Annotated in this window: 45 protein-coding genes (2 of these 45 only partly in view); 30 read left to right on the forward strand and 15 right to left on the reverse strand. The window is 71.4% G+C overall.

From position 1 onward, the window contains the following. A protein-coding gene (locus KF823_08205; protein MBX3725885.1) for a 2OG-Fe(II) oxygenase crosses the window boundary here: on the reverse strand, window positions 1–978 show its 5' portion. It extends 552 nt beyond the left edge of the window; only the first 978 of its 1,530 coding nucleotides appear in the window; the start codon lies at window positions 976–978; the stop codon falls past the left edge of the window. Between the two features lie 168 nt (window positions 979–1,146). On the opposite strand from KF823_08205, the gene KF823_08210 reads away from it, so the two are divergent. After that, complete coding sequence (locus KF823_08210) at window positions 1,147–4,020, forward strand: TonB-dependent receptor (GenBank protein MBX3725886.1); 2,874 nt, start codon at window positions 1,147–1,149, stop codon at window positions 4,018–4,020. Window positions 4,021–4,100: 80 nt separating this feature from the next. Here the strand turns inward: KF823_08210 and KF823_08215 are convergent, their stop codons facing one another. Next, complete coding sequence (locus KF823_08215) at window positions 4,101–4,958, reverse strand: sulfotransferase domain-containing protein (protein ID MBX3725887.1); 858 nt, start codon at window positions 4,956–4,958, stop codon at window positions 4,101–4,103. Window positions 4,959–4,969: 11 nt separating this feature from the next. After that, a complete protein-coding gene (locus KF823_08220) occupies window positions 4,970–6,181 on the reverse strand; it encodes an agmatine deiminase family protein (GenBank protein ID MBX3725888.1) in 1,212 nt (403 codons plus the stop codon). Window positions 6,182–6,314: 133 nt separating this feature from the next. On the opposite strand from KF823_08220, the gene kbl reads away from it, so the two are divergent. The 3 genes from kbl to KF823_08235 all read left to right on the forward strand — a co-directional run bounded on the left by kbl (window position 6,315) and on the right by KF823_08235 (window position 10,439). Continuing rightward, a complete protein-coding gene (gene kbl / locus KF823_08225; protein MBX3725889.1) occupies window positions 6,315–7,517 on the forward strand; it encodes a glycine C-acetyltransferase in 1,203 nt (400 codons plus the stop codon). Between the two features lie 649 nt (window positions 7,518–8,166). Continuing rightward, complete coding sequence (locus KF823_08230) at window positions 8,167–9,156, forward strand: fatty acid desaturase (GenBank protein ID MBX3725890.1); 990 nt, start codon at window positions 8,167–8,169, stop codon at window positions 9,154–9,156. A gap of 2 nt (window positions 9,157–9,158) precedes the next feature. After that, the gene (locus KF823_08235; GenBank protein ID MBX3725891.1) at window positions 9,159–10,439 is read left to right on the forward strand and encodes an FAD-dependent oxidoreductase; all 1,281 of its coding nucleotides are present in this window, start codon (window positions 9,159–9,161) and stop codon (window positions 10,437–10,439) included. A gap of 563 nt (window positions 10,440–11,002) precedes the next feature. On the opposite strand, the gene KF823_08240 is transcribed toward KF823_08235, so the two are convergent. Beyond that, window positions 11,003–11,917, reverse strand: a complete 915-nt coding sequence (locus KF823_08240; protein MBX3725892.1) for an exodeoxyribonuclease IX — start codon at window positions 11,915–11,917, stop codon at window positions 11,003–11,005. Beyond that, window positions 11,905–12,477 (reverse strand): nitroreductase, encoded by a 573-nt coding sequence (locus tag KF823_08245; GenBank protein ID MBX3725893.1) that lies wholly within the window; start codon window positions 12,475–12,477, stop codon window positions 11,905–11,907. The genes KF823_08240 and KF823_08245 overlap by 13 nt, the downstream gene beginning before the upstream one ends. Window positions 12,478–13,239: 762 nt before the next feature. On the opposite strand from KF823_08245, the gene KF823_08250 reads away from it, so the two are divergent. The 4 genes from KF823_08250 (at window position 13,240) to KF823_08265 (ending at window position 17,491) form a co-directional block, all read left to right on the forward strand. Further along, on the forward strand, window positions 13,240–14,367 hold the full coding sequence (locus KF823_08250) for an NAD(P) transhydrogenase subunit alpha (protein ID MBX3725894.1): 1,128 nt from the start codon (window positions 13,240–13,242) through the stop codon (window positions 14,365–14,367). Window positions 14,368–14,418: 51 nt separating this feature from the next. Next, window positions 14,419–14,712 carry an NAD(P) transhydrogenase subunit alpha gene (locus KF823_08255; GenBank protein MBX3725895.1) on the forward strand — a complete coding sequence of 98 codons (294 nt, stop codon included), beginning with the start codon at window positions 14,419–14,421 and terminating at the stop codon, window positions 14,710–14,712. A gap of 80 nt (window positions 14,713–14,792) precedes the next feature. Then, the gene (locus KF823_08260; GenBank protein ID MBX3725896.1) at window positions 14,793–16,160 is read left to right on the forward strand and encodes an NAD(P)(+) transhydrogenase (Re/Si-specific) subunit beta; all 1,368 of its coding nucleotides are present in this window, start codon (window positions 14,793–14,795) and stop codon (window positions 16,158–16,160) included. Window positions 16,161–16,213: 53 nt separating this feature from the next. Beyond that, the gene (locus KF823_08265; protein ID MBX3725897.1) at window positions 16,214–17,491 is read left to right on the forward strand and encodes a hypothetical protein; all 1,278 of its coding nucleotides are present in this window, start codon (window positions 16,214–16,216) and stop codon (window positions 17,489–17,491) included. A 62-nt stretch (window positions 17,492–17,553) separates the two neighbouring features. Here KF823_08265 and KF823_08270 read toward each other — a convergent pair whose 3' ends face one another. Continuing rightward, window positions 17,554–18,042, reverse strand: coding sequence for a hypothetical protein (locus KF823_08270; GenBank protein MBX3725898.1), 489 nt, complete (start codon window positions 18,040–18,042; stop codon window positions 17,554–17,556). A gap of 101 nt (window positions 18,043–18,143) precedes the next feature. Here KF823_08270 and sufT point away from each other — a divergent pair, with 101 nt between their 5' ends. The 12 genes from sufT (at window position 18,144) to KF823_08330 (ending at window position 28,933) form a co-directional block, all read left to right on the forward strand. Beyond that, the gene (gene sufT / locus KF823_08275; GenBank protein MBX3725899.1) at window positions 18,144–18,701 is read left to right on the forward strand and encodes a putative Fe-S cluster assembly protein SufT; all 558 of its coding nucleotides are present in this window, start codon (window positions 18,144–18,146) and stop codon (window positions 18,699–18,701) included. A gap of 757 nt (window positions 18,702–19,458) precedes the next feature. Further along, window positions 19,459–20,091, forward strand: a complete 633-nt coding sequence (locus tag KF823_08280) for a hypothetical protein (protein MBX3725900.1) — start codon at window positions 19,459–19,461, stop codon at window positions 20,089–20,091. Window positions 20,092–20,104: 13 nt separating this feature from the next. Beyond that, on the forward strand, window positions 20,105–20,713 hold the full coding sequence (locus KF823_08285; protein ID MBX3725901.1) for a hypothetical protein: 609 nt from the start codon (window positions 20,105–20,107) through the stop codon (window positions 20,711–20,713). Between the two features lie 10 nt (window positions 20,714–20,723). After that, window positions 20,724–21,422: a hypothetical protein gene (locus KF823_08290; protein ID MBX3725902.1), complete on the forward strand. Its 699-nt coding sequence runs from the start codon at window positions 20,724–20,726 to the stop codon at window positions 21,420–21,422. A gap of 224 nt (window positions 21,423–21,646) precedes the next feature. Next, window positions 21,647–21,943 carry a ribosome assembly RNA-binding protein YhbY gene (gene yhbY / locus KF823_08295; GenBank protein ID MBX3725903.1) on the forward strand — a complete coding sequence of 99 codons (297 nt, stop codon included), beginning with the start codon at window positions 21,647–21,649 and terminating at the stop codon, window positions 21,941–21,943. 11 nt (window positions 21,944–21,954) lie between these two features. Beyond that, on the forward strand, window positions 21,955–22,323 hold the full coding sequence (locus tag KF823_08300; GenBank protein ID MBX3725904.1) for a hypothetical protein: 369 nt from the start codon (window positions 21,955–21,957) through the stop codon (window positions 22,321–22,323). A 5-nt stretch (window positions 22,324–22,328) separates the two neighbouring features. Beyond that, window positions 22,329–22,958 (forward strand): 23S rRNA (uridine(2552)-2'-O)-methyltransferase RlmE, encoded by a 630-nt coding sequence (gene rlmE / locus KF823_08305; protein ID MBX3725905.1) that lies wholly within the window; start codon window positions 22,329–22,331, stop codon window positions 22,956–22,958. Window positions 22,959–23,133: 175 nt separating this feature from the next. Further along, window positions 23,134–25,059 (forward strand): ATP-dependent zinc metalloprotease FtsH, encoded by a 1,926-nt coding sequence (gene ftsH, locus KF823_08310; protein ID MBX3725906.1) that lies wholly within the window; start codon window positions 23,134–23,136, stop codon window positions 25,057–25,059. Between the two features lie 131 nt (window positions 25,060–25,190). Then, on the forward strand, window positions 25,191–25,385 hold the full coding sequence (locus KF823_08315) for a hypothetical protein (GenBank protein MBX3725907.1): 195 nt from the start codon (window positions 25,191–25,193) through the stop codon (window positions 25,383–25,385). Between the two features lie 44 nt (window positions 25,386–25,429). Continuing rightward, window positions 25,430–26,347: a dihydropteroate synthase gene (folP, locus tag KF823_08320; GenBank protein ID MBX3725908.1), complete on the forward strand. Its 918-nt coding sequence runs from the start codon at window positions 25,430–25,432 to the stop codon at window positions 26,345–26,347. Window positions 26,348–26,550: 203 nt separating this feature from the next. After that, window positions 26,551–27,891: a phosphoglucosamine mutase gene (gene glmM / locus KF823_08325; GenBank protein ID MBX3725909.1), complete on the forward strand. Its 1,341-nt coding sequence runs from the start codon at window positions 26,551–26,553 to the stop codon at window positions 27,889–27,891. 103 nt (window positions 27,892–27,994) lie between these two features. Further along, complete coding sequence (locus tag KF823_08330; GenBank protein MBX3725910.1) at window positions 27,995–28,933, forward strand: isopenicillin N synthase family oxygenase; 939 nt, start codon at window positions 27,995–27,997, stop codon at window positions 28,931–28,933. Window positions 28,934–29,519: 586 nt separating this feature from the next. Here KF823_08330 and KF823_08335 read toward each other — a convergent pair. After that, on the reverse strand, window positions 29,520–31,922 hold the full coding sequence (locus tag KF823_08335; protein MBX3725911.1) for a penicillin acylase family protein: 2,403 nt from the start codon (window positions 31,920–31,922) through the stop codon (window positions 29,520–29,522). Window positions 31,923–32,188: 266 nt separating this feature from the next. Between KF823_08335 and KF823_08340 the strand changes: the two genes are divergently transcribed. The 5 genes from KF823_08340 (at window position 32,189) to asnB (ending at window position 39,193) form a co-directional block, all read left to right on the forward strand. Further along, window positions 32,189–32,767 carry a sigma-70 family RNA polymerase sigma factor gene (locus KF823_08340; protein MBX3725912.1) on the forward strand — a complete coding sequence of 193 codons (579 nt, stop codon included), beginning with the start codon at window positions 32,189–32,191 and terminating at the stop codon, window positions 32,765–32,767. Window positions 32,768–32,878: 111 nt separating this feature from the next. Then, a complete protein-coding gene (locus KF823_08345; GenBank protein ID MBX3725913.1) occupies window positions 32,879–33,547 on the forward strand; it encodes a hypothetical protein in 669 nt (222 codons plus the stop codon). A 115-nt stretch (window positions 33,548–33,662) separates the two neighbouring features. After that, window positions 33,663–34,217 carry a hypothetical protein gene (locus KF823_08350; protein MBX3725914.1) on the forward strand — a complete coding sequence of 185 codons (555 nt, stop codon included), beginning with the start codon at window positions 33,663–33,665 and terminating at the stop codon, window positions 34,215–34,217. 9 nt (window positions 34,218–34,226) lie between these two features. Next, window positions 34,227–37,244, forward strand: a complete 3,018-nt coding sequence (locus KF823_08355; GenBank protein ID MBX3725915.1) for a CHAT domain-containing protein — start codon at window positions 34,227–34,229, stop codon at window positions 37,242–37,244. A 263-nt stretch (window positions 37,245–37,507) separates the two neighbouring features. Then, window positions 37,508–39,193: an asparagine synthase B gene (asnB, locus tag KF823_08360; protein MBX3725916.1), complete on the forward strand. Its 1,686-nt coding sequence runs from the start codon at window positions 37,508–37,510 to the stop codon at window positions 39,191–39,193. Window positions 39,194–39,211: 18 nt separating this feature from the next. Here the strand turns inward: asnB and KF823_08365 are convergent, their stop codons facing one another. The 3 genes from KF823_08365 to KF823_08375 all read right to left on the reverse strand — a co-directional run bounded on the left by KF823_08365 (window position 39,212) and on the right by KF823_08375 (window position 41,992). Then, window positions 39,212–39,595, reverse strand: coding sequence for a VOC family protein (locus KF823_08365; GenBank protein MBX3725917.1), 384 nt, complete (start codon window positions 39,593–39,595; stop codon window positions 39,212–39,214). Between the two features lie 179 nt (window positions 39,596–39,774). Continuing rightward, complete coding sequence (locus KF823_08370; GenBank protein ID MBX3725918.1) at window positions 39,775–40,542, reverse strand: slipin family protein; 768 nt, start codon at window positions 40,540–40,542, stop codon at window positions 39,775–39,777. A 55-nt stretch (window positions 40,543–40,597) separates the two neighbouring features. Then, a complete protein-coding gene (locus tag KF823_08375; GenBank protein MBX3725919.1) occupies window positions 40,598–41,992 on the reverse strand; it encodes a nodulation protein NfeD in 1,395 nt (464 codons plus the stop codon). Between the two features lie 208 nt (window positions 41,993–42,200). Here KF823_08375 and KF823_08380 point away from each other — a divergent pair, with 208 nt between their 5' ends. Together KF823_08380 and KF823_08385 are read left to right on the forward strand one after the other, a co-directional pair. Next, window positions 42,201–43,070, forward strand: coding sequence for a M36 family metallopeptidase (locus KF823_08380; GenBank protein ID MBX3725920.1), 870 nt, complete (start codon window positions 42,201–42,203; stop codon window positions 43,068–43,070). After that, window positions 43,067–44,035: a M36 family metallopeptidase gene (locus tag KF823_08385; GenBank protein MBX3725921.1), complete on the forward strand. Its 969-nt coding sequence runs from the start codon at window positions 43,067–43,069 to the stop codon at window positions 44,033–44,035. Before KF823_08380 ends, KF823_08385 begins: the two co-directional genes overlap by 4 nt. Window positions 44,036–44,162: 127 nt before the next feature. Here the strand turns inward: KF823_08385 and KF823_08390 are convergent, their stop codons facing one another. Beyond that, complete coding sequence (locus KF823_08390) at window positions 44,163–44,819, reverse strand: thiopurine S-methyltransferase (GenBank protein ID MBX3725922.1); 657 nt, start codon at window positions 44,817–44,819, stop codon at window positions 44,163–44,165. Between the two features lie 174 nt (window positions 44,820–44,993). Between KF823_08390 and KF823_08395 the strand changes: the two genes are divergently transcribed. Both KF823_08395 and KF823_08400 read left to right on the forward strand, forming a co-directional pair. Next, entirely contained in the window at window positions 44,994–47,573 is a 2,580-nt protein-coding gene (locus tag KF823_08395) for a peptidoglycan DD-metalloendopeptidase family protein (GenBank protein ID MBX3725923.1), read from the forward strand. A 174-nt stretch (window positions 47,574–47,747) separates the two neighbouring features. Then, window positions 47,748–48,839, forward strand: a complete 1,092-nt coding sequence (locus tag KF823_08400) for a hypothetical protein (GenBank protein ID MBX3725924.1) — start codon at window positions 47,748–47,750, stop codon at window positions 48,837–48,839. A 72-nt stretch (window positions 48,840–48,911) separates the two neighbouring features. Here the strand turns inward: KF823_08400 and parC are convergent, their stop codons facing one another. The 4 genes from parC to KF823_08420 form a co-directional block, all read right to left on the reverse strand. After that, window positions 48,912–51,146 carry a DNA topoisomerase IV subunit A gene (gene parC, locus KF823_08405; GenBank protein ID MBX3725925.1) on the reverse strand — a complete coding sequence of 745 codons (2,235 nt, stop codon included), beginning with the start codon at window positions 51,144–51,146 and terminating at the stop codon, window positions 48,912–48,914. A 171-nt stretch (window positions 51,147–51,317) separates the two neighbouring features. Continuing rightward, the gene (locus tag KF823_08410) at window positions 51,318–53,996 is read right to left on the reverse strand and encodes a CHAT domain-containing protein (protein MBX3725926.1); all 2,679 of its coding nucleotides are present in this window, start codon (window positions 53,994–53,996) and stop codon (window positions 51,318–51,320) included. Window positions 53,997–54,195: 199 nt separating this feature from the next. Next, window positions 54,196–55,779 (reverse strand): protein kinase, encoded by a 1,584-nt coding sequence (locus KF823_08415; protein MBX3725927.1) that lies wholly within the window; start codon window positions 55,777–55,779, stop codon window positions 54,196–54,198. After that, window positions 55,772–56,335, reverse strand: coding sequence for a sigma-70 family RNA polymerase sigma factor (locus tag KF823_08420; GenBank protein ID MBX3725928.1), 564 nt, complete (start codon window positions 56,333–56,335; stop codon window positions 55,772–55,774). Before KF823_08420 ends, KF823_08415 begins: the two co-directional genes overlap by 8 nt. A 400-nt stretch (window positions 56,336–56,735) precedes the next feature. On the opposite strand from KF823_08420, the gene KF823_08425 reads away from it, so the two are divergent. After that, window positions 56,736–57,671, forward strand: the 5' portion of a protein-coding gene (locus tag KF823_08425) for an FG-GAP repeat protein (GenBank protein ID MBX3725929.1). 390 nt of this gene lie beyond the right edge of the window; only the first 936 of its 1,326 coding nucleotides appear in the window; the start codon lies at window positions 56,736–56,738; the stop codon falls past the right edge of the window.

Here is a 57,671-nt window from a genome sequence, read left to right on the forward strand (position 1 = left end):
GCCGGCCACCTTGTTGATCAGGTGCGCGCATTCCTCGACCGTCGCGAAATCATGCGCCACCGCTACCCGCGGGGACTGCGACAGCCACTGCCAGGCCGGCTCGCGCTCCGCCAGGTGCGCCCGGTCGCCGCCGCCGGCGACCTGCAGGCGCCCCTCGCCATCCAGGCGCAGGGCAGGATGGCCGATACCCGCCAGATGCGCTTCCAGCCGCGGCAGCAGCGGGTGCGGCGCCGGCGCGCCGGGGCCGGCCTCCGGCTGCAGGTGTTGCAGGCTCGGCTGCGCCTGGTCCAGATTGGCCTTGAGCCGTGCGTGCCAGTCCTGCACCGCAGCGGTGTCGGTGCCCGTCATCCGTTCGGCGGCCCCGCGGGCACCGGGGATGCGCGCATCGGCCGCGCGCAGCAGCAGGGCCTGACCGAACTCCGGGTCGCGCATCACCCCCGCGCCCTGCGCGAAGCGCAGCCCCAGGGACAGGTAGGCCTGCGGGTTGCCCAGCGCGCAGGCGCGCGCGAAGGCGGTGGCGGCGTTGCCGGGCACGCCAGGTAGGCTGGGCGGGCAGGCGCCATTCTGGTCCAGCAGATAGCCCAGCTCCCAGGCGGCCCGATAGAAACCGCGCTCGGCGATGCGGTGATAGAGGTCGATGGCGGCGACGCGATCCACAGGCCGCACCAGGCCGCGCAGATGCTGGGCAGCGAGCCGGTCCATGGCGGGCACCAGCCCCGCACGCGCCGCCGGCTCCAGCCAGGTCCAGGCCTCGGCCTGGGCGCCGGGACGCGCCTCTGCGCTCAGGAAGTACGCACCCAGCAGCCATTGCGCCTCCAGCCCGTCCGGACCAACGGCCAGCGCGCGCAGCGCGTCCAGGGCCTGTTCGTGCGCAGGCTCGCCAATGCGGCTGCCGGCGAGCGCCCGGCGCGCCTGGTCTATGCGCTGGCCGGCGCTGGAGGGCGCGCCGGTGACCGGCGGCGGCTGAAAATGTGGCATGCGGCAATCCTGTCGGAACACCGCCGATTCTACCGCCCGGCGGCGAATCACCCGCCACGGGGCACCCCGGTGGGGTCGCCATCGAAGATCATTGCGACGATTGTTGCGTCCTGAACGTCCCAACATCCGACAATCTTGGCAGGCGTCCGTCGTGGAAGGAGATTGGGAATGGTGAGAAGACGGACGCTGGGTGCCGTGGCTGTCGCCCTGGCCGTGGCAACGATTGCGGCCGGATTCACTGAGGCGCTTGCCCGCGAGTCGTCCTCACCGCAGCCCTCAGGCCCGTCAGCGGTGATCGTGCTCGACGCCGAAGCCCTTCGTGCCTCCGGCCTGGTATCGCTGGGCGATGTGCTGGCGCGCCTGCCGATGGCCGGGCCCGCCAGTGCCCGCGATGCTCGCCGCAGCGACGGCACTGCGTCGGTCGACCTTCGTGGCCTGGGTGCTGGCCGCACCCTGGTCCTGGTCGAGGGTCGGCGCTGGCCGGGTGGCCTCGGCCGGGCCAGCACAGACGCCTTCGACGGCTTTGCCTTCAACCGCGACACCGACCTCGACAGCATCCCGCTGGCCGCGGTCGAGCGCATCGAGATCCACACCGGCGCCGCCGCAGCACACCACGGCAGCGGCGCGATCGCCGGGGTGGTCGACATCCGCCTGCGCCGCGACTTCGACGGCCTGCAGGCCAGCACGCACTGGGGCGAGTTCGGCCAGGGTGACGGCCGTCGGCAGCGGCACGAATTCCTGCTGGGCGTCGCCGGCGAGCGTGGCCACGTCACCATGGGCGCCGGGCACGTCCGCGAGGACGCGGTCATGGCCGGGGACCGGGCGATCTCAGCGGTGCCGGTGTTCGGCCTGCCGGCGACCGACACCACCTACGCCGGTGCCTCGCATTTCGGCCCCTGGCCTCGCCTGTTCATTCCTGGGATCGGCCAACAGGTCCTGATTCCGGGCCGGCCAGGTACGGCACCGGAGGATTTCCACCCCTTCAATGCAGCGCGAGAAGGCTGGAACTTCGCGCCGTCGGCTCAGCTCAGGGCGCCCTTGGAGCGCACCTCGCTGTTCGCGGATGCCCGATACCGGTTGGGCGGTGACGTCGAATTCCACGGCCAGGCCCATTTCAACGAACGCCGCTCCGAGCAGGTCACGGCCGCCCTTCCGCTGGCCGGCGGGGTTTTCAGCCAGACGCCAATGCTCAGACGAATCGCCATCCCCACCGACAACCTCTACAACCCGTTCGGCGTCGAAGTGACCGGCTTCATCCGGCGCCCGGTCGAGTTGGGCGGCCGTCGCTCCCGGCAGGATGTCGACACCTGGGTGGTCGATGCCGGACTGCGTGGCGTCCTGGACATGGCCGGACATCGACTCGCCTGGGACCTGGGCGTGCGCCACGGACGGACGGAACGCCGAGGCCTGGACTTCGGACATTTCAGCGCCAGCGCTCTGGAACGGGCCCTGGGCCCGTCCTTCATCGATGCCGACGGCACGCCGCGGTGCGGCTTCCCCGGGGCGGTGGTGGCCGGTTGCGTGCCGCTGAATCTGTTCGGGCCCGAAGGCTCGATCACCCCGGCGATGGGGCAGGGTCTGGCTCAGGTCGGCCAGTCCGTTGCGGAGACCCGCCTGACCAGCCACTGGGCAGAGGTGGCCGGCGAAGCGTTCCAGGTGGTGCCGGGCATGCCCGCGCAGTTCCGGCTTGGCTGGACGCAGCGCCGGGAAACGCTGTCCGAAACACCGGACGCCTTCGCCAACCAGGCGCTGGGTACCGCGCCGTACCGAGCCAGCAGCGCGGGCAGCCAGCGCGTCGAGGAGACATTCGTGTCGTTGCATGCGCCGTTCTGGGCAGGTTCTGGCGGTCTGCACCTGCTGTCCGCCACGGTGGACCTGCGCCACGCCGCCTACGATGCCCTGGGCAGTGAGCTCAGCGGCTCGGCACGGCTGGACTGGCAGCCGGTGGCGGATCTGCACCTGTACGCGGCATGGGGTCGTGGCCACCGGGCGCCGGTTCTGGCCGAGCGGTTTCGGTCCACCGAGTTCGATTCGCGGGCAATCGTCCTGGATCCCTGCATGGAGCCTCACATTGGCGGACTGACGCCGGCGGCGCAGGCCCGCTGCTATGCGGATGGCGTCCTGCCTGGGGTCACCCAGACGGGCATCATTCCAACCTATCTGGCGGGAAACGACAGGCTGGCGCCGGAGCGCTCGCACTACAGATCGGTCGGTCTCGCCTGGTCGCCCGCCCACCTGGAGAGTTTCGTCCTCGGCCTCTCCCGGTTCCGCAGCGAAGTGCGCGAGGGCATTGGCGAGTTGGCCCAGCAATTCGTGGTCAACGGCTGCTATCTGTCCGACGATGCCGCGGTCAGGGCCCGGTTGTGCCCGCTGCTCGCCCGCCGCCGTCCTGGCGGCCTGATCGAATCGGTCCAGGGTGGACCGGTCAATCACCTTCGTCAGGATCTCGAGGGTTGGGATCTGGATGCCAGCTATCGCCTGGATACCGCCTTGGGCCGGATCGACCTTCACCTGGATGCGTCCTACCTGTCGCGCTGGGACCTGGTCGAGTTCGATCTCCAACAATTCGACACGCAACCAGGAGCTACACCCGGCCGGCTTGGCCAGTACCGGGGGGGCAGTGCAGGATTCGACTTCTCGCACGATCCCGTATCGCTGCCGCGCTGGCGTGCAACGGCGCGACTGGACTGGCGGCTGGGCGACTTCGGCATCGGTTGGGGTATGCGCTACCAGCACCATGTCGACGAGGGATGCCCGTTCTTCCTGATCGAGCAGACCCTGGGCATCGACAACCCTTGCTCGAACCCGGAGGCCCGGACGCCCGCCTTCCCCGCGGGCTACAACCGCCAGGCCAGCACCACCTACCACGACCTGCGCCTGTCCTGGAACACGCCCTGGCGCGGCGAGGCGGCGCTCGGTGTCGACAATCTCTTCGCCAACTCGCCACCGGTGGCCTACGGGGCACCGTTCCATTCCCACGACACACGCCGCCATGAGGCTCCAGGGCGGTTCTGGTACCTGCAGTACCGCCAGCGTTGGTAGCCCGATTCCAGATTGCCCGGACGCAATCCCGCCATGCGATCTGCGGGCTTCGGCGAAGTCGGACCGGAGGCGGGGTGCCGTCAGGTCGCGGGAGCGCTCGCAGGAAAGCCGGACGGCAGGTACCTGAAGCGCGCCATCTGCGCGCGATGGCGTTCGACGATGCGGGCGACCTGTTCGCGCGACAGCGCCTGCGGCCACTGGCGGGCGCGGCCGATGCGGAAGAAGCGGGCGTCGGTCTTTTCCGAGGCCTCGACGAAGCCGTCGCGACGCTCGATGCGAGCCAGGGTCTGGAAGCTGGCGTGGCCGATGGCGCGTTCGATGCGCGCCCGGTCTGCGATGCCGAGCAGGCGGGCGATGCGCGCGAAGGTCTTGGCCGGCTTCTCCAGCAGGTCCTCGTAGCGCACGGTCAGGAAGTTGGGGTGGTCGATGCCGGCCCAGCTCTCGACATGGCTGGACCACGAGCCCAGGACCTGGCCGGCCCAGCGGTGGTCGCTGGCGGTGGCGGTGTCCTCGTTGCCCAGGAACTCGATCGCCTCGTCGACGCCCAGGCCGAAGTGGTGGGTCATGCTGACCGCGACGTCGAGCGGGTTGCGCACCACGTAGACGCCGCCGGCGGTCACCTTGGGGTTGTGCAGCGGGTGGCCCTCGAAGCCACCCCAGAGGTTATGGGTCTTGACCAGCACCGAACCCGGCGCGGCCGCGGCGATCATCTCGTGCACCGCCGGGCGCAGGGCGCACAGCTCGGCCACCGTGAGGTCCTGCGCCGGCCGGCCGGCCAGGCGCGCATAGCGGTCGGCGCGCGCCTCGTCCTCGCAGTAGTCGGGCAACTCGGCCAGCGGCAGCGGCTGTTCCCGGTCGGCGATCAGGTTGGCCAGGAAGGCGCGCAGCCAGGTGTTGCCGGACTTCGGATACGAGGCCAGCCAGACGATCCTGCCCATGGCTGTGGCCGTCAGTCCTCGTGGCGGCCGCGGAAGATCAGGTCCGGCACGTGCATGACGATGCAGTGGATGGCGCCGGCCGAGGTGATGATCCCGGCGCAGTTGACCTGGACGATGTCGTGGTCGGGCAGGGCCTGCTGGAACACCGCCAGCGCCTGCGCGTCCTGGGTCGTGTAGCTGCCGCCGAACCGGCAGATCAGCGCCACCTGGTTGACGATCACCGCGTTGGTGTAGGTGTAGTGGGCATTGGCGCGCCAGCCCGGGGTGCGGAACACGGTATAGCCGCGGCTGGTCAACTCGGCTGCGGCCGCATCGGTGACCTGCTTGGGCACGGCGCTGCCGCCGGTGCTTGCCGGGTAGTCGCCGATGATGATCCGGTCCGGCGCCACCGGCAGCATCCACATGTCGATGTGCTGGGTGGAGTCGACGCCGGTCGGGAACGGATCGGTAAGGGTCAGGTCCACGCCCTGGAAGGCGGCGTAGCGGTCGATCACCTGCTGCGCGGTGAGGCCGGGATTCTCGTTGACGATCAGGCGCGTCATGAACGCGTCCTGGTTGGAGAACGAGTGGTAGTTGCCGCCGCCGTGGGTCAGGCCGATGTTGTACAGGGGCTCGGACCAGGCGGTGGCGACCAGGCCGGGGAACTGGTTGTCGGCGGTGCGCGTGTTGCGGTTGTACTGGTGGTCGACGATGGCGCGGGTGCCGGCGCTCTCGATGAAGCGCGGGCCGTAGTCGCGCATCCACACCGAGCAGTTGCCGTTCACCGTGCACGACTGCTGCACGAAGCGAACGTGGTCGAGGTTGGCGCCGGCGCTCTGCAGGGTGTTGCGTACGGTGTTTTCCTGGGCGCCGCTGGTGACCGCGATCCAGACCTTGGAGGGCGGCGTCGCCGTGGTCAGCGGCACGATCATCTCGGTCTGCAAGGCGGTGAAGCTGGCCCAGCGGATGAAGATACCCTCGTTGGCCTCGTACTCTGAGAAGGTGCGGACGTAGCCCGGCGGCGTGCCGCCCATCGCCTCGCGCTCCACCGGCGGCAGTCCGGATTCCCAGGGCGCCGCGTTCTTGGGCAGTACGAACGGCGCCAGTGCGCGGTCCTGCGCCTCCAGGGTGGCCAGCACGCCCGGGTCGGCAAGGCGCGGTGGGTCGCGTGGTTCGGCGGCGGTCGCGGCCAGGGGCAGGGCAAGGGCGAGCAGCGCGGGCAGCGCCAGGCGGCTGTAGGTCATCAGATGGGGTTCCGGCGGGACAAAACGTCCCGATGCTAGCGGCCGACGCGTCCGGGCGCCACCTGGACGTGTACCCGGTATCCGGGCGCGCCATCCTGCGGGACAATCGCCGCCTGCCCATCGGAGCGCCGACATGACCGCCAACGACACCATCGCCCGCTATGCCGCCGAACTCGACACGCTGCGCGGCCAGGGCCTGTTCAAGTCCGAGCGCATCATCGTCTCGCCGCAGGACGCCCGGATCCGCCTCGACGACGGCCGCGAGGTGCTGAACTTCTGCGCCAACAACTACCTGGGCCTGGCCGACCATCCCGAGGTGATCGCCGCCGCCAAGGCGGCCCTGGACAGCCACGGCTTCGGCATGGCCAGCGTGCGCTTCATCTGCGGCACCCAGGACCTGCACAAGGAGCTGGAGGCGAAGATCTCCGCGTTCTTCGGCAAGCAGGACAGCATCCTCTATGCCGCCTGCTTCGACGCCAACGGCGGCCTGTTCGAGCCGCTGCTGGGCGAGGCCGACGCGATCGTCTCGGACGCCCTCAACCACGCCTCGATCATCGACGGCGTGCGCCTGTGCAAGGCCCGGCGCTACCGCTACGCCAACTGCGACATGGCCGATCTGGAAAGGCAGTTGCAGCAGGCCCGGGCCGACGGCGCGCGCACGATCCTGATCACCACCGACGGCGTGTTCTCGATGGACGGTTTCATCGCACCGCTGGACGCGATCGCGAGGCTGGCCGAGAAGTACGGCGCCCTCGTGCACATCGACGAATGCCATGCCACCGGTTTCCTCGGCGCCACCGGCCGCGGCAGCGCCGAGGTCAAGGGCGTGCTGGACCGCATCGACATCGTCACCGGCACCCTTGGCAAGGCCCTGGGCGGGGCGCTGGGCGGCTTCACCACCGGCCGCGCCGAGGTCGTCGAGTTGCTGCGCCAGCGCTCGCGGCCCTACCTGTTCTCCAACTCGCTGCCGCCGCACGTGGTCGCCGCCGGCACCCGGGTGTTCGACATGCTGGCCGCTGCCGGCGAGCTGCGCGAGCGCCTGCGCGACAACACCGCCTGGTTCCGCGAGGCGATGACTGCCGCCGGCTTCGACCTCAAGTCCGGCGAGCACCCGATCGTGCCGGTGATGCTCTACGACGCGCCCCTGGCCCAGCGCTTCGCGCAGCGCCTGCTGGAGGAGGGCATCTACGCGATCGGCTTCTTCTATCCGGTGGTGCCGCAGGGCCAGGCCCGGATCCGCACCCAGATGAGCGCGGCGCACAGCCGCGCCGACCTCGAACAGGCGGTCGCTGCGTTCGTCAAGGTCGGCCGCGAGCTGGGCGTGATCGCCGGTTGAGTTGCGACTCGGGACTGGGGACTTGGAATCGGGGACCGGGGACCGGGGACCAGGGACCAGGGACCAGGGACCAGGGACCAGGGACCAGGGACCGGGGACCGGGGACCGGGGACCGGGGACCGGGGACTTGAAGCTCAGGCTCGAACATCGGGGCTCGAACATCGGGGCTCGAACATCAGGGCTCGAACATCAGGGCTCGAACATCGGGGCTCGAACATCGGGGCTCGAACATCGGGGCTCGAACATCAGGGCTCGAACATCGGGGCTCGAACATCAGGGCTCGAACATCAGGGCTCGAACATCGGGGCTCGAAGCTTGGGGGGGCGGGATCGGGGGGCGGGATCGGGTTCGACTGCGCCGCGGCGCCCCACTTCTCCCCTCCCCCGCCTGCGGGGGAGGGGCGGGGGAGAGGGCAGGCGCCTGCATCGCGAGGACGATGGCAGCGCCTGGATCCGGCGCGGCTTCGAAGCTCAGTTGCGGCGACGACCGGTCCCGGCCCCGTCGCCGACGCCCTCTTCCCCAGCCAATCTCCCGCGTCCTACCCCGCACCGCATCTCGACGACCGCCCCGACCATCACCGCCGGTTCACGCCGTCTTGCCACGATACGCGCGCCCTGCAGGCGACGATCCGGCGATGATGCGATCCCCGATGCCCATGTCCGACCGCGAACCCGGCCACGGAACGCGGCGTTCCGCCCCGCGCCCTCTGGCCTCGATCAAGCGTTGGTTCGACGCCGGGGCCGGGCAGCCCGATGCGCGCGGCGACCCCGACAGGATCGACTGGCTGCGCGTGCTGCCGTTCATCGGCCTGCATCTGGGCTGCCTGGGCGTCCTGGTGGTGGGCTTCTCCTGGACCGCCTTCTGGCTGGCTGTCGCGCTCTACGCCCTGCGCATGTTCGCGATCACCGGGTTCTACCACCGCTACTTCTCGCACAAGGCGTTCCGCACCAGCCGCCCGGTGCAGTTCGCGTTCGCCCTGCTCGGTGCGATGTCCGCTCAGCGCGGACCGTTGTGGTGGGCCGCGCACCATCGCCACCACCACCGCCATGCCGACGGTCCCGACGACCTGCACTCGCCGGCCCGGCGCGGCTTCTGGATGAGCCACGTAGGCTGGTTCCTGACGCCGCGCGCCTTCGCCACCGACCTGGCGGCGGTCCCGGACCTGGCGCGTTACCCGGAACTTCGCTGGCTGGACCGCTTCGACATCGCGGTTCCGGTGGCGCTGGCGCTGGCCTTGTTCGGACTGGGGGAGCTGCTCGCCGTGACCGCCCCTGGCCTGGCCACCGATGGCTGGCAGCTGCTGGTCTGGGGCTTCTTCGTCTCAACCGTGGCGTTGTTCCACGCCACCGTCACCATCAACTCGCTCGCCCACCGCTACGGCAGCCGGCGCTTCCCGACCCGCGACGACAGCCGCAACAACTGGTGGCTGGCCCTGCTCACCTTCGGCGAGGGCTGGCACAACAACCACCACCACTTCCCGGGATCGGCGCGGCAGGGTTTCCGCTGGTGGGAGATCGATCTGACCTGGTACCTGCTGCGTCTGCTCGCCGCGCTCGGCCTGGTCTGGGACCTCAGGCCGGTGCCTGTTAACCTGCGCCGACGCGCAGCCGGTGCCGGCAGCGCGACGCCGGGGGGCTGAAGATGCGCATCGCGGTGGTAGGTTCCGGCATTGCCGGGCTGGCGTCGGCGTGGCTGCTGTCGCGCCGCCACGAGGTGGTGCTCTACGAGGCCGAGGATCGGCTCGGCGGCCACACCCATACCCACGATGTGCGCCTGGGCAACCGCCGCTACCGGGTCGACACCGGTTTCATCGTCATGAACCCGCAGCACTACCCGCTGCTGTCGGCGCTGTTCGCCGAGCTCGGCGTCGCCACCCAGCCGACCACCATGAGCTTCTCGGTGCGCAACGAGCGCAGCGGGCTGGAGTACAACGCCAGCACGCTGCAGGGGCTGTTCTGCCAGCGCCGCAACCTGGTCTCGCCGAGATTCCTTGGCATGGTCCGCGACATCCTGCGCTTCTATCGGCAGGCTGGCGGCTTGCTGGCGCAGCCGGGCCCCGGGCCCTCCCTGGCCAGTTATCTGACCGACCAGGGCTACGGCGATGCCTTCCGCGACGACCATCTGGTGCCGATGGCCGCCGCGCTGTGGTCCAGCCCCTCGGACGCGGTGCTGGGTTTCCCGGCACGCTTCCTGGTGCAGTTCATGGCCAACCACCAGATGTTGCAGGTCTCCGGCCGCCCGGAATGGCGAACCGTGGCGGGCGGATCCGGTGCCTACATCGACGCGCTGCGTGCCCGCTGGCAGGTCCAGGTCCGGCTGGCCGATCCGGTGCGAAGCGTCGAGCGCTTGCCTCAGGCCGGTGTACGCGTGCGCTCCGTGAATGGCGAGGATCGTTTCGACCAGGTGGTCCTGGCCTGCCACAGCGACCAGTCGCTGGCGCTGCTGGCGCAGCCGAGTCCGCTCGAGGCCGAGCTGCTCGGCGCGATCGGCTTCCAGGCCAACGATACCGTCCTGCATACCGACGCCTCGGTGCTGCCGCGCCGGGGGCGCGCCTGGGCGGCCTGGAACGCCCTGGTGCCCGCCGAGGCCGGCGAACGGTGCACGGTCAGCTACCTGATGAACCAGTTGCAGTCGCTCGACGCCCCGACGCCGCTGGTGGTCAGCCTCAACCAGACCGACCGCATCGATGCCGACCGCATCCTGGCCCGGATGACCTATCACCACCCGCTGTACACCGAAGCCGCGGTGGCGGCCCAGGGGCGACGCGCCGAGATCGACGGTGTCGACCGGGTCTGGTACGCCGGCGCCTGGTGGGGCTGGGGATTCCACGAGGACGGCATCCGTTCCGCGGTCGACATCGCCCGGGCGCTGGACGTCGACTGGCCTGCCGCGGCGTCCGCCGGCGACGCCCAGGACCGCTGAGGCGGATGTCCAGGTTCCGCCTGCCGCAGGCGCCGGAATCCACCCCGTTCCAGGACATCTCCCCGGCCCCTCAGGCGGCAGGGAGCGCTGTCGGGCGTTCGGGATTCCGGAGGCGGATGGCGATCCGCGCTCCTCATTCCTTTTGGGCTTGACCATTGGCGTCGTGTCTCAGCCCGCTGCCAGGCGGCTTTACGTCAATGCGACGACACCGCACTTCGCCCCTCCCCCGCCTGCGGGGGAGGGGCGGGGGAGAGGGGAGCACAGCGCGCTCCGTTCACCGAACACCGAGTCCTGGTCCTTGGTCCCCGATCCTGGGCTGAGACACGACGCTAATCGGGTCCGGGGGAGGGGAGAAGTGCGGCGCCGCGGCAAGCAGCTTCGGTCTTCGCCCGCCGAGGGCATGGACCTGGTCCCGGTCCGCGATCCCGCATTCCGGACTCCCGGTCCCCAAGTCCCAAGTCCCGACCCCCGTCCCCCGTCCCCGGTCCCCGGTCCCCGGTCCCCGGTCCCTGGTCCCTGGTCCCTGGTCCCCAGGCCCCAGCTCCCGAGTCCCGGCTCCCAACTCAGCCTTCCCCCCGCGCCGCCCACTCCAGGCAAGCCCGTCGGGTCAATGGACCGAAGCGCAGCTCGTCGAGCAGGGCGGTGAGGCTGTCGGGGTCGGCGGGGCCGGGGCGGTAGCTGTCGGCGGGGCGCATCACCGGGGCGTCCAGGGCGATGCCGGTCAGGGTGCGCATCAGGCGCACCTGGTCGACGCGTGCGGCCAGCGCTTCGGCGATACGGGCGGCGCTGCGCAGGCGCATGGTGGCGATTGTGTCGATGCTGGCCAGCACGGCGTCGAGGCCGCCGAAGTGGTGCAGCAGGATGGCCGCGGTCTTGCGGCCGATGCCGGGCACGCCGGGTACGTTGTCGATCGGGTCGCCGACCAGGGCCAGCATGTCGGCGATGCGGCCGGGCGGCACGCCGTGGCGGTCGACGCAGCCGCGCGCGTCCCAGCGCAGGTCGCGGCCGTAGTCCCATTGCTCGTCGCCGTCGGCCAGCAGCTGCGAGAGGTCCTTGTCGGCGGAGACGATGGTCACCGCATGGCCGCCGTCGCGCAGCACGGCATGGGCGCTGCCGATCAGGTCGTCGGCCTCGTACTCGGCGTCGGACAGGCAGGCCAGGCCCAGCGCCGAGACCAGCCGCTTGCAGGACTGGAACTGGCGCTTGAGTTCCTCGGGCGCAGGTTCGCGGTTGGCCTTGTATTCGGGGTAGATGCGGTTGCGGAAGCAGCTCGCCAGGGCCTCGTCGAAGGCCACGGCGATGCGCGCCGGGCGCTGCTGGCGCAGGAAGTCGAGCAGGAAGCGGGTGAAGCCGTACACCGCGTTGGCCGGCCAGCCGTCGCGGTCGGCCAGGCCGGCATCGACCGAGTGCCAGGCCCGGAACACATACAGGCTGCCGTCGATCAGCCAGGCGCGCTCGGGCGCGCTCACCCGGTCCAGTCCGAAAGCAGGGCGCTGGCGTCGGGGCGATCGCGCTCGGCGGTCTCGACGGTGGCGGTGCCGATGTGCACGAAGCCCAGGATCTCCTCGTCGGGCGCCAAGCCCAGCCGGGCATGGATGGCCGGGTGGTAGGCGGCCCAGCCGGTCAGCCACTGCGCGCCGAAGCCGTGCGCCTGCGCGGCCAGCAGCAGCTGGAAACAGACCGCACCGCCGGACAGGCGCTGCTCGATCTCGGGGATGCGATGCCCGGGAAAGATCGTGCCGACCACGGCAACGACCAGTGGCGCGTGGCTGAAGCGTGCACGTTCCTTGTCCAGCGCAGCGGCCGAGGACTCGGGGTGTTCGGCGGCGTGGATTTCCGCGAGGGCCGCGCCCAGCCGGTGCCGTGCCTCGCCGGCGATGCGCAGGAAGCGCCAGGGTGTCAGGCGGCCGTGGTCGGGCACGCGCACCGCGGTGGCGAGGATGCTGGCAAGGGTGGCGTCGTCCGGACCGGGGTCGGCCAGCAGGCGCGAAGGCGTCGAACGGCGCCGGTGCAGGAAGGCGAGGGCTTGGCTGTCCATAGGCCGAGCATCGTAACCGCACCGCACCACCTTCGGCCCCGCTCTCCCTTGCCGGGTGGATGTCGTCGATGCGGCGGCATCGCACTTCTCGCCATGCATGTCCTCTCGCCCGCCTCCGCGGCCGCTTGCGTGGAAGGGGTGGGGAGAAGGCCGCCGCGGCCAGTGCGCGCTTCTGGGCCGGCAACGATGCGGATCATGGCCAGCCCCGTCCCTCTCCCCCAGCCCCTCTCCCAGAGGGAGAGGGGAGCAAATCGCGCTCCGCTTCCCGCTTCCCGCTTCCCGCTTCTCGCTTCCCGTTTCCCCATCCCCCATCCCCCATCCCCCATCCCCCATCCCCGATCCCCGATCCCCGATCCCCCATCCCCCATCCCCCATCCCCCATCCCCGATCCCCGATCCCCGATCCCCGATCCCCGATCCCCGGTCCCCGGTCCCCGGTCCCCGATCCCCAGTCCCCAGTCCCCGGTCCCCGGTCCCCGGTCCCCGGTCCCCGGTCCCCGATCCCCGATCCCCGATCCCCGATCCCCGATCCCCGATCCCCGATCCCCGGTCCCCAGTCCCCGGTCCCCGGTCCCCAGTCCCCGGTCCCCAGTCCCCGGTCCCCAGTCCCCGGTCCCCGGTCCCCAGTCCCCAGTCCCCAGTCCCGAGTCCCGAGTCCCGAGTCCCGAGTCCCTCCCACCTCGCTCCAGGCACCGACCGACAACGGCGCTTGTCCCCGCCGAGCGCGCGCGGCTACCATCGGGCCTTCCACCGGGAGGGGTGCATGGCCGTAAAGATCGGCGTGATCCGTGAGCAGGCGAGCGCCGAACGACGCGTCGCCCTGGTGCCCGAGGTGGCGAAGAAGCTGGCCGCCGCGGGCATGTCGCTGGTGATCCAGCGTGGCGCCGGACTGGCTGCGGGTTTCCCCGATGCCGCCTACGGCGAGGTCGAATGGCTCGACGACGCAGGCGATGTCTACGCCGCCGCCGACGTGGTGTTCGCGGTGCAGCCCCCGTCCCCGGCGCTGGTTTCGCGCCTGCGGCGGGGCGCGGCCCTGATCGGCGCGCTGGCGCCCTACCGCGAACACGCGCTGGTGCGGGCCTTGCGCGACGGCGGCATCAGCGCCTTCGCGCTGGAGCTGCTGCCGCGCACCACGCGCGCGCAGGCCATGGACATCCTGTCCTCGCAGGCCGCCGCGGCCGGCTACAAGGCGATGCTGATCGCCGCCGAGGCGGCCCCGAAGTTCTTTCCGATGCTGACCACCGCCGCCGGCACCGTGCGTCCCAGCAAGGTGCTGGTGATCGGCGCCGGTGTCGCCGGCCTGCAGGCGATCGCCACCGCGCGCCGGCTCGGCGCCATGGTCGAGGGCTTCGACGTGCGCCCGGAGACCCGCGAGCAGATCGAGTCGCTGGGCGCCAAATTCCTCGACCTCGGCGTCAACGCCGCGGGCGAGGGCGGCTATGCCCGCGAGCTGACCGCCGAGGAGCGCGCCCAGCAGCAGCAGGCGCTGGCCGCGCACCTCAAGGGCATCGACGTGGTGGTGACCACCGCGGCGGTGCCGGGCCGGGCGGCGCCGCGCATCGTCAGCGCCGCCATGGTCGCCGGCATGAAGCCCGGCGCCGTGCTGGTCGACCTGGCCGCCGAGACCGGCGGCAACTGCGAGCTGACCCGGCCCGGTGAAACCGTCGACCACGGCGGCGTGGCCGTGATCGGGCCGGTCAACCTGCCGGCGCGCACCGCCACCCACGCCAGCGAGATGTACTCGCGCAACCTGTTCACCTTCGCCCAGCTGCTGGTCCGTGAGGGTGCGCTGGCCGTCGACTTCGACGACGACCTGGTGGCCGGAAGCTGCCTCACCCACGACGGCGCGGTCCGCCACGCCGCCACCCGCGAGGCCCTCGGCAATGACTGACCTGCACCCGACGCAGCACGGCGGCCGCCGCGGCACCGCCCGGAGGACCGCCTGATGGACGGCTTCATCGCGCTCTACATCTTCCTGCTGGCCGCGATCACTGGCCACGTGATCATTTCCCGGGTGCCGGTGATCCTGCACACGCCGCTGATGTCCGGCTCGAACTTCGTGCACGGCATCGTCCTGGTCGGCGCGATGATCGCCCTGGCCCATGCCGATACCACGCTGGAACGCGCGATCGGCTTCGTGGCGGTGCTGCTCGGCGCCGGCAACGCGGTCGGCGGCTACGTGGTCACCGAGCGCATGCTGGAGATGTTCAAGTCCAGCAAGGGCAAGGAGGGCTGACGGTGGCCCTTCCCGGATTCCTCGACCTGCTGGCCAAGGCCAGCTACCTCGCCGCCGCGGCCCTGTTCATCCTGGGCCTGATGAAGATGGCTTCGCCGGTCACCGCCCGCAAGGGCATCCGCTGGGCCGGCGTCGGCATGGTCATCGCCACCGTGGTGACCTTCGTGGCACCCTCGACCTGGGGCGCGCACGGCATCGACACCACCAACCTGGTGCTGATGGTGGTGGCGATCGCGCTGTCCTGGGCGTTCTGGGCCTGGGGCAAGAAGGTGCCGATCACCGACATGCCGCAGATGGTCGCCATCTTCAACGGCATGGGCGGCGGTTCGGCGGCGGCGATCGGCGCCTATGCGCTGCTCAACGCCGCGACCTTTGGCGGCCCCTGCACGGCCGAGGCGATCGCCGCGCACGCCTGCCTGGACCGCACCAAGCTGGTGCTGGCGATCCTGGGCTCGCTGATCGGCGCGGTCGCCTTCTCCGGCTCCGTCATCGCCTGGGCCAAGCTGGACGGCCGTCTCGACCGTACCTTCCGGTTCGGCGGCCAGCAGCTGTTCAATGGCCTGGTGTTCCTGGCCAGTCTTGGCCTCGGTGCCTTCCTGGTCTACCAGCTGCAGGTGCCGGCGATCATCGCCTTCTTCGTGGTCGCCCTGCTGTTCGGCGTGCTGATGACGCTGCCGATCGGCGGCGCCGACATGCCCGTGGTGATCTCCTTGTACAACGCCTTCACCGGCCTGGCGGTGGCCTTCAAGGGCTACGTGCTGGGCAACGAGGCGCTGATCATCGCCGGTACCGTGGTCGGCGCGGCCGGCATGCTGCTCACGCAGCTCATGGCCAAGGCCATGAACCGGCCGATCAGCAACGTGCTGTTCTCCAACTTCGGCGGCGGCGGTCAGGCCCAGGAGATCAGCGGCAGCCAGAAATCGATCGAGGCCTCCGACGTGGCGGCGATGATGGCGTTCGCCGAACGCGTGGTGATCGTGCCCGGCTACGGCATGGCCGTGGCACAGGCCCAGCACAAGATCTGGGAGCTGTCGCGGCTGCTGATCGATCGCGGCGTCAAGGTCCGTTTTGCCATCCATCCGGTCGCCGGGCGCATGCCCGGGCACATGAACGTGCTGCTCGCCGAGGCCGGCGTGCCCTACGACCTGATCGTCGACATGGACGACATCAACCCCGAATTCGCGACCACCGACGTGGCCCTGGTGATCGGTGCGAACGACGTGGTGAATCCGGTCGCCCGCACCGATCCGGCCTCGCCGATCTACGGCATGCCGATCCTCGACGTCGACAGGTCGCGCAACGCCATCATCATCAAGCGCGGCAAGGGCCGCGGCTTCGCCGGCATCGAGAACGCCCTGTTCTACGCCGAGAACGCCCGCCTGCTGTACGGCGACGGCAATGCCGTGGCCGGCGCGCTGGTGTCAGAACTCAAGCAGCTGGAGACCTGACGGCACAGGGGCCCCGGGTCCGGACCGGCTGCGCAACGCCGGAGGACATCGCCATGGCCAGACCGCTCCGCTCCGTGCCGCCGCTCGCGGCGGTTCTCGCCTGCACCGGGCTTCATGCCGGCCTGCCGCCCGTGGCGGTCGACGTGCTGCTCAGCCAGGGCGACCCGCTGGCCGGATCCACGGTCGCCACCCTCAATCCTGTGTTCCCGGACGGCGAAGGGCGACCCGGGTCGCTGGTCGCCCTGGCCAACGGCAATCGCGCGATCTGGTACGACGGCGCGGTGGTCTTCGACAGCGGCGAAGTGGCCGGTTCGGTGCTCACCGGCGGCGAGGCGACCATCGGCATCGGCAACGACGGCGCCTTCGTGTACAGCCCCAACACGGACGGCGAGGACTCGGTCTGGACGCAGGCCGGCCTGCTTCTGCGCGGCACCGATCCGGCACCCGGCCTGCCCGGTCAGTTCACCACCTTCCACAGCCGGCCCTCGATGCTGCCCGATGGCCGCGCGGTCTGGGTCGGCGGCATCACCAACACGCAGGGCGGCAGCACCCAGGGGCGGGTCCTGTACCGGGCGACCACCACTGCGCCGTTCGCCTACGAGCCCCTGCTGAGCACCGGCGACATGGTCGGCGGTTTCGCGATCGGCACCACCGGCGTCGGCTTCCAGTACCAGATGAGCGACAGCGGCGAACATCTGGTGATGCTGCTGGTCCTGCAGACCGGCAGCGCGGCGAACGACACCGGGGTCTACCGCAACGGCGCCCTGGTGGCGCAGGAGGGCTCGCCGGTCGGGCCTTCGGCACCGGGCGAGAACTGGCAGAACTTCGCCGGTGTCGCGGTCAACGACAGCGGCGACTGGCTGCTGGCCGGCGATACCGACGGCGCTGTCGCCAGCGACGCGTTCCTGGCCTTCAACGGCGAACTTCTGGTGCGCGAGGGCGACCTTCTCGACGGCGAACTCCTGCCGGCCGGTTCGGCATTGCGCGCGATCGCGCTCAACAACAAGGGCCAGGCCCTGCACGCGTGGAACACGCCGGGCAACGTGCGCAAGCTGTTCTTCGCCAACGATGCCGGCCGCTTGCACGATTCCCTGCTGTTGCTGCGCACCGGCAGCGGCCTCGACCTGACCGGCGACGGCAGCACCGACGCCACCCTGGTCGACATCCTGGGCACCTTCACCACCACCACCGGGCTGAGCCTTGCCGAGGACGGGGCCATCTACATCCAGGCTTCCTACGACCAGGGCGGCAGCACGCGCACCTCGCTGCTGCGATTGGCCCTGCCCGACCGGCTGTTCCGGAACGGCTTCCAGGATCCCGCGCCGCGCTGAGGCGGCGCGGCGAGGCAATCCCTCATCCCCCGCTTCGCATCCGGCCCTGGGTTGCCGCGGTCTCAGGGCGGGGAGGGCGGCGGGCGCGGGCGGGCTGGGCCTGCGCGGAAGCCATGGCCAAAGGCGGCCGCCAGGGCCAGCCCGACGGCGATCATCGCCAGGTCGCTGCGCTCGAGCAGGCCGGCCAGCACCAGCCGGGCAAAGCCGATGCCGGTCCCGGCCAGCGATTCCAGCGGCGCCAGCCCCAGCACGCGGGCCACGTGGAAGGCGGCCAGGCCGTACAGGGCCAGGCCGATCACCACGGCGGTCAGGCCGGTGGCCCAGAGCAGGCCACGCAGGCCGCGACCGCCGAAGCTCGACACCGCCACGCCCAGGGTCAGGCCGGCGACCAGCGCCACTGGCGCGCAGGGCTGCCGGAATTTCAGCGCCATCAGCAGCCACAGGGCGGCCTCGAAGGCCACCAGCAGCACCCAGAACGGCCACAGCGAGGACAGCGGCACCGGGCCGGCTTTCCGTTCCGGGCCGGAGTGTTGGAAAATCACGGTCTGCATCCACCTTTCCGGCAAGTACGCCGCACCCGCGGGCATCGGCCCGCGGCGTGAGCGGCCAACGACACCGCCCTCCGCCCCTTCTGACCGGACGCCCGGACGGCATGACACCTTACAGCAGCACCAGCGAACCCTTCACCCTGCAGCGCGACTGCGATGCCGTCCTGGTGCCTGCCGGCGACGCCGTGCAGTTGCCGGCCGGGCAGGCGGGCTACATCACCCAGGCCCTGGGCGGCAGCTTCACGGTCTATGTCGAGGGCAACCTGTTCCGGATCGCCGGCGCCGACGCCGATGCCCTGGGCAAGCTGCCGCCGGTGCCCCCGGAACTGCCCGAGGGCGCCGACGACGGGGATGTCGAGCAGGTGGTCTGGCAGCAGTTGCGCACCTGCTTCGATCCGGAGATCCCGATCAACATCGTCGACCTGGGCCTGGTCTACGACTGCGAGTTGCGGCCGCGCGACGACGGCCGGCGCGATGTCGCGATCCGGATGACCCTGACCGCGCCGGGCTGCGGCATGGGCGAAGTACTGGTCGAGGAGGTGCGCGCCAAGGTCGAACTGGTGCCGACCGTCGCCGAGGCCGACGTCGAACTGGTGTTCGACCCGCCCTGGAGCCGGCACATGATGTCGGAGGCGGCGCGTCTGGAGACGGGGATGTTCTGATTCATGATGGGGACCAGGGACCAGGGACCAGGGACCAGGGACCAGGGACCAGGGACCAGGGACCAGGGACCAGGGACCAGGGACCAGGGACCAGGGACCAGGGACCAGGGGCCAGGGACCAGGGGCCAGGGACCGGGGACCAGGGACGGGTGACCGGTGGTCCCCAGTGACCAGGTGGCGGAGCCCGACTTGTCTCCCTTGTCCTGTGGGAGAGTGGCTGGGCGGAGAGGGTCGGCATTTGCCATGAGTTTTGTTGTTGCCGGCCCAGCAGCGCGCGCTGGCCGGGGCGGCTCTCTCCTGCGCCCCTGCCCCGCGAGCGGGGCAGGGAGTCGTGCGGTGCCGTCGCAATGTGGCACGCGCTGGGCAGGGGGCGGGCCTGGCTGTGGGGCGGCTGAGATGCGGCACCCCTCTTTTCCCGGCAACTCTGTTCCGGGCAAGGCGCGGCCGCTTCGCCGTACCGTTGTGGCGCGCCCCGCTCATTACGCGCCTTCCGGGTCGCCGATGTAAATCAATAGGTTGCGGTTCCGCGCCGGGGCCGTCCGGGCAGTCCTGCGGGCGGGCTCGCCGATGCCGGGCCGGTGCCTTCCGGCTCGCACCGTGGCGCGGACGGGCGAGGGCGATCCGGCGAAGGCGACGGCTGTCAGGTTTCGCACCGGAATTGCGTTAGTGTCTCCCAACAGGCGCTTTTCCGTCCCAGGGTGGGACGGGCGCCTGTCCGGCCCGCCGGCCGGATCCGACGCAAGAGAGGGGATACACAATGAATCGTCTGCAAGGTACCTGCGTGGGGCTTGTCGCCCTGCTGGGCGCCGCCGTCCTGCCTGTCGCCGCCGATCCGGCGCTGGACACCTGGCATGGTGGCAGCGTCGACGTCATCATCGCCGAGCCCGGTCCGGCGCTGGCCGGAATGGTCGAGTACGACGAGGACATGGCCGGTGTCCTGCCCAACACCGGCTGGGTCAACGTCTTCGGCTATGAGCTGCGCGGCCGCATCTCGCCCTATGCGTACACGACCTCCGCAACCACCGGCGCCCACTGGTGCACCGGCAGCGAGCGCTTCGCCGACTCCCGCATCGAGCTGCCCCACAACGCCAACATCACCTTCTTCCGCATGTGGGGTTTCGACAATTCCGCCGACCACGATGTCGCGGCGTTCCTGTTCGAATCCTGCCTGCCTAACCTGAGTGCTGGAAACCTGGTGAACACCGTGCTCCAGGAGATCACGTCGACCGGCACACCCGGTGCCTTCACCGTGACCAGCGAGCCGAACGCCGGGCCGACCAACCTGGAGACCTGCACCTACCACGTGCGCGTGCGCTTCGGGGTGGGCTGCGGTGGCGCCGGGCAGACCACGTTGCGCAAGCTGCGCGTCCAGTACACGCTGGCGCCGTAAGGAAGGAGCAGACATGAAGATCTCACATCTGGCCGTCCTGGCTCTGGCCAGCGCCCTGCACCTGTCCCCGGCGTTCGCCGACGAGGCCGCCATCGCCGCCATCCAGGGCTTCCACAACAACGAGTTCCGGCCCATCGTCGGCATGGCCGCGAACCCGGAAAACAACACCGCCGCCTATCGGGGCGGGTCGGGCAATACCGGCGCCTACACCTGCGCCAACACGGCTGCCGGCGGGGGCCGGGTGATCCGGTATCCGTTCACGGTGCCCGACGCTCGCGATCTGCAGTTCGTCCGCATCTGGGGCTTCAAGTCGACAGGAACCGCCGACACCACCCTGCGGGTGCGGCGCTCGTGCATGACCCAGGCTCAGGTCGACCCGACCACGGACATCCTGGGCTCCGTCAACATCACGTCCACGGACGGGGCGTTCAGCGCCTTCCTGAACCTGGCAAACGAATTGCCCAACAATCTCAACTGCCGCTTCTGGGCCGAGATCGAGTTCGGCTCGTCCGCGACGGCGTGCGCATCGGGCACCCAGGACCTGCGCATCGACCGGGTGCGCGTGCACAGCCTGCTGCGCGAGCGCATTTTCCGCGGCACCTTCCGTTCGTACACGCCCTGAGGAGGCCGTCATGAAGAACATCAAGAACCTCTGCGGGCTGACGATCGCCACGGCCCTGCTGGTCGGCCTGCCGGCCATGGCCGCGGAACCCGCCTACGAGTGGATCACCGATCCGGCCGAGCTGGCCGCCCGCGGCTTCGATGCGGATGCCCCGCCGATCAAGCGCCTGATCCCCGCCGAAGACAACCGTTCCTTCGAGGAGCGGCTGGCCGAGCGCCAGGCCATGGAAGACGCCATCAAGTCCTCGTCCGAGGTCGGTGGCCGCGCCGTGCGCTGGGCTGCGGTGCAGGGCAACGACTTCAAGTTCCTCAACGAGGGCGCCCTGTACAACGTGTCCAACTTCTGGTTGCACGGCCTGGCCGGTACGCCGAACCGGTTCGCGGATGCGCCGATCACCCTGCGCGACGACAAGCGGATCTCCTTCCTGGACGTGTGGACCAACGACACGAGCGCCGCCCAGGGCGTCGATGTCGCCCTGTACCGCACCTGCCATCCGGCCTTCACTGCGGGTACGCCCGATGTGACCGAGCTGGCCGTGGTCGAGGCCGGCGCCTTCAGCGGCGGCACCCGCTTCCAGTTCGTTTCGGTGCCTGGAATGGTCTACGTCGACAATCCGCTGTGCACCTATTTCGTGCGCGCGCGGTTCAGCGATTTCGACGCCGGCTCGAGCGTGCAGCTCCAGAAGGTCAGGGTGGTCTGGGCAGGCTGAGTCCGCCACGGTAGGCCTGGGCAGGCTTCTTCTGGGCTTGCCCAGGCACGCCCCGGGTCCGGCCATGTCCGTGCCCGATTAGGGGCAAGCGCCGTCCCGACGGCGCGGACAGCCCGAGAACCGGCCCGGATCCCCCCGGGCCGGTTTCGTTTCGGCGCCCTGGCGCCGGCAGGGCGACGCCGAGCCGGCATCGCCGGGTACGGTCGCGGCGCTATCATGGCGCCATGGAACTCAAACCCACCCAGAAGCGTTACCTGCGCGGCCAGGCGCACCATGTCCGTGCCGTTCTGCAGAGCGGTGCCAAGGGCATCACAGAGGCCTTCCTCGCCGAGGTCGGCGTCGCCCTGGACCAGCACGAACTCATCAAGCTGAAACTGGCCGCTGAGGACCGCCCGGCGCGGGCCGCGATGGTCGCCCAGGTGGCCGACGCCACCGGCGCCAGCGTGGTGCAGACCATCGGCCATACCGTGGTTCTTTTCCGCCGCAACCGCGACGAACCGAAGATCGCCCTGCCCGGATGAGCGGCCTGGTCATGGACACGCCCCGCGGCGATCGCGTGGTGCGCTGGGTCAGGCCGGACGCCATCGCGGTCGGCGGCCAGGAGCTGCGCGGCAGCTTCTCGGTGTCCGCCGACGGCCCGATCGAGGACTGGCCGGTGACCTCGGCCGACCACCTGGACGCCACCGACTTGGCCAGGCTGCTCGCGGGGCAGCCCGAACTGGTGGTCCTGGGCACCGGCGAGCGTCGAGCGAGCCTGGCGCCAGCCCTGCAGTACCAGGTGCTCTCGAAGGGCGTCGGCCTTGAAGTGATGGACAACGGCGCCGCCGCGCGCACCTACAACCTGCTCCTGGGCGAGGGCCGGCGCGTGCTGGCCGCCTTCATCCTTCCGGCGCCGGGCTGATCGCCATGGCCCGGTCGCGAAGCTCCGAGCGCTGGCTGCGCGAGCACTTCAAGGATCCCTTCGTGAAGAAGGCCCAGGCCGAGGGCCTGCGCTCGCGCGCCGCCTTCAAGCTGGAGGAGCTGCTCGAGCGCGATCGCCTGCTGCGTCCAGGCATGGTGGTGGTCGACCTGGGCGCCGCGCCGGGCGGCTGGTCGCAGGTCGCGGCGCGCGCCCTGGCCGGCCGCGGCCGGGTCGTTGCGCTGGACATCCTGGATATGGATGCGCTGCCGGGCGTCGAGTTCATCCGCGGCGATTTCCGCGAGGGTGCAGCCCTGGCCGCGCTGCAGGCGCTGCTGGGGCAGGACCGGGCCGACCTTGTGCTTTCCGACATGGCCCCCAACATGAGTGGCGTGGACCAGGTCGACCAGGCGCGCGCCATGCACCTTGCCGAGCTGGCCCGCGACTTCGCGCAGGACTGGCTGAAGCCGGGCGGTGCCTTTCTGGTCAAGCTGTTCCACGGGGTCGGTTTCGACGACTACGTGCGCGATTTGCGGCGGCGCTTCGACAAGGTGGTGGTGCGCAAGCCGGCGGCGTCCCGGGCGCGCAGTCCCGAGGTCTACGCCCTGGCGACCGGGCTGCGTCCCCGGGCTTCCTGAACGCCGTTCACTTGGGCCTCAGGGCCGGTCGCTTTAAAGTGGTGGAGTTTCCCGGCCCGTCGGGTCGCGGACAAGGTTCGTAGACCCGGCCGAACACCGCCGGGCCCTGGCGGCGCTCCCCGGCGCCGCCGCCAAGGCCGCCCTCGTCGGCGGCCGCGTTGGATGCGTCAGAACCATGAACGACATGAGCAAGAACCTGCTGCTGTGGATCGTCGTCGCCGTCGTGCTGATGGCGGTGTTCCGCAGCTTCACGCCGCCCGGTGCCGGCAGCCAGGAGCTGGCCTACTCCAGCTTCATCCAGGAAGTCCGCGATGGCCGGGTCGGCAAGGTCCTCATCGGCCAGGATGAGATCTCCCTGCAGGTCACCCGCACCGATGGCAGCCGCTACCGGGTCAATGCGCCGCGCCGGGACCAGGAGCTCATGAACGACCTGCTCGGCCGCGACAGCCGCATCGAGGTCACCCGGGAGACGCCGGAAAGCGGTCCGGGCCTGTTCGACATCCTGCTCAACTGGTTCCCCTTCATCCTGTTCATCGGCCTGTTGTTCTTCTTCATGCGCCAGATGCAGGGCGGTGGCGGCGGTCGTGGCGCGCTCAGCTTCGGCAAGTCGCGCGCCAAGCTGCAGGGCGAGGACCAGGTCAAGGTCACCCTGGCCGACGTCGCCGGCTGCGACGAGGCCAAGGAGGAGGTCGGCGAGCTGGTCGAGTTCCTGCGCGACCCCGGCAAGTTCCAGAAACTGGGCGGCAAGATCCCGCGCGGCGTGCTGATGGTCGGCCCGCCCGGCACCGGCAAGACCCTGCTGGCGCGCGCCATCGCCGGCGAGGCCAAGGTGCCGTTCTTCTCGATCTCCGGTTCGGACTTCGTCGAGATGTTCGTCGGCGTCGGCGCCAGCCGCGTGCGCGACATGTTCGAGCAGGCCAAGAAGCATGCGCCGTGCATCATCTTCATCGACGAGATCGACGCGGTCGGCCGCCACCGCGGCGCCGGCCTGGGCGGCGGCCACGACGAGCGCGAGCAGACCCTCAACCAGCTGCTGGTCGAGATGGACGGCTTCGAGGGCAACGAGGGCATCATCGTCATCGCCGCCACCAACCGTCCCGACGTGCTGGACCCGGCGCTGCTGCGCCCCGGCCGCTTCGACCGCCAGGTCGTGGTCGGCCTGCCCGACGTCAAGGGCCGCGAGCACATCCTCAAGGTGCACATGCGCAAGGTGCCGCTGGCCGAGGACGTGCAGCCGGCGGTGATCGCGCGCGGCACCCCGGGCTTCTCCGGCGCCGACCTCGCCAACCTGGTCAACGAGGCGGCGCTGTTCGCCGCCCGCGAGAACCACAAGGCGGTCACCATGGGCCACTTCGAGCGCGCCAAGGACAAGATCATGATGGGCGCCGAGCGGCGCTCGATGGCGATGAGCGAGGAGGAGAAGAAGCTCACCGCCTACCACGAGGCCGGCCACGCCATCGTCGGCCGCATCGTCCCCGAGCACGACCCGGTGTACAAGGTCACCATCATCCCGCGCGGCCGCGCGCTGGGCGTGACCATGTACCTGCCCGAGGGCGACCGCTACAGCTACAACCGCACCTACATCGAGAGCTTCCTGGCTTCGCTGTACGGCGGCCGCGTCGCCGAGGAGCTGATCTTCGGCGCCGACAAGGTCACCACCGGCGCCAGCAACGACATCGAGCGGGCCACCAAGATGGCGCGCAACATGGTCACCAAGTGGGGTCTGTCCGACACCATGGGCCCGGTGGCCTACGGCGAGAACGAGGACGAGGTGTTCCTGGGCCGCTCGGTGACCCAGCACAAGAGCGTGTCCGAGGACACCGCCAAGCGCATCGACGAGGTGGTCCGGGAGATCCTGGACCGCGCCTACCAGCGCACCCGGACCATCCTCACCGACAACATCGACAAGCTGCACCTGATGGCCGATGCCCTGCTGCAGTACGAGACCATCGACGCCACCCAGATCGACGCGATCATGGATGGCCGCTCGCCGCCGCCACCCAAGGATTGGACCGACTCGCCGCCACGCGGCAAGGGCAAGCCCGGCGCCGATGGCGACAGCCCCGGGCCGGCGGTCGGCGAGCCCGCGCCGCAGACGTGACCGCCTGCCGACGCGTGGTCCGCGTCCGGCGGCCGGCCGGGCGTCAGGGGCGGGACGGCCGGCCGATGGTCGGATGCCGCGTCGGCACGCCCCGCGCGCTGTCGCGGACCTGAGGCGGGGACCGGCTCGGCATGGCCGGCGGCGGGGGCGTGGAGCGGCTGCTGGCCCTGGTGCTGACCCGGGCCGCCGCCGGACTCGGTGGCGCCCTGGCCGGCGTCGGCCTGGTGCATCTGGTACTGGCGGCCAACCTGTGGGGGGTGCCGGTGCTGGTGGTCGGCCTGTGGCTGCTCTGGTCCGGCATACGCAAGGCGGCAAGCATCGACTGAACCCCGCCGCCGCCGCGCGGCCGCGCAAGCCAGGAAGCCATCGCATGACCGATTTCGATCCCCGCGTGACCGTGCTCGACTGCGCCGGCCGGCCCCTGGTGCTGGATCGTCCGCGGGTGATGGGCATCGTCAATGTCACGCCCGACTCCTTTTCCGATGGCGGTCGGCACGCCGATGCCGCGGCGGCGATCGCGCACGGCCTGGCCCTGGTCGCCGAGGGCGCCGACCTGCTCGATGTCGGCGGCGAGTCGACCCGGCCCGGCGCGGAAGCGGTGCCGGTCGAGGAGGAACTGCGCCGGGTGCTGCCGGTGGTCGAAGGCCTGGCGGCTGCAGGCACGGTGCCGGTCAGCATCGACACCAGCCGGCCGGAGGTGATGCGTGCGGCGGTCGCCGCCGGTGCCGGCATGATCAACGACGTGCGCGCCTTGCGCGGCGAAGGCGCCCTGGATGCCGCAGCGGCGCTGGGTGTGCCGGTCTGCCTGATGCACATGCAGGGCGAGCCGGACTCGATGCAGGAGGCGCCCCACTACGACGACGTGATCGCCCAGGTGCACCGCTTCCTGGCCGAGCGGGTGTTCGCCTGCGAGATGGCCGGCATCGACCGGCGCCGCATCGTGCTCGACCCGGGCTTCGGCTTCGGCAAGACGCTGGAGCACAATCTGGCCCTGCTGTCGGGCCTGGACCGTTTTTCCGACCTGAAACTGCCGATCCTGGCCGGGCTGTCGCGCAAGCGCATGATCGGCACCCTGACCGGCCAGGACGACCCCGCGCAGCGCCTGCATGGGTCCGTGGCTGCCGCGGTGCTGGCTGCCGAGCGCGGCGCCCGTATCCTGCGCGTCCACGATGTCGCCGCCACCGTCCAGGCGCTCGCCGTCCAGACCGCGCTGGCCGCGGCAGCCGCCGACCTGCCCAGGCGCACCGCCGCTGCCGCGCCCGCGATCCGCTGGCCGGACGAGGATTGAGGGAGCGGGGAGCAGGGGAAAGGGAGCAGGGAACAGAGCGCGACGGACCCGGGCGCCATCCACCCGGGCGCCACCCACGCTGCAGCCTTGCCCCCCCCGCGTTTCGCTGGCTGCCTGCCGATCGGCACGACTGCCCGTCACCTCGAGTCCCCGACCCCCAGCTCCCTTTCCCCTGCTCCCTGCTCCTCGACTACCATCGCGCCATGGCACGCAAATACTTCGGAACCGACGGCATCCGCGGCCGGGTCGGGCAATGGCCGGTCACCGCGGAGTTCATGCTCAAGCTGGGCTGGGCCGCCGGGCGGGTGCTGGGCAACGGCGCCGCGGCGCCGCTGATCGTGATCGGCAAGGACACCCGCATCTCCGGCTACATGTTCGAGGCTGCGCTGGAAGCCGGGCTGGTCGCAGCGGGCGCCGACGTGCGCATGCTCGGACCGGTGCCGACGCCGGCAGTGGCCTACCTGACCCAGTCGCTGCGCGCTTCGGCGGGCATCGTCATTTCCGCCTCGCACAATCCCTATCAGGACAACGGTATCAAGTTCTTCTCCGCCGATGGCGAGAAACTGGCCGATGCCGTGGAAGTGGCCATCGAGGCCGAACTGGAGAAGCCGTTCGAGACCGTGGAGTCGGCACGACTGGGCAAGGCCGCGCGCGTCGAGGATGCCGTCGGCCGCTACTGCGAGTTCGTCAAGGGCACGGTGCGCGAGGACCTCAACCTGCGCGGCCTGCACATCGTGCTCGACTGCGCGCATGGCGCCACCTACCAGGCGGCGCCCCGGGTGTTCCGCGAACTGGGCGCGCGCCTGACCTTGATCGGCGACGCCCCCGATGGCCTCAACATCAACCACCAGGTGGGCTCGACGGCGCCGCAGGCGCTGGCCCGCCAGGTGCTGGCGGTGGGCGCCGACCTCGGGATCGCCTTCGATGGCGACGGCGACCGGGTGCAGATGGTCGATGCCACGGGGCGGCTGGTCGACGGCGACGACATCGTGCACGTGCTGGCCTCGCGCTGGCATGACACCGGCGAGCTGTCCGGTCCGGTGGTCGGCACCCTGATGACCAACTACGGCCTGGAACAGGCGTTCGGGCGCGCCGGCATCGAGTTCCTGCGCACCGATGTCGGCGACCGCCACGTGCACCGGGCGCTGGTCGCGCGGGGCGGAACCCTGGGCGGCGAAGCCTCCGGCCACATCCTGTGCCTGGACCGGGCCAGCACCGGCGACGGCATGGTCAGCGCCCTGGCGGTGCTCGAGGCGCTGGCCGACAGCGGACGCACCCTGGCGGAAGCCGCCGGCGGCTGGACGCGCTATCCGCAGACCACGGTCAATGTGCCTGTCACCGGCAACGCCCGGGCCCTGGTGGCCTCGGCGTCGGTGGAGGCCGCACGTGCGGCCGCGGAGCAGCAACTGGCCGGCCGCGGCCGGATCGTGCTGCGACCTTCCGGAACCGAGCCGGTGGTCCGGGTGACGGTCGAGGCGGCCGATCCCGAGGAAGTGCGCGCAGTGGTCACCGGGCTCGCCGCGGCGGTGCAGTCGGCGGCCTGATCCCCTTCCGGCTTGACCCCGGTCAAGTCGGGCGGCCGGGGCCGATGGCCTACAATCGGAGCCGTTCCCGGACGTCCGCCGGGCGCCTTCCGTCCCCGCACGCATGAGCCACCACGTCCCCACCCTGGATATCCGCCGCTACGACACCGACCGCACGGCGTTCGTGCGCGAGCTGGGCGAGGCCTACCAGCGCTTCGGCTTCTGCGGCATCAGCGGCCACGGCATCGATCCGGCGCTGCTGTCCGGCGCCTACGATGCCTTCCAGCGCTTTTTCGCGCTGCCCGCCGAAGTCAAGATGAAGTACCACGTGCCGGGCAGCGGCGGCGCGCGCGGCTACACGCCGTTCGCCATCGAGACCGCCAAGGACTCGCAGTACCCCGACCTCAAGGAGTTCTGGCACATCGGCCGGGAGATCCCGCGCGATCACCGCCATGCGCAGGTGATGCCGGCCAACCTCTGGCCGGACGAGGTGCCGGGTTTCCGCGAGCACGGTTACGGCATGTACCAGGCACTCGACGCGCTGGGCGTGCGCGTGCTGCGCGCGCTGGCCCTGCACATCGATCTGCCCGAGCACTGGTTCGACGACAAGGTCGACCTGGGCAACTCCATCCTGCGGCCGATCCACTATCCGCCGATCCAGACCGAGGACGTGCCCAACGTCCGCGCCGGCGCCCATGAAGACATCAACTTCATCACCCTGCTGGTCGGCGCCAGCGCCGCCGGGCTGGAACTGTTGAACCGAGACGGCGAGTGGCTGCCGGTGACCACCCAGGGCGACACCATCGTGGTCAATATCGGCGACATGCTTCAGCGTCTGAGCAACCACGTGTATCCCTCGACCACCCACCGGGTGGTCAATCCCAGGGGCGATGCGGCGCGCCAGCCGCGTTATTCGATTCCGTTCTTCCTGCACCCGAATCCGGACTTCCTGATCCGGACTTTGCCGGGCTGCATCACGGCCGACAACCCGGACCGCTATCCCGAGCCGATCACCGCCCACGACTACCTGATGGAGCGTCTGCGCGAGATCCGTCTGGTCTGAGCGCCGGCGGCACGGCACGGGCACATCACTCCTGGGGTCCTCACTGGCGCCCCGTCCACGCAGCCAGGCCGCCGCGTTCCCCAGGGCCAAGCGCGTGCCGCCAGTGCGACGGCACCGCACTTCTCCCTTCCCCGCGGGCGGGGCCTGATTGGCGTCGTGCCTCAGTCCAGGATCGGGACCAAGGGCCAGGACTCGGTAAATATGTTCGGTAAGCGGAGCGCGCTGAGCTCCCCTCTCCCTGTGGGAGAGGGGCCGGGGGAGAGGGTCGGGGCTTGCCATGATCTGCATCGTTGCCGGCTCAGCGGCGTGCGCTGGCCGGGGCGGCCCTCTCCCCCGCCCCTCCCCCGCAGGGCGGGGGAGGGGCGAAGTGCGGTGCCGTCGCACCGGCGACACGCCGCCTGGCAGCGGGCTGAGACACGATGCTGATCAGGTATCGGAGAGGAGTCGTGGGAGAGGGCCGGCACTTGCCATGATCTGCATGGTTGCCGGCCCAGCGGCGCGCGCCGGGCCGGCATCGATGCAGCGCCTGGTCGGAGTCGGCCCTGCACGCCCGGCTTGTCGCGCCCGGGCAAAGGCGTGGCTGACGTCAGCGTGGTGTCGCAGGCGGAGCGGGCTGCAGGGTCAGGCGCCAGCGTGCCGGCCCCGGCGCCAGGGGTGTGGCCTCGCCGCGCTCCCAGTGGTCGTGGCCGGCGCCGTACCAGGGTGCCAGCGGATGGCCGGTCTGCCCGCCCGGCATGTGCATCAGGCCCGCCTCTTCGCGGCCGGGGGCGACCACCATCCGCTGCGAGGCGCCGAAGCTGGGCCCCTGCACTCTCGGCACATGGTTGTCGCCGGGCAGCGGCGTCGCCGGCATCGACAACAGGCCGGCCAGCCAGCCCGGCATGGCCATGGCCAGCGGGTGGCGGATGCGCGCCGTGTTGGCTTCGCCCCAGGTGCGCGCGGCCAGTCCGCCGGGCCGGGCGTCCAGTTCCTCGGCGACAGCCCGGGCCGCGTCGAGCAGCAGGCCGTCCCAGTCGTCGTGGGGCGGCGGCAGCAGGTGCGCAGGGCGGACCTCGAGGAGCTGCCGGACCAGGCCCTCGGTCTGGCCCAGGCGCGGCCAGCGGAACTCCGGGTCGATCGATCGCAGCGGCGCCGCCAGCCCGTCGAGCACGGTGTCGTGGACGCGGGTCCGGAAGGCGCGGACCAGGCGGTAGGAGACACTGTCGGTGCAGGCGCAGCCATCCCAGACCTCGACCTGCGTGGCCAGCGCGGCCAGCGCCGGATCGCCGCCGCCATCGCCGATGCGGGTGCGCAACAGGCGCCACCAGTCGGTCATCAGGATCGCCTGGTCGTCGAGCTGGATCGCCAGCAGGTCGGCTTCGCGATGGCGTTCGCTGGCGGCCAGGCGGTCGCGGATCTGCGCGCCTCGGGCGCCCAGGTCATAGCCGCCGTCGCCGATCAGGGCGAGCGCCTCGTCGCCCATCACGCGGGCGTTCGCTGTCCAGATCCGGCCGTGCGGCGGGTCGACCACGCGTGGCTGCTGGTTGGCGGGCAGCCAGCCCTGCCAGAGATCGCCGGCGAGCTGCGCGCTGTCCAGCACCCGGGCCGGGTCGCGGTCCGGCGGCCGTGCCGGGATGCGACCGGCCAGGATCCATCCGACCCGCCCTGAGGCATCGCCGGCGACCAGGTTCTGCGCCGGGATGCCGGCCTCGGCGGCGATCGCCATCGCCTGGTCCAGGTTGCCGGCATGGGCCAGGTCGAGCAGGCGGGTGTTGACCGCGCCCGGCCGATGGGCGGTCCAGGCCACGGCCAGCGGCTGGCCGGTGTCGTCCTCGCCGATCACCGGGCCCCATCGGGACTCGAGCACCTCCAGCGTCTCGTCGGCGCCGCCACGCACCGACAGCGTCTCGAGGTGCCGGTCCAGCGGCTGCCAGCCATCGGCATCGCGGTAGCGCAGCGGATCGTCGGGGTCCAGGCGCAGACGGACCAGGTCCAGCCAGTCGCCATAGCTGTTGGTGAAGGCCCAGGCGACCTTGCCGTTGCTGCCGACCACCATGGCCGGCACGCCGGGCAGGGTGACGCCATCCAGGCGCACCGCCTGGCCGGATTCGTTCCACGTCAGCCGGGCGCGATACCAGATCGACGGCACCCGCAGGCCCAGGTGCATGTCATTGGCGACCAGGGCCGCGGTGCCGCCGGTCAGCCAGCCGGCCACCGCGAAGTTGTTGCTGCCGGGCAGCGCCAGGTGCTGGTCGTCGGCGCTTGCCGGTCCGGCGCTGGCCGGCAGGGCGCGCAGATCGAGCAGGTCGGCAGTCGGAACCGGTGGGTCGGGCAGGACCGTGCCGTCGAGGGCGGCATCCAGCGGGGTGCCCGGCCGGACGATGAAGTCGTATACCCCGGGCGGCAGGTGGCGGTAGGCGAAATCCAGGGTGCGCTCGCGGCGGTTGCCGGCATCCTGCAGGTCGAAGAACATCGCGACCACGGCAAGCAGGCTGTCCTCAGTCTTCCAGGGCTGCGGTTGCTGGCGCACCAGCAGATAGGGCCAGGGCCGCACCCGCAGCTGCGCCAGGCCTTCATTCACGCCGTCGGCATAGGCCTGCAGACGGGCACGGTCGGTGGGACCGAGCGCCGCCACTGCCTGCCTCATGCGCGCCCGGAACCGGTGCACACGATGCCGGCGATCGATGGGCAGGGCCGCGCTGCCGAGCAGGGCGGCCAGCTCGCCTGCGGCTGCCCGGCGCGATAGGTCCATTTCGAAGAAGCGCTCCTGGCCATGCAGCCAGCCCAGGCTGCGTGCCAGGTCTTCGGCATCGGCGGCGTCGACTGTGGCCACGCCCAGGGCGTCGCGCTCGATACTCACGGCGGCCTTGAGGCCAGGCAGCCGGTGCTCCCCGGAGCGCGCCGGCAGGCTGCCGCGCAGGGCCAACCATCCAGCCAGCAGGCCGGCCAGTCCCAGCACGAGCAGCAGTGCAAGCAGTCGGGCCAGCAGGCGTGGCAGGCGTCTGGACATCAGCGGATCCCCGGGCGTGGAAGGCCCGATGGTAGGTGCCAGGGACGGGGGGTGCCAGTCCGGGCCTGACCTCTGCGGTCCGGCCGCTGTGCCGATGTGGGTGCGACCTTTCCGGCCTGTGGGCGACCCGCCAAGACGCGCTCAAACGGCAAGCAAAACAGGTGGAATGTGAAGGATGCCTCCTATGTGCTGTGAGTGAATTCCGTTAGCATGTGCGCATCGGCCGGGGAGGGCTGGTAGTGGACGTCGCGGCAAAGGCACAAAGCGTGACGATGCCCGATCTGGCCGGGCTGGTTGCGCGCGTGGTGGCTGGCGATCGCCGGGCCGAGGTCGAGCTGGTCGACTGCTTCAGGCGTGGCGTGGCGGTGCTCGCGCGCAGGCACTGCCGGCCGCTCGACCCCGCTGCCGACGACATCGCCCAGGATGTGCTGATGGCGATGCTCGAGCGCGTGCGCGCCGGCGCCATCAAGGAGCCCGCGGCCTTGCCCGCCTATCTGCGCACCGCCGTGGTGCACGCCGCGGCCGCCCGCTACCGGCCGCGCCGCGAACAGGCGCTCGACGGCCCCGATCGCATCGGCGAGCGGCTTGCCGACGAACACGCCGACCCTGCGGCGAGCCTGGCCGCCGGGCAGCTTGGCGCGGCCATCGCCAGCCTGCTCGGCGAGCTGACGGTGCCCAGGGATCGCGAGCTGTTGCGGCGCTTCTACCTGCTCGAACACGACCGCGACGAGGTCTGTGCGGCACTGGGCATCGATCCCGGGCACTTCCACCGGGTCATCCATCGGGCCCGGCAGCGTTTCGGCGAGATACTGGCCCGCCATGGCCTGGGCGCCGGTCCAGGCTGAACCGATGGCAACCTTGATGGGATACCCGATGCCCGACCGCCTCCTTACCCGTCATGAACCGCACGTCGCAGCGAGGGCTGGAGGGTGAGCCAGCCCGATGCATCCGCACCCATGACCGCCTGGATTGAGCAGGCGTGGCTGCAGCGCTACCTCGACCGGGCCCTGGATGCCGAGGAACAGGCATGGTTCGAGACCTACCTGCTGGCCCATCCGCATCTCGTCGAGGCCGTCGAGGCGGACACCGGCCTGCGCGATGCCCTTGCCCTGGCCGGCGACATGGAGGGCACGGCCGGAGGCGGCGATGCGGGTGGCGACGATGGTCGGCCCGGCCCGCCGACCAGGCCTTCCGTGATCCGCTCGCGCCCACCGCCGCGCCGCGGCTTGCCGCCCTGGCTGGGGCTGGCCGCCGGCCTGCTGCTGGGCCTGGGCCTGGCCGCGCTGTGGCCGTCCGCGTCCGGGCCGGCCTCCGGCCTGGCCAACCCGACCCGGATCGTCTTCGACACCTTGCGCGGCGCGCACTCGCCGCCGCACGTCGAACCGGGCGATCCGGCCTCGCCCTGGCTGCTTGTCGAGGTGCCGGTGCCGCCCGGCTCGCGCATCGAGTCGGTGCGGCTGGAGGGCGGCGATCGGTCCGCTTCGTTCGGTCCGGTAGCGGCGACGCCGGATGGTTTCGGGCTGCTGTTGCTCGACGCCCGAGCATCGGGGTTGCTGATCGTGGACTACCTGAATGGTGAGGACGGTAGGAGCGAAGCGCGTTTTGAACTGCCGAGACGGCCCTGATCGATCCTTGTCGTCGGCATGTTTCGTGATCGGTTGATGAGTGGAGTACGCACCGTGCCGGCGTGACAACTGCCCCGCCTCGGCAGCCATGGCCATAGCAAAGGGAGAAACCAGGATGAAGCAGGAACTCTACGACGTCTTCGAGGGGCAAAACTCAAAGGGAAAGACCGTTGCAAAGCTTGATCAGGCCAATCTGGAAAGGCTGCTGAAGGGCACGTACCGGATCCACAAGAAAGGTAGGCGCTGGATCCAGCGCTGCGATTGGGTACGCATCTACGAGCGAGCACCGAACGGTCCATGGGCTGTCCGCATCGATCACCGCGACGGCTCAACACTCGATTTTCCCGTCCAGGTCGGGTCGAAGGACGGGGTCCCACTCTGGTTGCATGGAGGCGTCCGGAACCTGTTCGAGGCATACGTGTTCGTGATGGCCACCGGGCAGACCACCGCACAACGGAGTTGTGCCCGGATCTGGGTCGCAATGTTCGATCCGGCCTCATCCACAGCACGTCCACCCACCTACATCTATCGCAGCACTACTGGCGAGTCGAGCGAGCCAGTCATGCCCTGCGGGCTTGAGTTCCCGACGATGGAGAGTCGGATGGAGGACGCGGACGGGGGGCCTCGGATCACGCAGGACGACGAAGCCGAGGGCTACCACGAGGACTGAGTCGCTGCGATGTACCTGGCTGCCCTGCTAGCGACGTCGGCGGCGGTCTCGGAGCCCGCGCTCCATGTCGATCTGGAGTGCGCGCCGGGTGGCGCCGAGCCGGTGGTTCTGGCGTTGCGCGCGACCACGCAGGTGCGTTTCGCACAGGTCCCGCCGGGTGCACTGTGGGAGGTCGAGGAGGCCGGCATCGAGCTGATCCTGCACGGCAGTGCCGTGCCGGGCGCTCCCCCTCAGGAGCAGGGCGTGGCGGTGGGTCAGCGGCCGCCGCGCTATGGCCTGGCGATGGGCCAGGCCCTGCCGGGCCAGACCCTGGAGATCGCCGCGGTGTCCCCCGGGCCGGACGTGCGGGGCTTCGTGCGGCTGTATTGCGCACCATCGCCGGTGCGGGTCGCCGAGGCGGCCTGCCTGGCCGACAGCGCGGCCTTCACCGAGGCGGCCCAGGCGGTTGCGATGGCACCCGGACTGCCCGGCCGCTGCGCCGCGCTGGCGCTGCATCTGGCCGGCGCCCTCTCGCAACGGGGCAACGACCAGGCGCTGGCCTATGGCCACTACCAGGCGGCAATGCGGGCCTGGCAGGCGCTGGATGATCCGGTCCGCGCCGCTGCCGCGCAGCTGGGTCAGGCGGAGGTGGTCTGGCGCCAGGGCGACCATGTCGCCTCGCTGCAACTGGCGGAAGCCGCCGGCCAGGCAGCGCAGGCGCAGGGCGTCGACTACCTGGCAACGCGCGCCCGCAGCCAGTCCTGCCTGGCCCTGCGCGGCGTCGGTCGGCTGGCCGAGGGGCTGGCCTGCCAGCAGGCGGTCCTCGAGCGCTTCCTGGCCTTGTCCGAAACCAGCGAGGCCGTGGGTGCGGTGCTGTCGGCCGCGGCCATGGCGCGCGAGGACGGGCGCCGCGATCTGGTTGCCGGCCTGGCCGCCCGGCTGGCCGAGGTCGACGAATCCGCCCTGACCCCGATGATGCGCGGACGCCTGCACCACCTGCGTGCCGGACTGGCGCTGGATGACGGATTCCCGCAGGCGGCGCTGGCCGCGCTGGTCCGGGCGATGGACGAGTTCGACGCGATTCCCTCGCCGCAGTGGCAGGCGGCCAGCCTGCTGCTGGCGGCGCGGGTGAATGCCGCCTTCGGGGGCCGTGGCGAGGCGCAGTATCTGGCCCGCGCCGCGGCCGATGCGTTCCGGGCGATCGCGATGCCCGAGCGCGAGGCCGGCGCCCTGCTGCTGCTCGCGCAACTGCATGCGGAGGCGGGCGATGCCGGGCAGGCGCTGCAGGCGGCCGATGCCGCGGCGGCGCGCTATGCCCAGGCGGCGCGTCCGCAGCTCAAGCTGGCCGCGGCCATGACCGGCCTGTTGGCGGAGCCGACGCCGGCTCGCCTGGTTGCCTTCCGGGCGCTGCTCGAGGGTGCGTTGGAGCGACCGCCGCGCCTGCAGTTCGACCTGGCGCTGGCGCAGGCCAGGGTGGCACTGGTCGCCGGCGATGTCCGTCACGCGCAGGCACAACTGGCCGGCCTGCCCGGGCAGGTGCCGGACCTGGGGCGCTGGATCGCGCTGGTGGAGACGCAGGCCCGCGTGGCGCTGGCCGAGGGCGAGCGCGCGCAGGCCCAACGCATCCTCGAGTCGGCGATCGCGCGCGTGCAGGGCATGGTCGACGGGATCGGCGATGCCTCGTTGGCGCACCTGGCGGCACGTCGGTTGCAGCGGTTGTCGCGGCTGTGGATCGACGCCCTGCCGACGGGTCCGGCCGATGACCCGGTGCTGGTCGCGCGGGTCGGCCACACCCTGCTGGCAACCGACCCCTTCGCCCGCCTGGCAAGATCCGCGCCGGCCGCGCCGGGCGGTGCGCCATCCGCCGATGCCGTGCGCACTGCCCTGTTGCGGCGCCTGCTCAGCGAGGCGATGGAGGATGCCGGCGATGAGGCGGATCCGCTGGAGATGGCAGAGATCCAGCGCCTGCTCTGGTCGCCGGCTTCGTCGGCAGGGTCATCCCCGGATGCCACCGCCGCGGTCTGGAGCGCGTTGCTCGATCGCGCCGCGGCCGGCGACACGGTGCTGCTGCTTGGCCTGGGCGAACGCCAGGGGGTGACCCTGGTGTTGTCCGGTGGGCATGCCCAGGTGCTCGTCCACGAGGATGCGCCGGTGGCAGCCGCGCTGGCCAGGACGCTGCGCGGTCGCCTCGAGGACCGCAGCGTGCCCGTGGATGCGATCGAGGACGTGGCGAGCGAGCTCTCGTCCAGGCTGTTCGCTGGCGCCAGCGACGCACCGCCGGCCCGCCTGCTGGTCTGGACGGACGAGCGCCTGGCCCAGGTGCCGCTTGCGCTGCTGGTCTGGCCCGGCCAGCCAAGGCCGATGGTGGAATCGACCGCAGTCAGCCGGCTGCTTCCCACTCAGCCCGGCGGGATGGCGAGGGGCGCGGCGGCAGTGGTCAGCCACGTTCGGGTGCTGGTCGCCGGCGAAGGGGGCAGGGCGGCGGCGGGACTTCCCGCCTTGCCCGTCGCCGCACGGGAAGACCGTCTGGTCGCCGCGGCAATGCCCGAGGTCGCCGTAAGCGCCGACGGTCTCACCGAACAGGGCCTGTTGCAGGCACTCGCCGAGCCAGGCGGCTGGGTGCATGTCGCCGGCCATGGCGTGGTCCATCCAGGCATGCAGGGCATGGCCGGGCTGTGGTCGGCATCGGGACCGGACGAGCCGCGCGCCTTCATCAGCTGGCTGGCCCTCGTCGGCAAACGTCTTCCTGCGGCACTGGTGGTGCTCAATGCCTGCCATCTGGGCGAAGGCGGCCAGGCTGGCGACGGCCAGGCGGCCAGTTTCGCCGCGGCGCTCAAGGCCGCGGGTGCCGGTGAGGTGGTCGCGGCGATGTGGCCGGTCAGCGATGCCGCCGCCTCGGTGTGGGTGCCGGCCTTCTACGGTGCGCTTGCCGGACCGGCCGGGGACGCCGCCGAAGCGTTGCGCACCGCGCAGCGCGCGCTGCGCGACAGTCGCGCGTTCCGGCACCCGTGGTACTGGGCGTCGCTGGTGCACTGGGCATCGCCGTGACCGCCAGCCGGGCATGGGCCCTTGCGCGCCGACAGCCAACCTGCTCCACTTCCGGCCATGACGTGCCAGCGCGCCCCCCTGCGATCCGCCGCCCCGCTGCGGTCCGCGAACAATCGCAACGCCAATAACGGCTGCCCCAGGGGCGGGCCCGGCGTGTAGCGCGTTCCGCAAGGACGCACGATCCCCCGGAAGGCCCGCCCAGTGCGGGCCTTCCGCGTTTTTCACCCCTAGCAATCCACGCGGCAGACAGGAGCAACCCCGGCATGTGTTCCATCCTCGGCATCTTCGGGCTGCGGCCCGGCGAAGACCTGGCGGCGCTGCGCCGTCAGGCGCTGGCCAGCTCGGCACGGCAGCGCCATCGCGGCCCGGACTGGAGCGGCGTGCACGTCGATCCCGGCGCCCTCCTGGTCCACGAACGCCTGGCCATCGTCGATCCGGCCGGCGGTGCGCAGCCGTTGCGCTCGGCGGACGGCGAACTGGTGCTGGCGGTGAACGGCGAGATCTACAACCACCGCGAACTCGAGCGTGGGCTGTGCACGCCCTACGCCTTCCAGAGCGGTTCGGACTGCGAGGTGATCAATGCGCTGTGGCGCGAACTGGGGCCAGCCCTGCTGCCGAAGCTCAACGGCATCTACGCCTTCGTGCTGTGGGACGCCGGCCGGCAGCGCTGGCTGGCCGCCCGCGATCCGTTCGGCGTCTGCCCGCTGTACTGGGGCACCGATGCCGAGGGCCGGCGTTGGCTGGCCTCGGAGATGAAGGCCCTGGTCGGCGTCTGCGCCGACATCGCGCCGTTCCCGCCCGGGCACTGCTACGACAGCGCCACCGGCGAGCTCACCCGCTTCTGGCAGCCGGGCTGGCGCGAGCACGCTTCGGTGGCCGGCCAGGCGGTGCCACCGCCGGTGCTGCGCGAGGCCTTCGAGCAGGCTGTGCACCGGCAACTGATGACCGATGTGCCCTACGGTGTGCTGCTGTCCGGGGGGCTGGACTCGTCCCTGGTCGCCGCCTGCGCGGCCCGCTTCGCCCGCCGGCGCGTCGAGGAGGACGATGCCGCCGAGGCCTGGTGGCCGCGCCTGCACAGCTTCGCGATCGGGCTGCATGGCTCGCCCGACCTGGCCGCCGCGCAGGTGGCGGCCGAGGCCCTGGGCACCGTGCACCACGGCTTCACCTACCGCTTCGAGGAGGGCCTGGACGCCATCGACGAGGTGATCCGCCACATCGAAAGCTTTGATGTCACCACGGTGCGCGCCTCTACGCCGATGTACCTGCTTGCGCGCCGGATCAAGGCGATGGGCGTGAAGATGGTGCTCAGCGGCGAGGGCAGCGACGAGCTGTTCGGCGGTTACCTGTACTTCCACAAGGCGCCCGACGCGCGGGCCTTCCACGAGGAATGCGTGCGCAAGCTCGACGCCCTGCACCAGTTCGACTGCCTGCGCGCCAACAAGGCGATGATGGCCTGGGGTGTCGAGGCGCGGGTGCCGTTCCTCGACCTGGACTTCGTCGAGGTGGCGATGGCCATGGACGCCACCGCAAAGATGACCAGCCCCGGCCGCATCGAGAAGGCGGTGCTGCGCGAAGCCTTCGCCGGGGTCCTGCCCGACGCCATCCTGTGGCGGCAGAAGGAGCAGTTCAGCGACGGCGTCGGCTACGGCTGGATCGACGGCCTCAAAGCCCATGCCGATGCCCAGGTCAGCGATGCGCAGATGGCGGCTGCCGCCAGCCGCTTTCCTGTCAATCCGCCGGCCAGCAAGGAGGCGTACTGGTACCGCACCCTGTTCGAGCGGCACTTTCCCGGCGAGGCCTGCGCGCGCACGGTGCCGGGCGGTCCGTCGATCGCCTGCTCGTCCCCTGCGGCGATCGCCTGGGACCCGGCGTTCGCCGCCGCCGCCGACCCGTCCGGTCGGGCGGTGGCCGGCATCCACCAGGCCGCCGTGGCGGCGTCGCCCGCATGAGCGCGATCGGCCTGCCGGTCAGCCCACGCCGGGGGGCATGAAGAAGCCGTTGAGCTTGTTGCCATCCAGGTCGCGGAAGTAGCCGGCGTAAAAGCCTTCCGGGCGCGGGCCGGGGGCGCCCTCGTCGACCCCGCCCAGGGCCAGCGCCCGGGCGTGCAGGGCATCGACCTGGGCCGGCGAGGCGCAGGCGATGGCGATCATGGTGCCATTGCCGGCGCTGGCCGGACGGCCGTCATGCGGCGTGAGCACGCCGAACAGCGGACGCGCGAAGTCCGCGCCCCAGGCCGAACCCTGCTCGCCCCATTCCATCAGCCGGCCGATGCCGATGCTTTCGAACAGTGCGTCGTAGAAGGCGCGGGCGCGCTCCAGGTCGTTGGTGCCGAGGCAGGTGTAGGCGATCATCTTGGGGCTCCAGTGGCACGGCGGGGCGCGGGCGCGCGGGGTGCTGCGCCCGGATCATAGCCGCGGCCCAGGGCAGGCCGATGTCGCACAAGGACCCGCGCGGCCATCGCCCGCGGGTCCGCCCAAAGGATCCGGACGGTAGCGGCCGATATCGCGGCCTTCCGGAAACCCGCTTCCGGTCAGCCGTCGCGGCGCCCGGGTCCTGTCATCCGCTCGAGCAGTGGCCCGACCAGGTCCATCGGCAGCGGGAAAACGATGGTCGAGCTCTTCTCGCCGGCGATCTCGGTGAGCGTCTGCAGGTAGCGCAGCTGGATGGCGCGCGGGTCTTCGCCCATCAGCTTGGCGGCCTGGACCAGCTTCTCGGCGGCCTGCATCTCGCCCTCGGCATGGATGACCTTGGCGCGTCGCACGCGCTCGGCCTCGGCCTGGCGGGCGATCGCCCGCACCATGACCTCGTTGATGTCGACGTGCTTGATCTCGACGTTGGCGACCTTCACGCCCCAGGCGTCGGTCTGCGCGTCGAGGATGGTCTGGATATCGTCGTTGAGCTTGTCGCGCTCGCTGAGCATCTCGTCCAGATCGTGCTGGCCGAGCACCGAGCGCAGGGTGGTCTGGGCGAGCTGGCTGACCGCCTCCAGGTACTGCTCGACGTTGATGATCGCCTTCTGCGGGTCGATCACCCGGAAGTACAGCACCGCGTTGACCCGCACCGAGACGTTGTCCTTGCTGATCAGGTCCTGCTCGGGCACGTCCATGGCGACCGTGCGCAGGTCGACCCGCTCCATGGTCTGGATGCCGGGGATCAGGATGATCAGGCCGGGCCCCTTGACCTTCCAGAATCGGCCGAGCTGGAACACCACGGCCCGCTCGTACTCGCGCAGCACCTTGATCGAGTTGACCAGGACCACGGCGACCACGACCAGCAGGCCGGGCCAGAAATAGGGCATGAACTCGGACATGGCGTACTCCTCGTCGCTCGGCGCACACGGCGCCAGGGATGTCTCAGGGGCGTGATGGCGGATCGGGCGAGCCCGGCCTGACCAGCAGGACCAGGCCGTCCAGGCCGGTGACCACGACCGTCTCGCCGGCCCGCACCGGGCCGCTGCTGCGGGCCTGCCAGTTCTCGCCGCGGATTCGTACGTGCCCGTGGCCGTCGAAATCGTTGCGGGCAATGGCGGCATGGCCGATCAACTCGTGCCTGCCGGTCACGACCGGCCGGCGCCGGGCGCGGATGGCCAGCCAGCCGATCGCCAGGAAAGCCAGACCGCTGACGCCGGCCACTGCACCGATCAGCCCGCGCGGCACGCCGAAACCGGGCACGTCGGTATCGAACAGCATCACCGAGCCGGCGACCAGGGCGACCACGCCGCCGATGCCCAGCGTGCCGAAGCTGGGCAGGAACAGCTCGGCGGTCATCAGCACCACGCCGAGCAGGATCAGGGCGATGCCGGCGTAGTTGACCGGCAGCACCTGCAACGCGTACAGGGCCAGCAGCAGGCTGATCGCACCGACCACGCCGGGCACCAGGGCGCCAGGGTTGTAGCCCTCGAAGACCAGGCCGTACAGGCCGATCAGCAGCAGGAAATAGGCGATCGACGGGTCGGTGATCACCGACAGCAGCCGGTTGCGCCAGTCGGGCGCCAGGGTCTCGACGACGGCGCCGGCCAGCGCCAGGGTGGTCTCGCGCTCGCCCAGCCGGACAGTCCTGCCGTCGGCCTGGCGCAGCAAGTCGTCGAGGTCGGTGGCGACGATCTCGATGACGCCGCGCTCCAGCGCCTCACGTGCAGTGAGTGTGGCGGCATCGCGCACGGCGGCCTCGGCGAAGGCGACGTCGCGGCCGCGCCGCTCGGCGATGCCGCGCAGGTACGCGACCGCATCGTTGGTGACCTTGCGCGACATCGCCGTGCCATCCTCCGCGTCGCCGTCCCCGTCGTCCTCCTTCCCGGCGCCCGGTGTCGGGCGGCGTGGCGACGGACCGCCCGGATCGCCGCCGCCGATCGCCACCGGTGAGGCCGCGCCCAGCGAGGTCGCCGGCGCCATCGCCGCCAGGTGGGTGGCGTAGAGGATGAAGGTGCCGGCGCTGGCGGCACGGGCGCCCTCCGGCGCGACATAGCCGATCACCGGCACCTGCGCCGCCAGCAGCGCCTGGTTGATGTCGCGGGTCGCGGCGTCCAGCCCGCCGGGCGTGTCGATGCGCAGGACCACTGCCGTGGCGCCATCGGCCTGGGCCCGGGCGATGCCGCGCCGGATGTGGTCGCTGGTTGCCGGCCCGATGCCGCCGGACACCTCGATCAGGTAGACGCGACCGGCCGAAGCCGGCTCCTGGGCCACCGTCAGGCCGGCCGCGAGCAGCAGTGCCAGCAGCGTCAGCAGCAGGGAGCGGGTGAACGCGTCCATGTCGCCATCCTTGCAGGCGGGGCGTGAAGCGGTCGTGCCAGGCCCCAGGACGGCCAGCATGGCCGGAGCCGCGTTGCATCGCAAGACATCGCCCTGGCGGGCTCCTGTCCGCAGTGGCTGCCGTTCTGCCGGCCTGTCCGGGCCAGATTGCCCCTCGACTCGCTTGGGAGTAGCGTGGAAGGCCATCCGGGCTTGGAGTGCTGGAGCCATGGCACAGTCGCAGCCTTCGCGCCGCCCGCGCGGACCTTACCGGGTGCTTGCCGCTTCCTTCGCCCTGACCGTCGCGGCGGCCGCCCAGGCGGCCAGCTATCGCGTCTACCCGCTGCCCATCGCCAGTCCCGATCATGGGCCCCGCGCACTGGTGACCGACCCCCACCATATCCAGGCTTCGCCCTTCGGGTGGCACGACACGAATGGTGTGCCCGGGGCGGAGTTCACCATCCTGCGCGGAAACAATGTCTGGGTGTACCTCGACCAGGACAACGACAACCTTCCCGACGGCCCGGGGCCGGACGGCGGGCCGGCGCTGGTCTTCGACTACCCGGCGGCACCGGGTGTGCTGCCGCCATTGAGCTACGCCGACGCCTTGGCGACCAACGCGTTCTACCTCGGCAACATGATCCACGACATCCTGTGGCAGCACGGGTTTCGCGAGGCGGACGGCAATTTCCAGGAGAATAACTACGGGAACGGCGGGCTCGGTGGCGACGCGATGCGCATCGAGATATTCAACGGCGGCGGAACCAACAATGCCAACAGCACCTCGACCGTCGACGGCGTTCCGCCGCGCATCCAGTTGTACGTCTGGACCATGACCAACCCCCATCGCGAGGGCAGCTTCGATGCCGGCGTGCTGGCCTGGGCCTACATGCAATCGGTGCAACGCCGTTTGGGTGGTCTGGCCTGCTTCGGCAACAGCGAGAACCCGACCTTCGGTTACAGCGACTTCGTAGGCACACTGATCACCAACGATTTCTCCGCCACCAACCCGGCGACCCCGCGTGGCGTGGGTACCTGGCTGATGGGGAGCCGATCACGGGACAGGGCGTCCGGAGCCATCCCTACTCGGTGGACATGACCATAAATCCGCTCACCTACGCCAACAGCACCAGCGCCTCGGCGCCGCACGGGGTCGGCACGATCTTCGGAACCATGCTGTGGGACCTTGCCTGGCGCCTGGTGCAGCGCGAGGGCGCCAGCGGCGATCTGCTGTATGGCGATGGCGGCGAGAACAGGATGCTGCGCCTGGTACTGCAGGCACTGAAACTGCAGCCCTGCAATGCCGGACTGGTCGATGCCCGAAACGCCCTGCTGGCGGCCGACCAGATGCTGTACGGCGGCGCCTACCAGTGCGACATCTGGCGGACCTTTGCACGGCGCGGCCTGGGCGCATCGGCCAATCAGGGTTCGGCGTCGATTCTCGCCGACAATGTCGCCGCGTTCGACGTCTACGGCCCGTGCGAACGGATCTTCGCCAATGGCTTCCAGTCGCCACAGCCGACCACTTCGCAGTTCTGTTCGACGATCGGCGCCATCGACCTGCCCGGCGGCCAGCCGGGAACGACATTCGGGCCGGCCTCGGCGTATCCCGTGCCGATCAACGTCCACGGCCTCGCCAATGCGCCGTCGGCGGTGCGGGTGCAGATGTTCGGACTGACCCACACCTTCCCTGACGATCTGGACCTGCTGCTGGTATCGCCGGACCACCGTAATCTGGTGATCCAGTCCGACGTCGGTGGCGGTACGGACGCCATCAACCTGTCCTACGTCATCGACGATGCCGCCCCGACGCTCCTGCCCGACGCTGGCCCGCTGACGGCAGGCTCGTTCCGGCCGAGCAACGTCGGGGCTGGCGACCCCTTTGCGGTGCCGGCACCTGTCGGGCCCCACAACAACGCGGCGCCGGCCGGCTCGGCGACGCTCGGCAGCGTGTTCGGCAGCAGCCAGCCCAACGGTTCCTGGCGGCTTTACATCGTCGACGATGCCGCCGGCGATGTCGGCACCCTGTCGGGCGTCTGCCTGGAGATCGATCACCTGCCCTGAGCCGCTGGGGGCTCCCCGGGCGTGGTCGCCAGGCCGGTCCTTCCGACCTTGCCAGCCGGCGGCGCATGAGCGCGAGGATGCGCACGAACCGGACCGGATGCTCGGCCCCGTAACCGCCGGTTCCGCCTCAGCTGCGCCGGAGCAGCCAGGCGCTGGTGTGCAGCTCGGTGACGCCTTCGGCCTGGAAGCCGGGCTCCCGGTGCAGGATGTCCCGCTGTTCCAGCAGTTCGATCCGCCAGTCGCGCGAGAACAGGGCGGCGACCTCGTCGGCGTCGACGCTGAAGGGCGGACCCTGCTTCTGGTGCGGCGGATACTCCAGCGTCACCAACAGCACCTGGCAGCGCCTTGGTAGTCGACCGTACAGGTCGGTTGCGTAGCGCCGGCGCAGGTCCGGCGGCAGGGCGATCAGGGCGGCGCGATCGTAGGCGGCATCGACGCCGGCCAGGTCGGCGTCGGCCAGATCGAAGATGTCCCCGGCCAGCAGGGTGACGCCGCCGGCGCTGCGGCGCAGGAACCGACCATGGCGGTCGATGCCGGGCACCAGGCCGTTCTCCTCGAAGAAGGCCGCGCAGGCGGCATCGGAGAGTTCCACGCCCAGCACCGGGTGGCCGCGGCCGGCCAACCAGCCCATGTCAAGGCTCTTGCCGGCCAGCGGCACCAGCACGGTGCTGCCGGGCGCCAGCGCCAGAGCCGGCCAGTGCGTCTCGAGCAGCGCGTTGACCTGCGCCTGGTGGAAGCCGATGCGGCCTTCCGACCAGCGCTGCAGCCAGAAGTCCGGATCCATGGCCGCATGGTAGCGGCTACCTGCCAGCGCCGGGACGCCAGGTGCCCCGGCCGGTCCGCGTCCGGTGCCCTCCGATGTCTCTGCGACCGGTTGGCCCCCGTGTTCGGCTCCGTGTGTTTCCCAGGAACGCAGGCCGCGCGATCGCGCGCAGGCGCCAACGACGGGAGAGAGTCCATGAATGTTCAGTCATTGCCGGCAGGGCTGGCCTTGCCCCTGGTGTTCGCGATGTCCGCCTGGGAAGGGTCCGCACTCGCCCAGACAGGCGCACCCTGGGCCCGCTTCGGCGCCGCCGAGGGCGGCGGCAGTTTCACGGCACTGACCAGCCGGCACACCGGTCCGATCGGCGCACTGGGCCTGACCTTCGACCGCCGCGGCCGGTTGCTGCTGCTGGCCGAATGGCGCACCACGTTCGCCGATCTGAGCTGCGCGCTGACCCGGTACACCCGCGACGCGCGCCTGCTGGACATGGACTTCACCGGCACGCTTGAGGGCACCCGGCGAATCGGCGGGCTGCCGATCACGCTCCGGCCGCAGCGCTGCTCATCGGTGGCGGCCGATGGCAGCCACCGGCCGCTGGTCTCGGGCACCGCCAGCACACAGACTGTGCCGACCGGCTTCCTGATCCGTCTGCGCGCAAGCGACGGCGACTACGACACCGGCTTTGCCGGCAACGGCCGGGTGGCCCTGAACGCGCTGGCGCCCTGGGCCAGCGTCGAAACCGGGCTGGCGCAGGTGCTGCCCCTGCCCGACGGCAAGGTCCTGGCCTGTGGCCATGTGGTGCGCGGCGGCGACAGCGACATGCTGATCCTGCGCCTGAACGCCAACGGCACGCTCGATGCCGGCTTCAACGGCACCGGCTACCGGGAAATCGACCAGGGCACCCAGTTCGGGGCGAGCCAGGACACCTGCCTGCGTATGGTGGTTCTGCCCGACAACCGCATCCTGGCGGTTGGTGCCGCCACCGGCGGCAACGGTCAGCCGGGGATCGGGCTGGCCATGCTCAATGGCAACGGCACGCTGTCCTCCGCCTTCAGCACGGACGGCAGGAGGGTGCTGGCATCGACCGGCCCGCTCGCCCAGCTCGAGGCCGCCGACCTGGCCTGGGATGCCGGGCGCAGCCGCGTCATCGTCGCCGGCCGGCAGGTGATGCCGGGTTCCAGCACCGGCCACGTCCTTGCCGTGACCGCGGCCGGCCAGCTCGACGCCGGGTTCGGCACCGGCGGACGGCGCAGCCTGCGCTTCTCCGATCTCGGCGCTGCCCGCGCCGCGGGCGATACGGAATTGCAGCGCGTCCTGCTCCGGGACGACGGCGGTTTCTACCTGGTCGGCACGCACACCAACGCGGCGGCCAATACGGCGGCCTGGGGCAGCCACGACATGGCGGTGGCCCGGCTGCGTGCCGACGGCAGCGACGACACCGGCATGACCGATGGCGCGGTGACCTGGGTGCACAACAGCCGCCATCGCCATGCCTGGGTGGGCAGCGACGGCTTTCCGCCCCGCGGGCGCATCGCCGACCACGCCCGCGACGCGGTCCTGCATCGCGGCCAGCTGGTGCTGCTGGGCGACAGCGAGCGCTACCCGGCCGGCACCTATCCCAACCCGGTCGGCAGCGTGCCGGCAGGGCCGCTGGCGCCCCTGGTCGCCGCACTCCACGCCGAAGGGCTGTTCCACGCCGACTACGAGTTCGACGGCCTTCCCGAGCCGGCCGCCGCGGTGCCGGCGACGCCGGTGCCGACCGGCTTCGGCCACTACTGCAGCGTCCGCCATCCGACCAGCGGCGGTTTCGGACTGCTGCCCCAGGGCGTCGGCAGCGATCCCTGCCAGCAGTTCCTGGCTCAGGACCCGACGCTGCGGGTCGAGCGCGCCGGCCTGTATGCCATCAACGGCACCAACCAGGTGATCGGGGTCTGCGACGGCGGTTTCGTGGCCATCTCCGTCGCGACCGGCGCCGCGCCCTTCGACCATGTCTTCGCCGACGCCGCCGGGCGCAGCAACTGCGTATTCACCGCCACCCCGAAGGCCCTGCCGGTCTGGTTCCGGCCCTACTCGGGCGCGCACACGGCCGGCTCGGCGCAGTCCTTCAACCATAACGTCTACCGGATCGGCATCGACGTCAGCGAGTTCGGGCAGACCCCGGTGCCCCATCATCCCCTGGCACACACCATCGACCTGCGCGGCCGCCAGCACTGCCAGGGCGGCCCCGACGATCCGCACATGAACGGCATCGACGAGGCGGCGGTCGACATCATCCTGCCGACCGATCGCGACATCCTGTCGGTCGCACCTGGCCGGGTCACCCAGGCCGTGCCGCGCTACGTGCTGATCTGGAGCCCGGTCGGCAACGATCCCTGGCAGCGCGAGGTGTTCATCCGCCATCAGGTCGGCAGCGGCCGCTACAGCGAACAGTTCACGAGCTACTACGCGCACCAGCTCGACACGCCCGTCCGCCACGGCCAGGCGGTGGTCGCCGGCACGGCGCTGGGACGTACCGGCAGCACTGGGGCATCCAGCGGCCCGCACCTGCACATCGCCGTATTCCGGCACCGCAACCTGACCTACCGGGGCAGCTACGAGCTCGACTATTCGCAGGCCGGCTTCATCCTCGACAAGGAGGTGGCGGCCTTCGACCCTTGGGGCTGGCACGCACCGCAGGGCGCCGATCCATGGGGCTGGCGCTTCCGCGGCTTCGGCGACGCCGGCACCTTCAGCGCCGAGATGTGGCGTGCGGGCGAGGCGCCGACGATGGACTGAGGGCCTCCTTGCCAGCGGCTTTGCGCCCGAAAACTTCGTGGGCAACCCCGTCGGGAGCAGGCAAGTATCGGATGCCGCGAGAAAAAAAGTTAAGGGCAGCTTGCCGGAATGCAATCGGCATGGTGCGCGTCGGGGGCGGTCCGGATGCTGGCCGCCCCTTCGACGGAGCAGCCCATGAACCTCGCATCTCCCCGCCTCCTTGCCCCCCTGCTTGCCGTGGCGCTGGTCGCGCTGGCGCCCGCCCCTGCCGTGGCGGCGATGTTCTGCGTCGGCACCGGCGTCCAGTTCCAGAACGCGCTGTCCACGGCCGAGACCAACGGCGTCGACGACGAGATCCGGATCCGCACCGGCACCCTGATACGTGACACGCCAATGGCGAGTGGCTTCATTTATCTCTACTCGAGCAATCTCACCCAGGACCTGGACATCAGCGGCGGCTGGAACGCCACCTGCACGCAGCAGACCCACGACCCCAGGCTGACCGTGCTGAGCGGCGCCGGCCTGGGCCAGGTGCTGGGCCTCGGGCACTACGGTGCCGGTGGCGCGGGCACGATCCGGCTGCGCAACCTGAGCCTGCGCAATGGCAGGGGCACCAGCTCCGGATTCGGGATCGGCCTGCAGGTGACCGCCTGGGAGGGCGCCAATGGCGCCGCCGAGCTCGAGCACCTGCTGATCCAGCTCAACGACAACCACGCGCCGGTCATCGCCGGCAGTGCGCTGCGCCTGATGGATGCCACTGGCGGCCGCCTCGACGCGACCGTGCGCAACGTCCAGATCGACGGCAACCGCAACCGCGGCGTGGTCGTCGACAGCGCCAATGCCCTCAGCGTGTACCGGATCACCCAGTCCACGGTGACCGCCAACCTCGTCATCGGCCCGGGGTTCGCGGCGGTGGAGGCGTACGGGCCGGGCTTCCTGTGGGTGGCCAACAATGTGTTCGCCGGCAACGGGGTGGCCACCGACTTTGCGGTCGGCAGCACCCCCAGCCACCTGCGCAACAACCACATCGGCGGCCTCAGCGGCTCCCCGGGTAGCAACCAGGGCATGACCAGTGGCGACCCGCGGCTGGTTGCGGACGGGGTCTGGTGGCGGCCGGGCGTTGGCTCGCCGCTGCGCGACACCGGCATTGCGGCGCCCAACGGTGGCACCGGCACCCTGGACATCGCCGGCAACCCGCGCGTGCGCGGTCCGGCGGTCGACCGCGGCGCCTACGAGGCGGCGCCGGATCTCGACACGATCTGGCGCAACGGCTTCCAGGGCAACTGACGACCCCGATAAGGAGGGCAGGATTGCGCCGGCGGTACCGACTGGAACCGGCGCAAGGTCAGGCGCCCGGTCTCACAGGCTCTCGACCCGGTCGACCCGCTGGAAGCCGCGCGGCAGCACGCGGCCGCGCTGGGCGCGCTCGCCGCGGTAGTGGTCGAGGTCGGCGGGCTTGAAGCGCAGGTAGCGGTTGCCGGCCCAGACGATCAGCTCGCGGCCGGCGCCGACCACGGCGATGCCGGCGACCTGTTCGCCGCCGGTCGCGGCCTTCTTGGGGATGTCGACCAGCTTGTTGCCCTTGCCCTTGTCGAGTTCGGGCAGCTCGGCGACCGCGAACACCAGCAGGTGGCCGGCGTTGGTGGCCACGCACAGCAGGTCCGCATCGGCATCGAGCACGGTGGCCGGGGCCAGCACCTGGGCGCCGGCCGGTACGCTGATGACCTGCTTGCCGGCCTTGTTGCGGCCGAGCAGATTGGCCAGGGCGGTGACGAAGCCGTGGCCGGCACTGGTGGCCAGCACCAGGCGCTGCTCGTCGGGACCGGTGGCCAGTCCGCAGAATCGGGCGCCCGCCGGTGGCGAGAAGCGGCCGGTGAGCGGCTCGCCGTTGCCGCGCGCCGAGGGCAGCGAGTGCACTGTCGCGGCATAGCTGCGGCCGGTGGAGTCAAGGAAGGCGACCTGCTGGTTGCTGCGTCCGGGCACCGCCGCCAGCAGGTGGTCACCCTCGCGGTAGCTCAGGTTGGCCGCGTCGACGTCATGTCCCTTGGCGGCGCGGATCCAGCCCTTTTCCGACAGCACCACGGTGACCGGTTCCGACGGTGCCAGCTCGGCCAGCGACAGTGCCTGGGCGGCGCCGCGTTCGACCAGCGGCGAGCGCCGGGGATCGCCGTGTTCCTCGGCGTCCTGGGCCAGTTCGTCTTTGATCAGCTTGCGCAGCTTCGAGGCGCTGCCCAGGATGCCCTCGATGCGCTTGCGCTCGCGTTCGAGTTCGTCCTGCTCGCCGCGGATCTTCATCTCCTCCAGGCGCGCCAGGTGGCGCAGCTTGGTCTCCAGGATCGCCTCGGCCTGGTCGTCGCTCAGGTCGAAGCGCGCCATCAGCACCGGCTTGGGCTTGTCCTCGGTGCGGATGATGCGGATCACCTCGTCGAGGTTGAGGTAGGCGATCAGCAGGCCGGCCAGCAGGTGCAGGCGCCGGCTGACCCGGTCCAGGCGGTGCTGCAGGCGGCGGCGCACGGTGTCGGTGCGGAACGCCAGCCATTCGGTCAGCAGGGCGCGCAGGTCCTTGACCTGCGGTCGGCCATCCAGGCCGATGACGTTGAAGTTGACCCGGAAGCTCTTCTCCAGGTCGGTGGTCGCGAACAGGTGGTTCATCAGCTCGTCGGCGTCGACCCGGTTGCTGCGCGGGATCAGCACCAGGCGGACCGGATTCTCGTGGTCGGACTCGTCGCGGACGTCCTCCAGCAGGGGCAGCTTCTTGGCGCGCATCTGCTGGGCGATCTGCTCGATGACCTTGGCCGGGCTGACCTGGTGGGGCAGGGCGGTCAGCACGATGTTGCCGTTCTCGCGGATGTAGACGGCGCGTGCGCGCACGCTGCCGCTGCCGGTTTCGTACATGCGGACCAGCTCGGCGGGTGGCGTGATGATCTCCGCCTCGGTCGGGAAGTCCGGGCCGGGGATGTGGTCGCACAGGTCGCGGACACTGGCCTGCGGGTCGTCGAGCAGACGGATGCAGGCGCTGGCGACCTCGCGCAGGTTGTGCGGCGGGATGTCGGTGGCCATGCCGACGGCGATGCCGGTGACGCCGTTGAGCAGCACGCCGGGCACCCGTGCCGGCAGGAACTTCGGCTCCTCGAGGGTGCCGTCGAAGTTGGGCTGCCAGTCGACCGTGCCCTGGCCCAGTTCCTGGATCAGCAGCTCGGTGAACGGCGTCAGGCGCGCCTCGGTGTAGCGCATCGCCGCGAACGACTTGGGGTCGTCGGGCGATCCGAAATTGCCCTGGCCGTCGACCAGCGGATAGCGGTAGGAGAACGGCTGCGCCATCAGCACCAGCGCCTCGTAGCAGGCCGAGTCGCCGTGCGGATGGAATTTTCCGATCACGTCGCCGACCGTGCGTGCCGCCTTCTTGGGCTTGGCGCCGGCCGACAGGCCGAGCTCGCTCATCGCGTAGAGGATGCGCCGCTGCACCGGCTTCAGCCCGTCGCCGACGAACGGCAGGGCACGGTCGAGCACCACGTACATGGAGTAGTCCAGGTAGGCGTTCTCGGCGTAGCGGCGCAGCGGGACGGGCTCGAAGCCCGGCATCTGGTCGGTCATGGGGCGGGTGCGGGGAGGCGGGAACGGGTCGCGATTGTGCCGCATCGCCCGCGCCGCTGCCGACCCGCGCGGCGCCGGACGGCCTCGCGGGAGGGACGCATCGCCCGCGTTGCGGCGGCGAGGCTGCGGCGTTGCCGGCGGCAGCGGGCGCCGGCCTGCGCCGGGCGCCGGTCAGCGCGGATCGCCGGCCGCGACGAAGGCGGCCCAGTAGTAAGGGTGCGCCGGCAGGCCGGCAGCGCGCCGCGCGGCGATCGCGCTGCGCTGGGCGCTGGCCACGGCCGCGACGGTGTCCAGACCGTCGACCAGGCGGGCCCGGTACAGGGCCGCCATCCAGTCGGCGCTGGCGGCGTCCTGCACCGGCCACAGGCTCATCACCACGGTCGCCGCGCCGGCGATCCGGAACGCCCGGCGCAGGCCGAACACGCCTTCGCCGGCCTGCTCCTCCCCCAGGCCGGTCTCGCAGGCCGACAGCACCGCCCAGCCGGTGCCGGCGAGGTCGAGGGCGGCGACCTCGTCAGCGCTGAGCAGGTCGGGGCGGCCATCGCCGCGCGCCGCCAGCACCAGGGCCGGCAGGGGCGCGCCGGGGTCGGCGCCGGCCAGCGCCACCGCGCGCTGGTCGGGCCGGCACTCGGGCGCGAACGCCAGGGCATGGGTGGCGAAGTGCAGGATGCCGCCGCCCGGCAGGGCGGCGCTGACCTCGGCCTTGCCGGCGTCTTCGCCCTGCAGACGTTCCATTGCCCGTCCGGCCGGCCACAGCGCGGCGATCGCATCCAGTTCCCGGCCGGCATGCGGCAGCGGCGGAAAGCCGTCCTGACAGCCGGCGCTGCGCCGGGCATCGGCGGCACTGCCGTCCGGGCTGCCGACCAGGACCAGGCGCGACGGCGGGCGGGCAGGCGACTGCGCCGGCAAGAGCAGGTCCTGCTCGTGTTCGAGCAGGTGCACCTGCCAGCCGGCCTCGACCAGGTAGTCGCCCTCCGGCGCCGGCAGTGCGGCAAAGGCGACCCGCGCCAGCGCCCCATCGGCGACCAGGAACAGGCGCCGCGTCGAGGCCGGCAGCGACAGGGGATCGAGCACGGCCTGGCGCAGGCGCGCGCCCTGGGCACGCACCCGGTCCTCGTTGACATTCGGATCACGCAACGCGCGATGCCAGCCGCGCGCCAAGGCCTCGATCGGCGCCGCCTGCCCCAGGTCGACCAGGCGTGGCGGCGCATCCGGCGTCAGCACGAAGGCGACCCGCCGCGCAAAGCGTTCCGGACGCAGCGTGCGGTCGAAGGCCTCCGGACGGCCACTGCGCAGCAGCACCTGGACGACCAGCGCGGCATCGGCCGGCAGCGCCTGCGCCAGCGCCTGAACCGTGGTCGTGCGCTGGGCGCGGGCCCGGGCCAGGCCGTCGAGCCGGCGCGCCAGCACGCGCTCGGCGCGGTCGGCGGCCTGGCGGTGGCGCAGCAGGCTGTCCACGTCGCCGCCGTCGACGGCCGCCAGGGCGGCATCGGCCAGCACCTGGTTGGCCTGCAGCCAGTCCTGCCAGGGCCCGGCCAGTTCCGCGTCGTCGGCGGCTCGTGCCGCCGCCCGACGCAGCGCCGTGGTGGCGGTGACCTCGCCGCGGGCGGCCATCAGGCGCGACCAGGCCAGGTCGACGCGTTCGGCGGTCGGCGCCTGGGCGGCCAGCGCCACCAGCCATTCCCAGTCGGGCTGCAGATACCCCTTGAGGGCCAGTGCCTGGCGGTCGGAGATGACGGCGGCAAGGCCGGCGACCATGGCCTGGCGACGGTCCTCGTTGGCCAGCGCGCCGGCGAAGGCGGCGTCCAGGTCGCCGGCGGCCCACTGCGCGGCGACCTGGCCGGCGCGGGCGAACTGTGCGGCGATGCTGCGCTCGCCCAGGGCGGCTGCGATCGCCGGCACCAGGGCATCGAACGCGGCCCGCGCCTCGCCGGCGCGGCCCTGCCACAGGGCGATGGTGGCCTGCCCAGCGACCGGGAACCAGCGCTCGGGCGTGCCCTGGTCCGCGTACAGGTCCAGCGCCCGGCGATACTGGGCACCCGCTTCGTCGAGGCGTTCGAGGGCCTTCAGCGCGTTGCCGAGGTTGTTGGCCAGCTTGGCGTGCACCGGGTTTCCGGCCGGGACCGAGGCTTCGAAATCCGCGGCCGCTTCCGCGAACACTGGCTCGGCGTCCTGCGGCCGGCCGCTGTCGAGCAGGGCGGTGGCCATGAGGAAACGCACCAGGCCCTGGTCGTACCGGCGCGGCACCGCCAGGGCCTGCTCGTCGGCCAGGACCTGTCGCGCCACCTCGACGGCGTGGGCGTTGTCGCCGGCCATCGCCAGGGTGACCGCGAAGGCGTACCGCGCGTCGGCGCGCCGCTCCGGGGCGCCGTCGCCTTCGATCAGCGCGAGGCTGGCGGCCATGCGCTGTTCGGCCAGGTCGAACCTGCCCGTGATGCCGGCCAGATGGGCCAGCGTGGCCAGCATCGCCTGCCGTTCGGCGGCCAGCCCGGGCGTCTGGCCGGCCTCGGCCAGGCCCTGTTCAAGGACCGCCTCGGCCTCGGCGGGGTTGCCGGCGCGATGCAGGGCCGAGCCGAGCAGGTAGCTGGCGCGGACGCGCACGGCGAGGTCTTCTGCGCGGTTCGCCGGAGTCTGCGCCAGCAGTGCCCGGGCCGCCGGGATGGCCTCCTCGTGGCGTCCCTCGGAGATCAGTTGCTCGATGGCCGTCGCGGCAGCGGCGGCGCGATCGCCCTCGCCCTCCCCGGGGCTTGCCCACGCAACCGCGGCGAGCAGCAGCGCGAAGGGCAGGGCGCGCCGGCCGATGCGGGGCGGACGCCGGGACAGCCACCTGGAGATTGCGCGCAGCACCATCGCCCATCGCCTTGCCGGAAAGACCGGGCGGCTGCCTGCCGGGCCCGTACCGGTCCGCGCAGCGGAACCGGCCGGGTCGGCGGCGTCGCCGCACGGTCGCCCGATGATAGCCGGGCACGCCGGGTGCGATGTCTGGGCGCGGCGGCGCAGTCCGTCGCGGCGGCGACGGATCGTCGGCCGGTCGGCGACGGGGTGCGGCTCAGTCCGCGCCCTCGGGCGCCCAATCCCGATGGCGAAGGCGCAGCCGCACGAGATGCACGCGGCCGTCCGCACGGGCGATCCGCTCCAGGCGGTCAAGGCCACCCGCGGGCTCGGCAGTGGCCCCCGCGTGGCGAAGGCGGCTGGCGCCCCGCTCGGCGCCCTCGGCCCCGGCCGTCGCCGGCGCCAGTTCGGCCAGCGCCTGTGCCAGTCCCGGCAGCGGCGACCGCGAGGCGACCACCAGGAACACCTCGTGTTCGGCGTCGCTGGCGACCTCCCAGGCCAGCGGCCGGCCGGCAGTCGTGCCGGGCAGCTCGTGGCTACCGGCCGGCAGGGGATTGCCGAGGTCCAGTCCGGGAAGCGGGAACAGCACGGCCAGCGCGCCGGCGCTGTCCTCGTTGATCACGTAGACGTGGCTGCCTGCGTCGCTGGCCAGGCGCAGGCGCAAGGCATCGCCCAGACCGACCTCGGCGTCGTTGCCGAGGACGCGCCCGCTGTCGACATCGACGAACTCGGCCAGGCCCTGCCAGGTGGGCGCCGGCGCGCGCCACCAGGCGAGCGCCGCGACCAGCAGGACCACGGCCGCCGTGGACGCCGCCAGCCAGGCGCGCCGCGGGCGCGTCGGCGACGGCGCCTCCCGGTCGGGCAGCAGGTCGAGCAGCACGCGTGCGAAACCGGCGGCGCTGGCCGGCCGGTCCGCCGGCGTCGCCAGGCGGAGCCGGTCCAGGGCAGCGCACGCCGCGGCCGGCAGGTCCGGACGCAGGTCGGCCAGGGCGGTGCCCGGCTCGGGGAACCGTCCGGCCAGCAGCAGGTGCAGCAGCACCGCCAGGGCATGCAGGTCGTCGGCGGCGGTCGGCGGCGCACCGGCCTGGCGAGCCGGCGACAGGTAGGCGCGGGTGCCGGACTGCAGCAGCCGCGCCGCGAGGTCCTCGCGGCGGCCGCTGGCGCCGAAGTCCATCAGCACGATGCGGCCGCCGCGTTCGCGCATGACGTTCTCGGCCTTGATGTCGCCATGCACCAGTCCGGCGCCATGCACCTGCGCCAGCGTCCGGCACAGGTCCAGGCCGATGTGCAGCACTTCGGTCAGCGCCATCGGGCCATCGGCCTCCAGGCGCGCCGACAGCGGCGCGCCATCGATCAGTTCGCTCCACAGGCCGGCCCGGCCGTCGTGCACGGCCGCCCCGTAGACCGCCAGCACGTTGCCGTGGCGGATGCCGGCCAGCTGCCGGGCTTCCGCCAGCAGCTGGTGGTTGGCGGGATCGCTGGCCGGATCGCGGCTGGCGCGCAGCTTGAGCGCAACCTCGCGCTGCAGGACCGGGTCCCAGGCGGCGAACACCTCGCCGGTCAGCCCGGCGCCGAGCCGGCCGGTGACCTCCAGGTGGCCCCAGCGGAACAACACCGGCCGCGCCGGGCGCGGCGGCGGGCTGCCGGTGGCCCGGAAAGCGCGCGCGACGTCGTCGAGCAGGCGCAGGCTGGCCAGTTCCGGATCGTCGGGCCCCAGCGCCCGCTCGGCGGGACGCCAGTCGACCGGGCGTTCGTCGGCGATCGATTCGGCGATGCGGCGGGTCGGTTCGCGCTCAGCCATGGCCGATCTCCGTAGCCATGCGCTGCAGGGCGCGGGTGACAGTCATGCGCACGGCATCGGGCGAGCCGCCGATCTCGGCGGCGATCTCCGGGTAGGACAGGCCGAACTCGATGCGCAGAACGACCAGCTCCTGCTGGCGCCGGTCCAGCCGGGCGAGCGCCTTCTCGTATGCGGCCAGGCGTTCCTGGCTGACCAGTTGCTCGACCACCGACTGGCCGGGATCGGCCAGCTCCATGTCGTCGACCGGCAGGTGGGCACCGCCATGCCGGCGCTGGCTGCGCAGCTCGCGGCGCACCTCGTTGAGCAGGATCTGCCGCAGGTAGGCGAGGAACGCGCCGCTGCCGCTGGCCTGGAAGTCGTCCAGGTGGCGCAGCGCTCGCAGCAGGGTGGTCTGCACCAGGTCCTCGGTGTCGCTGGCACTGCGCGCATGGTGCGGCAGGCGGCCGTGCGCCCAACGCAGCAGCAGGGGCAGGCAGCGGTCGTACAGCGCCTGGCGCGCCCGGCCGTCGCCGGCGCGGATCCGGTGCAGCAGCAGTTCGGTGGCTTCCCCCTGCATGGACCTGTCTGGCGGGTTGGCGGTCGCTGATTCTAGCCCGGAGATTTCATGAGGACGCCTGAACACGCCGTCGAGATCGCGTCGTGGTGCGGGTTGCGGACGGTTCGACAGCGAAGGCCTGCCTGACGCTACGTCGAACCGGCCAACGGGCGCGGACCGCGCAACGGCGCGAAGCTCGGCGGCCGGGGTGGCGGCGTCAGGAAATGTCCGGGCCGGGGCGGCCGGAAAACCGGCGGCCGGCAGGGCGGCCGGAAGGGCGGGAAGGCTCAGCATCGCGGATTCCGTGGCGGTGTCTGCTCCCATCAAACCCGGGCGGCCCCGGAACCGAACACCGGTCGTGAGGCGTTCGGTTCCGGTCCTGCCGGGATTCCTGTCTTGCAAGCATCGAGGAGCAGGAAGGATGTCCAGGGCGACACGGATGACCGGCGGGTGCGCGGCGCTCGCCCTGCTGCTGGCGGGGGTGGCCGTTAGTGCGCAGGCGCAGTTCCTGCAGCGGCTGACCTCGGGGGTGTTCGCCTTCGAGGAGGCCGGCTACGGGGTCGCGGTGGCGGGCAGCGGCGACCGGGTTGCGGTGTCCGAACTGCTGGGTCTGTCCGGCGGCGCGCCCCCGGTGGCCGGGGGCGCGGTCGAGGTATGGCGTCGCGAGGGCGCGCACCTGCTGCGCGAGCAGCGCCTGCTGTCGCCGCTGCCCGGCCAGGGCCACCTGTTCGGCATCGGCCTGGCCATGGCCGGCGAGCGACTGGCGGTGGTCGAGCGTGGGCCACCCGGCAACACCGGCCAGGTGCATGTGTTCGAACGCAGCGGGACCGACTGGCAGCACGTCGCCGAGGTTCTTCCCGCCCTGCCCCCCGCGGGTGCCGGGGTCGCCTCGGTGGCTCTGCATGGCGACTGGCTGCTGCTCGGGCTGAGCGCCGGCGGTGGCGCAGGTGCCCCTCCTGGCCAGGTGCAGGCCTGGCAGCGCGTGGCAGGGGCCTGGACCTTGCGTCAGGTGCTGGTGCCGTTGGACAGCAGCGACGGCGACGGCTTCGGCCTGCGCGTGGCGCTTGCGCCGGGGGAGGGCGCCGGCGCGCCCTTGCGGCTGGTGGCCGGTGCGCCGTTCCGCTTCGGCGCGCGCGGCGCCGCCTACGTGTTCGCGCTGGCAGGCGATGCGTGGCAGCAGGAGCAGCGCCTGCTGCTATCGGTGCCGGCCGCGAACGACCGCCTGGGCGTGGCAGTGGCGATCCGCGGCGACACCGTGGCCGCCGGCGCAGACGGCGACGAATTCGGCACCGCCCATGGCGGTCGCGTCGGGGTGTGGCGGCGCACCGGATCCGGCGATTTTCCCTGGCAGCCGGCG

The organism is Lysobacterales bacterium (genome assembly GCA_019634735.1).
Classification (GTDB): Bacteria; Pseudomonadota; Gammaproteobacteria; order Xanthomonadales; family UBA2363; genus Pseudofulvimonas.

Bases quoted from the DNA above. Each gene is read 5' to 3' on its own strand.
- folP (MBX3725908.1), top strand. From the start codon at position 25,430: ATGACCGATTTCGATCCCCGCGTGACCGTGCTCGACTGCGCCGGCCGG.
- KF823_08270 (MBX3725898.1), bottom strand. From the start codon at position 18,042: ATGCAGACCGTGATTTTCCAACACTCCGGCCCGGAACGGAAAGCCGGC.
- KF823_08350 (MBX3725914.1), top strand. From the start codon at position 33,663: ATGAAGCAGGAACTCTACGACGTCTTCGAGGGGCAAAACTCAAAGGGA.
- KF823_08315 (MBX3725907.1), top strand. From the start codon at position 25,191: ATGGCCGGCGGCGGGGGCGTGGAGCGGCTGCTGGCCCTGGTGCTGACC.
- KF823_08390 (MBX3725922.1), bottom strand. From the start codon at position 44,819: ATGGATCCGGACTTCTGGCTGCAGCGCTGGTCGGAAGGCCGCATCGGC.
- KF823_08210 (MBX3725886.1), top strand. From the start codon at position 1,147: ATGGTGAGAAGACGGACGCTGGGTGCCGTGGCTGTCGCCCTGGCCGTG.
- kbl (MBX3725889.1), top strand. From the start codon at position 6,315: ATGACCGCCAACGACACCATCGCCCGCTATGCCGCCGAACTCGACACG.
- sufT (MBX3725899.1), top strand. From the start codon at position 18,144: ATGACACCTTACAGCAGCACCAGCGAACCCTTCACCCTGCAGCGCGAC.
- KF823_08370 (MBX3725918.1), bottom strand. From the start codon at position 40,542: ATGCCCTATTTCTGGCCCGGCCTGCTGGTCGTGGTCGCCGTGGTCCTG.
- KF823_08365 (MBX3725917.1), bottom strand. From the start codon at position 39,595: ATGATCGCCTACACCTGCCTCGGCACCAACGACCTGGAGCGCGCCCGC.
- KF823_08230 (MBX3725890.1), top strand. From the start codon at position 8,167: ATGCCCATGTCCGACCGCGAACCCGGCCACGGAACGCGGCGTTCCGCC.
- KF823_08235 (MBX3725891.1), top strand. From the start codon at position 9,159: ATGCGCATCGCGGTGGTAGGTTCCGGCATTGCCGGGCTGGCGTCGGCG.
- KF823_08420 (MBX3725928.1), bottom strand. From the start codon at position 56,335: ATGCAGGGGGAAGCCACCGAACTGCTGCTGCACCGGATCCGCGCCGGC.
- ftsH (MBX3725906.1), top strand. From the start codon at position 23,134: ATGAACGACATGAGCAAGAACCTGCTGCTGTGGATCGTCGTCGCCGTC.
- KF823_08215 (MBX3725887.1), bottom strand. From the start codon at position 4,958: ATGGGCAGGATCGTCTGGCTGGCCTCGTATCCGAAGTCCGGCAACACC.
- KF823_08400 (MBX3725924.1), top strand. From the start codon at position 47,748: ATGAACCTCGCATCTCCCCGCCTCCTTGCCCCCCTGCTTGCCGTGGCG.
- KF823_08385 (MBX3725921.1), top strand. From the start codon at position 43,067: ATGACCATAAATCCGCTCACCTACGCCAACAGCACCAGCGCCTCGGCG.
- KF823_08345 (MBX3725913.1), top strand. From the start codon at position 32,879: ATGACCGCCTGGATTGAGCAGGCGTGGCTGCAGCGCTACCTCGACCGG.
- KF823_08285 (MBX3725901.1), top strand. From the start codon at position 20,105: ATGAAGATCTCACATCTGGCCGTCCTGGCTCTGGCCAGCGCCCTGCAC.
- rlmE (MBX3725905.1), top strand. From the start codon at position 22,329: ATGGCCCGGTCGCGAAGCTCCGAGCGCTGGCTGCGCGAGCACTTCAAG.
- KF823_08380 (MBX3725920.1), top strand. From the start codon at position 42,201: ATGGCACAGTCGCAGCCTTCGCGCCGCCCGCGCGGACCTTACCGGGTG.
- parC (MBX3725925.1), bottom strand. From the start codon at position 51,146: ATGACCGACCAGATGCCGGGCTTCGAGCCCGTCCCGCTGCGCCGCTAC.
- KF823_08395 (MBX3725923.1), top strand. From the start codon at position 44,994: ATGAATGTTCAGTCATTGCCGGCAGGGCTGGCCTTGCCCCTGGTGTTC.
- glmM (MBX3725909.1), top strand. From the start codon at position 26,551: ATGGCACGCAAATACTTCGGAACCGACGGCATCCGCGGCCGGGTCGGG.
- KF823_08415 (MBX3725927.1), bottom strand. From the start codon at position 55,779: ATGGCTGAGCGCGAACCGACCCGCCGCATCGCCGAATCGATCGCCGAC.
- asnB (MBX3725916.1), top strand. From the start codon at position 37,508: ATGTGTTCCATCCTCGGCATCTTCGGGCTGCGGCCCGGCGAAGACCTG.
- KF823_08355 (MBX3725915.1), top strand. From the start codon at position 34,227: ATGTACCTGGCTGCCCTGCTAGCGACGTCGGCGGCGGTCTCGGAGCCC.
- KF823_08220 (MBX3725888.1), bottom strand. From the start codon at position 6,181: ATGACCTACAGCCGCCTGGCGCTGCCCGCGCTGCTCGCCCTTGCCCTG.
- KF823_08280 (MBX3725900.1), top strand. From the start codon at position 19,459: ATGAATCGTCTGCAAGGTACCTGCGTGGGGCTTGTCGCCCTGCTGGGC.
- KF823_08245 (MBX3725893.1), bottom strand. From the start codon at position 12,477: ATGGACAGCCAAGCCCTCGCCTTCCTGCACCGGCGCCGTTCGACGCCT.
- KF823_08250 (MBX3725894.1), top strand. From the start codon at position 13,240: ATGGCCGTAAAGATCGGCGTGATCCGTGAGCAGGCGAGCGCCGAACGA.
- KF823_08375 (MBX3725919.1), bottom strand. From the start codon at position 41,992: ATGGACGCGTTCACCCGCTCCCTGCTGCTGACGCTGCTGGCACTGCTG.
- KF823_08300 (MBX3725904.1), top strand. From the start codon at position 21,955: ATGGACACGCCCCGCGGCGATCGCGTGGTGCGCTGGGTCAGGCCGGAC.
- yhbY (MBX3725903.1), top strand. From the start codon at position 21,647: ATGGAACTCAAACCCACCCAGAAGCGTTACCTGCGCGGCCAGGCGCAC.
- KF823_08335 (MBX3725911.1), bottom strand. From the start codon at position 31,922: ATGTCCAGACGCCTGCCACGCCTGCTGGCCCGACTGCTTGCACTGCTG.
- KF823_08265 (MBX3725897.1), top strand. From the start codon at position 16,214: ATGGCCAGACCGCTCCGCTCCGTGCCGCCGCTCGCGGCGGTTCTCGCC.
- KF823_08330 (MBX3725910.1), top strand. From the start codon at position 27,995: ATGAGCCACCACGTCCCCACCCTGGATATCCGCCGCTACGACACCGAC.
- KF823_08290 (MBX3725902.1), top strand. From the start codon at position 20,724: ATGAAGAACATCAAGAACCTCTGCGGGCTGACGATCGCCACGGCCCTG.
- KF823_08410 (MBX3725926.1), bottom strand. From the start codon at position 53,996: ATGGTGCTGCGCGCAATCTCCAGGTGGCTGTCCCGGCGTCCGCCCCGC.
- KF823_08260 (MBX3725896.1), top strand. From the start codon at position 14,793: ATGAAGATGGCTTCGCCGGTCACCGCCCGCAAGGGCATCCGCTGGGCC.